This is a genomic window from Stenotrophomonas sp. PvP093, from assembly GCF_017876915.1.
GTDB lineage: Bacteria > Pseudomonadota > Gammaproteobacteria > Xanthomonadales > Xanthomonadaceae > Stenotrophomonas > Stenotrophomonas muris.
The window spans coordinates 396,652-454,036 of record NZ_JAGIOX010000004.1; the positions used below are offsets into that span (position 1 = coordinate 396,652).

Below are 57,385 nucleotides of genomic sequence, written 5' to 3' on the forward strand. Positions count from 1 at the left end.
CGCAGACCTCGCCGACATGGTTGATCCGCATCAGCCCCGCGGCGTGGCGGCGCTGGGCGCGGTCCATGCCCGGCTCGCCGGTGCCTGCGGCCGGGTAGGGGCGGGCCGCCGGAGGGTTGCCGAACACCGTGTCCAGGGCGCGCTGCGCCTCGGTCAGCAGGTGGTCCAGCGGGGTGGTCTGGCGGAGCACGGTCATGGCGGCACGCGGTGGGGCGGGAGACCCGCCGATTCTCGCCCGCCCCCGCTCCCCTGCCAACCCGGGGCAGGGCCAGCTTGCACCGAGGGCGTGACCTGCGTACAATCCCGCCTCTTGCGCTTCACCTTTCACAACGCGTGGCAGAGTTCCGGCGAGTCCTTCGCCGCAATGAGCCCGACCTAACCTAGAGTTCTTCATGAGCACTTTCACTGCCAAGAACGAGACCGTCCAGCGCGACTGGTACCTCGTCGACGCCGAGGGCAAGACCCTGGGCCGTCTCGCCACCGAGCTGGCCCGCCGTCTGCGCGGCAAGCACAAGCCGGTCTACACCCCCCACGTTGATACCGGCGACTACCTGGTCGTCATCAATGCAGAAAAGATTGCCGTCACCGGCAAGAAGCTGCAGGACAAGATGTATCACCGTTTCACCGGCTACATCGGCAACCTGAAGACCGAATCCCTGGCCCAGGCGCTGGAGCGCCACCCGGAGCGCGTGCTCGAGATCGCCGTGAAGGGCATGCTGCCGAAGGGCCCGCTGGGTCGCCAGATGTACCGCAAGCTCAAGGTCTACGCCGGCACTGAGCATCCGCACGCCGCACAGCAGCCGCAGGTTCTGGATATCTAATCATGGCTATCACTCAAAACTACGGCACTGGCCGCCGCAAGTCCTCCACCGCTCGCGTGTTCCTGCGCAAGGGTTCGGGCAACATCACCGTCAATGGTCGTCCGCTGGACGAGTTCTTCGGTCGTGAGACCGCGCGCATGATCGTGCGCCAGCCGCTCGAGCTGACCAAGAACACCGAAAGCTTCGACATCCTGGTCACCGCCGCTGGCGGCGGCACCACCGGCCAGGCCGGTGCGATCCGCCTGGGCATCGCCCGTGCGCTGGTCGAGTACGACGAAACCCTGAAGTCCGAGCTGCGCAAGGCCGGCTTCATGACCCGTGACGCCCGCGAAGTCGAGCGTAAGAAGGTCGGTCTGCACAAGGCCCGCCGCGCCACCCAGTTCTCCAAGCGCTGATTTACCGCGCCTGGTTGGGCTCCTGCGGGAGCCCGCTGGTTGGAAAAGCAAAAGCCCGGCTTCGGCCGGGCTTTTGTCGTTTTGGAGTCAGGCATTTCGTGGTTGCCGGCCAGCGGCCGGCACTACCCGGGGTTTCGCATCTCGGAAGGGGTGGGGTCAGAGCCTTTTCCTTTGGAAAAGGATCCGACCCCGGGCCTCTCTCTGGAGAGGAGCCCCCTTGTTGTTCAAGGGGGGGGGGGGGGGGGGGGGGGGGGGGCGCCGACAGGCGCGGGGATAAGGTGGAATGCGCGACCAAATTAAAAGCAAAAGGCCAGATCTTTCGATCTGGCCTTTTGCTTTTAATTTGGCTGCCCCGGATGGATTCGAACCACCGAATGCCTGAGTCAGAGTCAGGTGCCTTACCGCTTGGCGACGGGGCAAAACGTGCAACTATTTTCTCACTTTTCACACTGAAAAACAACTTGATTTTCAGTGTGGTGGCTATGGGTGGACTCGAACCACCGACCCCAGCATTATGAGTGCTGTGCTCTAACCGGCTGAGCTACATAGCCTTGGTGAGCCCGCTATTCTGCGGATGTGTATCGACCCTGTCAACACTTTTGTGTCGTGCTTGTGGGCCGACAGAGGGCATGGGATAGTCCCGACCAGTAGATTTTCTTAGGAGTCCGCATCGTGATCGATCCGGACGGCTATCGACCGAACGTCGGCATCGTGCTGATGCGGCAGGACGGCCAGGTGTTCTGGGCACGACGCGTGCGCCGGGATGGCTGGCAGTTCCCGCAGGGTGGCATGAACACCGACGAGACGCCTGTCGAGGCCATGTATCGTGAACTGCAGGAAGAGACCGGCCTGCTGCCTGAGCATGTGGAAGTGCTCGGGGCCACGCCCGGCTGGCTGCGCTACAAGCTGCCGGCGCGGGCCATCCGCCGCAACGAGCGGCAGGTCTGCATCGGCCAGAAACAGGTCTGGTTCCTGCTGCGCCTGACCGGCGACGAATCCCATGTGACGCTGGACCACACCGACTCGCCCGAGTTCGACCACTGGCGCTGGGTCGACTTCTGGTACCCGGTAGAGCACGTGGTAATGTTCAAACGCGGCGTCTATGCGCGTGCCCTGCGACACCTGGCGCCACTGGCGCGCGGCGTGGCCGGGCAGGGCGTCACCGCCATGCCCAAGAGCGCCGCCGAGGCCTGGATGCCGGGCCACACCGCCGGGCACGACCGCCCGCGCAAGCGCCCGCGGACCCGAGGGTACTGGCCGAAGAAGGTCACGGGCGACGGCCCGGCCAGCTGACCGGCTGAACGGTATCGAGAATGGTTCAGGGCTCTGATTGACAACCATTCTCGTTTCCATTGGAATAGCCACCAGGCCGCTTGTGGCCTGTCAGCCCGGTTCACGCCTGTGTACGTCTGCATCTGCAACGGAGTCACCGACCACCAGATCCGCGAAGCCGCCAGCCATGGCGTGAGCACGGTGGCCGAACTGACCATGCGTACCGGTTGTGGTGCCACCTGCGGTTCCTGCCTGGACATGGCCGGCGACCTGCTGGCCAAGGCACGTGCGACCCACGATCTGCCGCTGCCGGTATTGGGCCTGGCGCAGGTCGCCTGATCGCCTTTTCGCGGCGCGTTGACGCCGCGCTTTCGCATCCTTCACCTTCGGCCGCGCAGGCCAATGCGCACGATTCGCGTTCCTTCACGAGCGCACGCGAGGCGTTAAAGTGCCTGCGTTTTCAGCGTGCAGGAGCACCCCCATGAAGGGCGACACCAAGGTCATCGAATTCCTCAACAAGGTCCTCTACAACGAGCTGACCGCGATCAACCAGTACTTCCTGCACGCCAAGATGCTGAAGAACTGGGGCATCAAGGAACTGGCCGAACACGAGTACAAGGAATCGATCGACGAGATGAAGCATGCCGACATGCTCGCCGACCGCATCCTGTTCCTTGAAGGCCTGCCGAATTTCCAGGCGTTGGGCAAGCTGCGCATCGGCGAGAACCCGACCGAGATCCTGCAGTGCGACCTGTCGCTGGAACGCGATGGCGTGGTCACCCTGCGCGAGGCCGTGGCCTATTCCGATTCGGTTGGCGACTACGTCAGCCGCCAGCTGTTCGTGAAGATCCTCGATTCGGAAGAGGAGCACATCGACTGGCTGGAAACCCAGCTGGACCTGATCGAGCGTATCGGCGAGCCGAAGTACCTGCTGAGCAAGCTGGAAGAGTGAGTCAGCCGCCCTGGCCGGCGCGGTGCTGTGCCAGGTAGCCCGTCAGTGCAACACGCGCCCGGGCGAATTCCGCAACCAGCAGCGCCACCGCCACCGCGGGGCGCTGCAGGCTGCCACTACGGGCTTCGTGCTCGATCCGCTGCGCGATCGCCGACAGCGACAATGCGCCGACGTTTGCACTCGATGACTTCAGGCTGTGCGCTGTGGCCTGCAAGCGCAGCTCATCGCCGTTCTGCGCGGCCAGCTGCAACTGCTGCACCATCACCGGCGCATCTTCAAGAAAGACCATGACGATCTGGGTGGCAGCGTCGCCGATCACGGTGTGCAGTTCATCCAGCACGTCGCGGTCGATCACCGGTTTCGGCGCGGCTTGGCTTGTCGTCTCCTGTAGAGCCGAGCCATGCTCGGCTGATGGAGTGGGAGTGCAACTGGCCGTCAGCCGAGCACGGCTCGGCTCTACAGACGACTCCACAGAAGGTTGTCCAGGTGATGCAGCTTTGCCGCCACCCCAACGCAGCAGCAGCGCATGCAGCGTGGCGCGCGCGATCGGCTTGGACAGGTAGTCGTCCATGCCCGCCTGCAGGCAGCGCTCGCGGTCACCGGCCATGGCGTTGGCGGTCATGGCGATGATCGGCAGGCGCGCGCGCCCGGTCTCCACTTCTTCGGCGCGCCAGCGGCGCGTGGCGGCGTAGCCGTCCAGCACCGGCATCTGGCAATCCATCAACACGATGTCCACGCCACCTTCGCGGAGGGCGGCCAGCGCCTGCTCGCCATCGGCGGCGTTGCGCACTTCGCACTGGAACACGCGCAGCAGTTGTTCGGCGACCATCCGGTTGACCGTATTGTCCTCCACCAGCAGCACACGCAGATGCAACGGCGGCAGCGTGGCAGCCGGTTGCTCGTTGTCCGCGCTGGCCAGCAGCGCAGCGGGGCGGGCGGGGGCGACCGGTGCAGCCAGCAGTGCATGCAGGGCCGCATCGTCGAAGTGCGGGGGCAGCTGGCGCTGGCGCTGGCGTTGTGGAAGCGCGCCCTCCTGCAGCCACAGCACCTGCAGCGCATCGTCGTCACCACGTTCACTCAGCGCCAGCTGCAGCGTGGCCTCACCGTTGCGGCGTGCGCGGGCATCGACCAGCAGCCATGCCGGTGCCGGTTGTCCGGGCCGCGCGGGAGCGCGCAGGCGCTCGACCACGGCATCCAGCTGTGCCAGCACCTGCACCTGCAGCCCATGGTGGGCGGCGATGCGCTCGATACGTGCCTGCAGCGTTGCATCGGCACTGAACAGCAGCAGCGGTGCCGGTGCGCGCGCCATCGCCGGCAGGTCGCCAGCGACCTTCAGCAGCGGGACCTCGAACCAGAAGGTTGCGCCCTGGCCCGGCGTGGAGTGCACGCCGATGTGCCCGTGCATCAGGTCGATGATGCGCTTGCAGATGGCCAGGCCCAGGCCGGTGCCGCCATAGATGCGGGTGGTGGATGCGTCGGCCTGGCTGAAGGACTGGAACAGGCGCGCCTGCAGCGCGTCGTCGATGCCGATGCCGGTATCGATGATCTCGAAGCGCAGCTGGTGCTGCGCGGCACTTTCACCCAGGCGCAGCACGCGCAGCTGCACCTGGCCGCGGGCGGTGAACTTGATGGCGTTGGCCAGCAGGTTGCTCAGCACCTGGCGCAGGCGCACCGGGTCGCCGCGCACCGGCAGGCGCACCGATGGATCCAGTTGCAGGCCCAGGGCCAGGCCCTTGGCGTCGGCGGCCCGCTGCATCAGCTGTACCACGCCATCGAGCAGGTCGCGCAGGTTGAAGCTGGTGATCTCCAGTTCCAGCGCCTGCGCTTCCAGCCGGGAGTAGTCGAGGATGTCGTCGACGATGCGCAGCAGCTGTTGCGAACTGGCCGAGGCGGTGGCCAGCATCTGCCGCTGGTCTTCGCCCAGCGGCCCGCGTGCGATCAGCTCCAGCATCGGCAGGATGCCGTTGAGCGGGGTGCGGATCTCGTGGCTCATCGTGGCCAGGAACTCGCCCTTGGCCAGCACGGCCGCCTCGGCGGCCTGCTTGGCCTGCAGCAGCTGTTGTTCCAGCTGGCCCTGGCGTTCGGTGGTATGGCGAAGCTGGTCGCGTTCGGCGGCCAGCGCACTGTGCGTGCGCTGCAGCTGGGCCAGCGCATGGTTGCGCGCGCGCAGGCGCAGGCCCAACAGCAGCAGCGCGATGGCGGCCGCAGCAAGGGCAACCAGCAGCACGCCCCACAGCGGCACGTCAGAGCACCGCGTTGTGGAAGTCGAAGTTCAGGTCGCTGCCGGCCGACTGCACCATGTTGCCCTGGATGTAGTCGACGCCGCCTACCCACATCGCCGCTGCAGCCTGCGGATCCTCGATCTGCTGGCCGATGATCTGCAGTCCGGCGGCATGGGCCTGTTCGATCGTCTTGCGCAGTTCCTCGCGCGTGGCCGGATTGGAGTGGCTGCTGGAGAAGCGCGCAGCCATGCGCACGAACGACAGCGGCAGCTGGGTCAGCAGTGCATCGGCCTCGCCGCTGGGTTCGAACTGGCTCAGGCAGAAGCGCACCCCTGCGCTGGCCATGCGCTGGCAGAACTGCTGCAGCGGCACGGTGTGGATCAGTGCGTCGGGCAGGCGCACGTCGATCACCAGCGCACTGCCAGGCAGGTCACGCTGCTGCAGTGATTCCAGCAGCCAGTCGGCGAAGGCATCGCGCTGCAGGGTGCGCAGCGACTGCGAGACGAACAGGCTCAGCGGCTGCGTTGCGTGCCGGTACAGATCCAGCAGGCCCAGTGCGTGGTCCATCACCTGCTGGTCGAGGTCGGCGATGCGCCCGGCGGCTTCCGCGGCGGGGATCACCTGGCCGGCCGCCAGCACCGTGCCATCGGCCTGGCGCAGGCGCAGCAGCAACTGGTATTGCGCGGTGTTGCCGCCTGCCACGGCGACGATCGGCTGGTAGGCCAGTTCCAGCTGGCCCTCCAGCAGCGCCAGGTGTTCCTGTTCGGTGACCGCCTGGCGATGCACATGGCCCGCCACGCCGGCGCTGAGCAGGCGCGCCTGCAGGGTGGTGCGCTCAACCGCTTCCAGCGCACTGCTGGCATCCTCGAAGCCCGGCGACAGCGGCGCATAGCCGACCACGCCGCGCAGATGCACGGATTCGTCGTCGCGGATCACGAAGGTGCGGGCCGACAGCTGCTCGCGCAGGCTCGCGGCGATGCCTTCGAGGGCGTCCTCGTCGGCGTTGCGGGCCAGCAGCAGGAAGCTGTTGTCGTTCAGCCGCGCCAGCAGGTGCGGATGGCCGGCTTCGGCCAGGCGCTGCCCGGCCTGCACCATCAGCCGTTCAAACGCGGCATAGCCATAGCGTTCGCGCAGGCCCAGCGCACTGGCCACTTCGATGAAGAACACGCCGCCCCGGTCGCGGTGGGCGAGTGCGGTGTTGAGCTGCTGCAGCACATGGTGGCGCGTCGGTAGGCCGGTTTCCGGATTGCTGGTGGCCGGTGCGCCGGTGGCGCCCGGCAGGGTCGCGGCCTGGGCACGCGCGCGGCGGATGCGGTTGGCCACCGCTGCGATCAGGTGGCGCGGCCGGATCGGCTTGCTCAGGTAGTCGTCGGCGCCGCTGTCGAGCACTTCGAACTGGCGCTCTGGATCCGGATCGCCGCTGAGGAACACGATCGGCAGCAGCTGCAGGCCGGGCTGCTGGCGGATCAGCGCGGTCAGGCGCATGCCGTCCAGCCCGGGCAGGTGCAGATCCATCAGGATCAGGTCGGGGCGGTGCTCCTTGATCGCCTGCAGCGCGGCATCGGCATCGCTGTGCACGATCGCCTGCATGCCGGCGCCGTGCAGCACGCTCTGCGCGAACAGCGCCTGGGCGCGATCGTCTTCAACGATCAGCACGCGGTAGGGCGAGTCCGCGGGCGGCGGGGCCAGATCGTTGTTGCCGGCTTCGGCCAGTGCGATCGGGCCGGGCAGCGGCGGCGGTGCGCTGTTGACCGGCGCCGGGGCATCGGTCGCGATGGGCGGCGGGGTCGCAGCCGTCGGTGCGGCCACAGCGGGGCCTGCCGCCTCGGGCGCCCAGCGCTGCCAATGATCGGCCGGAGGGGTTTCAGCGCGTCCCGGGCGGGCGCCCGCGGGGGATTCGTTTGCGGCCATCGGTGCTCCTGGTGTTCGCGTCCATTATGCGACAAGCCCGGTGCTCAACCGGTACTGCTGTGCCCCGGCGGTGCTGCCGATGCACCGCGCGCCAGCCAGCGCACGCCCTTCCACAGCGCGCGCCAGACCAGCCACACCAGCAGCGCGCCGGCCAGGCTGCAGGCCAGCACCACCACCAGCGCGATCCACGGGTGTGCCAGGGCCAGCGCCAGGCCACCGACTACCACGGTGTCCTCGGCGGCGGAGGCGACCCAGTTGCTGGCCGGTTCCGGCGAGGTATTGAGCAGCGCGCGGGTACCGGCCTTCAGGCCGTGGCTGGCGAGGGCGACGCCGGCACCGGCGGCGAGTGCGCCGGCGCCGAGCTGACCGTCCGGCGACAGGGTAGCCGCTGCGAGGAACGCGCCGGCCGGCACGCGTGCGAGCGTCTGCACCAGGTCCCAGACCGAGTCCACGCCGGGAATCTTGTCGGCGAAGAACTCGGCGATGGCCAGCGCCGCCGACGTGCCCAGCACCCACCAGGATTCGGTGGCCTGCAGAGCGGGCGGCAGGTCGACCCAGCCGAGCAGGCCGGCAAGGCCGACGCCGAACACGGTGAGGTAGACGCGGATGCCGGCCAGCCAGGCCAGCAGGATGCCGATCACGAACAAGTGGGCTTCGGTCATGGCGATGCTCCGGCGACGGAACTGTGCAGGGGACCACACTATCGACGATGGCATGCCTGAACGCCACAGACCGTGGCCGGCCACGGCGCAGGAAACCCACCCGTCCTGTCATACACTAGCCCGTCGTTTGCCACAGGGGCCGTACCGGTGTCGCCCTCGCGATACCCCGGAAACCACCCATGACCAACCGTCCTCCCATGCGCGTGCAGGTACGCCTGCCCGGCGCGCCGCAACCGCCGGCCGACCGTCGCCGCCTGCTGGTGATCGGCGGCATCTGGCTGCTCAGCCTGGTGCTGGCGGTGCTGGGTGGCTGCTGGATGGCCACGCCACGCGATGCCCAGGGCCAGCGCCTGCAGGCTGCCGAGAAGCGCGCCGAGACGCTGCAGGCGCAGCTGACCGAGCTGCGCCAGAAGCAGGCCACGCTGGAAGCCTCCGACCGCATCAGCCGCGCCGCCAATACCGAGGTGCAGTCCTCGCTGGCCGAGCGCGATGAGGAAATCGCCGGCCTGCGTGCCGACGTTGCCTTCTATGAGCGCCTGGTGGGTTCGACCAGCCAGCGCAAGGGCCTGAACACCCATTCGATCGAGTTCAGCCCGGAAGCGGCCGGCACCTGGCAGTACACCGCCGTGCTGACCCAGAACCTCAACCGCGGCGCCATCAGCCAGGGGCAGATGCGCTTCACCGTGGAAGGCGTGAAGAACGGCAAGCTGGCCACGATCAGCTGGGATGATCTGCACCAGCGCAGCAAGGTGCCGGGACAGGATTACTCGTTCCGGTACTTCCAGCAGCTCACCGGCAGCGTGATGCTGCCGGCTGACTTCACCCCGCAACGCGTGCGGGTGACATTGGGGAGTGGTACGGGGGGTACCACCCAGGTATTCGACTGGAAACAGGCCGGTGCGCCGGCCAGCAAAGGGGAGTAGGCAGATGTTCGGAAGCAGCAAATCCAACCGTGAAGGCCAGCTGGTGGTGGATGCCCTGATCGGCAACCAGGTGGTGATCCGCGGTGATGTGGAATTCAGTGGTGGCCTGTATGTGGAAGGTCGCATCCACGGCAAGGTGATCGCCACCGAAGGCGCCAGCGGCGCGACCCTGACGGTCGCCGAGCATGGCGTGATCGAGGGTGAGATCCGGGCCCAGGTGGTGGTCATCAGCGGCCGTCTGGACGGCGATGTACACGCCACCGAGAAGGTCGAGCTGACCCCCAGCGCACGGGTCAATGGCAACGTCCATTACCAGGTGGTGGAGATGAATGCGGGCGCCCAGCTGAACGGCCGCCTGATCCATGCCAGCGCCCCGATGGCGGCCCTGCCGGCGCCGGAAGGCGATGAGGCCAATGGCAGCAAGGGCGACACCGCCGCACGCCGCAAGCTGGCCGAGGCGATGGCTTGAAAGCCATCCCCGGCACCCCCATGCTGGCACCATGAGCACGCTAGTCTCCCTGCCCGGCGCCACCCCGGTTGCCGCGCCCGATTACCAATCGCTGGAGCGCCCGCTGAACTTCACCGAGTCGGCGGCCGCCAAGGTCAAATCCCTGATCCAGGAAGAGGGCAACCCCGACCTGGCCCTGCGTGTGTACATCGAGGGCGGCGGCTGTTCGGGCTTCCAGTACGGGTTCGAGTTCGACGAGAACCGTGCCGAGGATGACCTGGCGGTACAGACCAGCGGGGTGACCCTGCTGGTCGACCCGCTGAGCCTGCAGTACCTGATGGGCGCCGAGGTGGACTACACCGAGAGCCTGACCGGTGCCCAGTTCGTGATCCGCAACCCGAACGCAAAGACCACCTGCGGCTGCGGCAGCAGCTTCAGCATGTAAAAGGCCTGTGGCCGGAATGTGCCAACCAGGGTTGGCACCTGCCAGAGCGGGTAGATCCACGCCATGCGTGGATGATCCTTCCTGCATCCACAACGGCAGATTGCGCACAGCGCCGACCTTGCCACCCGCATCGATTGGCGGCACGCTTGCAGGATGCCCAATACTCCTTCGCCGCTTTCCGGTTTCGCCTTCGTGGGTGAACCGCTGGAGCGCGCCGATGCCCTGCGCGAAGATGCCGATGCACTGGCGCGCCTGTGGCCGGGCGCGCGCATTCTCGTGCTCGATCAGGACGGCAGCGCCTTCACCGGCGATGACGATCAGCCACTGGCGCTGACCGGCGCCGACATCGGCGGCGGCCCGGGTGCCGCGATCTTCCTCGGCCTGCGCGGAGAGCAGGCGTGGTTCTCGGTTGAAGCCACCAACGTCACCATCAGCGCACCACGCCGGCTTGATCTGCGCCAGGCCGCGCTGCTGTGGTCGATGGCCGATGCGACCGCCTTCAGCTATGCCCGCGGCATGTCGTACTGGCACTCGCGCACCCGCTTCTGCGGCGTGTGCGGCGGCGCCGTGGCGTTTGCCCGTGGTGGCTTCGTCGGCCGCTGCGGGCAGTGTTCCACCGAACACTACCCGCGTGTCGACCCGGCGGTGATCGTCGCCGTGGAAAACCAGGGCCGGCTGCTGCTGGGCCGGCAGTCGAACTGGGCCCCGCGTCGCTACTCGGTGCTGGCCGGCTTCGTCGAACCCGGCGAGACCTTCGAGCAGACCGTGGTGCGCGAAGTCCATGAAGAGAGCAAGGTGCGGGTGACGGCCTGCCAGTACCTCGGTTCGCAGCCCTGGCCATTCCCGGGTGCGCTGATGGTTGGCTTCCGCGCACAGGCGCAGGATGACCGGCCGACCGTGGACGGTGAGCTGGAAGACGCGCGCTGGTTCAGTGCCGACGAGGTCGGCGCGGCACTGGCGCGCGACGTGGAGGACGATGGCCAGGGTATCCGCCTGTCGCCGCCGATCTCGATTTCGCGCGGCCTGATCGAGCATTGGTACCGGCAGCAGAAGGGCTGAGCCGGGCCGGCTGGGGCGATTGCATTGCCGCCACCTGAACACGGCCCGGGTTACAGTGCGGGTCATCGCGGAGGGCGCCGCTGCGACAGGTAAGGTAGCGGCGCCGAGCGTTCTGTTTCGTAGGGAGACCTGCCATGTTCACCACTCTGGCCGCCGTGCTGGTGGCACTGGCCCTGGGCCATGTTGCTCCGGCCGCTGCTGCCTCGCTGCGCCGTTTCGACGGTTTCCGGCGTTGGCTGGGCTGGCTGGATGCGCGTGGTGGCAAGGCCTGGCAGGGACCGGCCGGCGTTGCCTTGGCACTGCTGCCGCCGCTGTTGCTGATGGTGCTGCTGGCGTGGCTGTTGCGCGGGGTGCTGTTCGGCCTGCCGTCGCTGCTGCTGGGCGTGGCGGTGCTGGCCTGGTGCTGGGGCCCGCGTGACCTGGACCGCGATATCGAGGCCATTATCGATGCCGATGATGCGGCGACGCGGCAGGCTGCAGTGCGCAACCTGCAGTCGGCCGGCGGCAGCCTGCGCGAGGACATTCCGTCACTGGTCGAGGCGACGGTGCTCAACGCACTGCGGCGCTGGTTCGCGGTGCTGTTCTGGTTCCTGTTGCTGGGCCCGGCTGGCGCGCTCGGTTACCGGCTGCTGGCGCTGATGGCGGAGAGCCCGATGCGCGCACGCGTGCCGGTGGAGCCGCTGGCGCTGGCGCAGCGCCTGCTGGGCTGGATCGAGTGGCCGGTGGCGCAGCTGATGGCCTTCTCGATGGCGCTGGTGGGCAATTTCGATACGGCGTGGAAGGCCTGGCGCCAGGCCCATGGCGAACGCCTGGCCGGCAACATCGGGTTCCTTGGCGCGGTGGCGCGGGCCAGCGTCAACGCCGAGCTGCGTGAGGATGCGCACGATTACACCGAGGCAGGGTTGCTGCCGGTGTGGCAGCGGTTGCCGGACCTGCGTGATGCGATGAGCCTGGTGTGGCGGATGCTGCTGCTGTGGCTGGCGGTCCTCGCCCTGCTGGTGATTGCAGGCTGGGTGACGTAGTTGTTTTGCAGGGCTTGCAGCCCTGCACCTGCAGAGTCGACAGCAACTGCAACGGCAGGATTGCAGCGGGTCGGCGGGGTGGGTCGGATGGCGGGGGACGCCGTGAATCCGTCCATGGAGGCTTGGTCGCCGCATCCATGCGGCTCACACCCCCGCCATCCGACCCACCCCGTCTTCGACAGTTTTCCGCGCACTGACGTTCTGTAGAGCCGAGCCATGCTCGGCTCCGAGCGAGCGCAGCGAAGCGATCCGCTTCTGCTTTTGATCTTCTCTTTCTTTTCCGTGGTGGACGCACACGGAAACTGTCCGTGGTCGGGCGGGATGGGTTTGCGGGGGTGTCCGCGGCATGGATGCCGCGGCCAAGCCTCCACGGACGGATTCACGGCGTCCCCCGCAAACCCATCCCGCCCGGCCAACCCCAAGGCTTCTGCCTTCAAACGCCGCCCACCACGAGGGGCTGCGGCCGTTGGCTGGAAACCTAGATCGGTGCCAGTGCGGTGAACGGTGCCCACGGCAGGTTGCGCAGCAGCGCATACCCGGGCAGCACCCAGAGCCAGAACGTGGGATTGGCCAGTACCCGCATCAGCGGGTCGAGCACGCGCGGACGGATGCCGGCGACGTTCAGCAGCATCAGCAGCAGGAACGGCAGGCTGATGACCAGCAGCGGGTTCATCGCCATCGCGCCGGGCAGGTCGAAATGGACCAGTGCATACAGGCAGCGGGTGCTGCCACAGCCCGGGCAGTACAGGCCTGTCAGCGCGTACAGCGGGCAGCTCGGCAAAGGATTGCCGGCGACATACGGATTGACATTGCGCAGCACCACCGCGGCACCGGCAGCCAGGCCGGTGGCGGCCAGCAGCGGTGCCCAGCGGGCGAATCGGGAGCGGGCGGGAAGTGCGGACATTGCAGCAACGGATCCGGCGCAGGCGCCGGATCCGTCCACGCGGATCAGTAGCCGCTGTTGTTCATTGCACCCATGCCGCCGACAGCGACGATCAGGATGCCGTACAGCACGCCGACCACGACGGCGGCGATGGCCGACCAGATCGCCCACTTCTTGGCCTTGGCGGCGGAGTCCTGGGCACCGGCGATGTCGCCAGCGGCCAGCTTGCCGTTGACCTGCGCGGCGTAGACGATCGACACGATGCCGGCCGGCAGGCAGCAGAACAGGGTGCTCAGGATGGCCCAGACCAGATTGTTCGGGACCTGCGGAGTGGCGGTGTTCATGGGTTCAAGCTCCTTGATGGGTGGTGGTGGTGAATCATTGGTCGGAAAGAGCGCCCAGTACGGCCAAGCCGCCGAACAGCCCGAACCACAACAGCAACAGGACCGGCAGGGCCACGGCCGAAGCCACCGCCCACCAGCCCGCCTTGCGCGACGCACTGTAGGCCCCCGGCAGGTCGCCGGCGGCGCGGCGGCCATCGACCTGGGAGGCATAGACGATCGACACCACGCCCAACGGCAGGCAGCAGAACAGCGTCGTCAGGATCGCCCAGACCAGATGGTTGGGGATGTAGACCGGACGGCTGAGCGGTGGCGGTTGATTCAAAGCAAGACTCCATTCCTTGGTGGCCGGCCATGATGAAACGGCCGAACCTCCCCCCTGTGGGTGCGTAATCTACCTCAACCCGCGCTGCATGTATGCGGTTACAGTCAGATACTGGCCGGTATGGCCCTTGATCTGACGCATCTGACGGAGCTCTGCGATGCATCGGAGGGCGAGGATGGGGGCTTGTCGCTGGGACGGTCTACCCGTGTCCGTGCGGTCGATCAGGCGTGATCACCACGCAGGGCCCGCACCTGGGCCTCCAGCACCGGGGCGCTGGTGGTGCGGCCATCCACGGCCGGTGCCGCCACCACCTCGACCGTGGCGCGGAAACGACGCGGCACCCGCATGCGGCCAAGGCGGCTGTCGCGGCGGCTCCACATGCTCGACCACATGCCGCGCAGCGCCATCGGCACCACCGGCACCGGCCGCCGCTCGAGGATCTTCTCGACGCCGGACTTGAACGGCGCCATCTGCCCGTCGCGGGTCAGCGCGCCCTCGGGGAAGATGCAGACCAGTTCGCCTTCGGCCAGCGCCGCGTCGATCTCATCGAACGCACGCTGCATCAGCGCCGGGTCTTCGCGCGCCCCGGCAATCGGGATCGCCTTGGCGGTCCGGAAGATCCAGCGCATCACCGGGATGTTGAAGATCCTGTAGTACATGACGAAGCGCACCGGGCGCGGGATGGTCGCCGACAGGATCAGCGCGTCCATGTAGCTGACGTGGTTGCAGACCAGCAGTGCGGCGCCTTCGTCCGGCACGTTGGCCTCGATGCCGTGCGGGCGCAGCCGGTACAGGGTGCGCACCATCAGCCAGCTGAGGAAGCGCATCAGGAATTCGGGGACGATGGTGAAGATGTAGATCGCCACCAGCGCGTTGGCGATGGCCAGCGCCAGGAACTGCTGCGGAATGGTCCAGTGCAGCAGCTTGTGGGCGGCCAGCGACAGCAGCGCCGCAGCGACGATGAAGCCCGAGTTCTGGATGTTCAGTGCGGCGAACACGCGCGACATCTGCGCCTTCGGCGTGCGGCTCTGGATCAGTGCGAACAGCGGCACCACGAAGATGCCGGTGAACAGGCCGATGCCGATCAGGTCGATGACGATGCGGATGCTGCCGGGCTGCTGCAGGAACGGCCCGATGGTCAGCCCGTGCACTGTCGCTTCGCCGCTGCGGGCGAAGTACAGGTCGAGCAGGAACGCGGTCATGCCGAACGCGCCCAGCGGTACCAGGCCGATTTCCACCGTACGTGCTGACAGCTTCTCGCACAGCAGCGAGCCGACGCCGGTGCCCACCGAGAACAGGGCCAGCGCGAAGATGTACAGGGTCGGCTGGCCGCCCAGGTTGGTCACCGCATAGGCCGGCAACTGCGAGGTCAGCACGGTGCCGACGAACCAGAACCAGGACACGCCCAGGATCGAGTTGCGTACGGCTTTCTGCTGGCGCGCCATGCGCAGCACCGCCAGCGATTCCGGCAACGGGTTCCAGTTGATCTTCAGATTCGGGTCGCCGGCATCGACCTTGGGAATCAGGCGGGCGGCGATGTTGCCGCAGATCGCCAGGGCGATGATCGCGCACGCGGCCACCACCGTGCCGTGGCTGCCAGCCACGGTGAACACCAGGCCGCCGACGATCATGCCGGAGAGGATCGACATCGAGGTGCCCATCTCGACCAGGCCGTTGCCGCCGGTCAGCTCTTCTGGCCTGAGCACCGACGGCAGCACTGAGTACTTCACCGGGCCGAACAGGGTGGACTGCATGCCGGTGCAGAACAGCGCGACCAGCAGCACCGGCAGGCTCTGGGTGAGGAAGCCGGTGGCCGCCAGCGACATGATCACGATCTCCATGGTGGTGGTGATCACGATCAGTCGCGATTTTTCCAGTTTGTCGGCGATCTGCCCGGCCAGCGCCGAGAACAGGAAATATGGCAGGATGAAGATGGCCGGTGCCAGGGTGGCGTACAACCCCAGTTCTTCCTCCGGCACAGCCATGAACAGCAACATGCTGATGATCGCCTGCCGGTACACGTTGTCGTTGAACGCACCGAGCGCCTGGACCACGAAGAACGGCAGGAAACGGCGCTGGCGCAGCAGGGCGAACTGGTTGTGACCGGACATGGAACCTCCTTGACCGGCGCAGCCTAGCATTCCTTCCCCTCCGCTGTGGATGCGGACCTGTGGGTGCGGACCGTTGGTCCGCACACCTGCCAGCACTCTCAGACGATATCGTCGACCACGCCGCCATCCACGCGCAGCGCCGCACCCGAGGTTGCCGAGGCCTGCGGCGAGGCCAGGTACACCACCATGTTGGCCACTTCCTCGACCGTGGCGGTGCGCTGGATCACCGAGGACGGCCGGTGCGCCATCACGAACTCACGGCCGATCTGCTCCAGCGGCTTGCCGCTGCGCTGGCGTTCATCCTCGAACATCGCCGCAAAACCATCGGAGAGGGTCGGGCCGGGCAGCACCGCGTTGACGGTGACGCCACTGCCGGCCACGCGCTTGGCCAGGCCGCGCGACAACGACAGCTGCGCGGTCTTGCTGACCCCGTAATGGATCATGTCGGCGGGAATGTTGCGCGCTGATTCGGAGGAAATGAACAGCACGCGGCCCCAGCCGGCATCGACCATTGCCGGTAGCAGCGCACGCGACAGGCGCACGCCGGACATCACGTTGGTCTGCCAGTAGCGCTCCCAGGTCGCGTCATCGGTCTCGAAGAAGTCCTGTGGGCCGAAGATGCCGGCGTTGTTGACCAGGATGTCGACCTTGGGCAGGCCGGCCAACAGTGTCTCGACACCGGCTGCATCAGAGAGATCGGCGGCGACGCCGAGCACGTCGGCTCCCGGCACGGTGGCGAGCAGGTGCCGGCGGGCGCGCTCGACGCTGTCGGTGCTGCGGCCATTGAGAATGACACGCGCACCAGCGCTGGCCAGTCCTTGGGCGATGGCCCGGCCGATGCCGGCGGTGGAGGCGGTGACCAGCGCGGTGCGGCCACTGAGCTCGATTTTCATGGCGATAGTCCGGAGCGGGGGGAATTGCCCAGTATCCGCGCGGCCGCGTGATCGAACCGCAGCGCCAGGCGCAACGCGCCGTTGCACACGGCGCAATTGACCCATGCCACGCGTGGGTGGGCTCTCCGATCAGCGATGAGGAGTCAGGTCAGGCTGGTCACCGCTTCATTGGCCGCTGCCCGCACCTTCGGCAGCATCCGCAGTACCAGCGCCATCTGCGTGCGGATCAGCTGCAGTTTCGGCGGCATCGCCTCGTCGATCTGCTCCAGCTCGGCGGCCACCGCGCGGTCGGCGTCGTTGTCATCGTCGGCGACCGGTTGCCGTGCGGTCAGCGCCGAGGCCAGTTGCTGCAGTGCCTTGCGCACGCGCTCGCCGGCCGCCAATGCCAGCGGGTCGCCCGCATAGCTGTCCACCTGGTCGCGATGCGCGCCCAGCGCCGACAGGTGTCCCAGCAGTGTGTTGGACAGCGCCAGGAAGCGGAAGCCGGCATCCAGATTGCGGCGCACATGGCCGGGCTCACGCAGCATGTTCGACAGTGCGGTGGACAGCGCGGCATCGGCATTGTGCATGTCGCGCCGCGCGATGCGGTAGGCCAGGTCGTCGCGCATGCCGCTGCGGTACTGGCCCAGCACCGAATCCAGGTAGCGAGCCGCAGTGTCCAGCACGCGTGCCAGGACGAGATGCAGCTGCCGGCCCTGCCAGTCGGGCAGGACCAGGAACGCGGCCGCCGCTGCGATCGCGCAACCCAGCACCGTATCGACCATGCGCGGCACGATCAGCACGAAGCCGTCGCCGATCAGGTTGAAGCAGGTCAGTGCCATCACCGTGATCGCCGCCGACGCCACCAGGTAGCGGTCGGTGCGGGTGAAGAAGAACAGAAGTGCAGAGAGCAAGGCGATCAGCAGCTGCACGTGCAGCTGCGGGAACAGCTGCAGCAGCGCCCAGGTCAGCACCAGTCCGGCCAGGGTACCGACGATGCGCTGGGCCAGGCGTTGGCGGGTGGCGCCGAAGTTGGGCCGGCACACGAACACGATGGTCAGCAGTACCCACGAACCGTTCTGCGCATTGAACAGGCGGATCGCTGCAAAGCCGGCAATCAGCGCCAGCGCCATGCGCAGCCCATGCCGGAACAGCACCGAGCCGGGCGTAAGCTGCTGGCGGATGCGCACGCCCATCTCGCGCAGGGTGTGCGGGTTGCTGTCGCGCAGGCGGGTATCGACGTTGTCCAGGCTGGCTTCGGAGCGCTCGGCATCCAGCAGGCGCCGTTCGATGCTGCGCAGGTTGTGCACCAGCAGGTCCAGCGAGCCCAGCAGGCGCTGCCATTGCGGCCGCTGCTGGTCGCGCAGGTAGGCCAGCGCATCGGCCAGGTCGCGCCCGGCCTGCTGGTTGCCTTCGCCGTACACGAACGGACGGCGCAGCCGGATTGCCTCGCCCAGGCGGGCACAGGCCTGTCCCTGCAGGTCAAGCAGGCGCTGGCAGCGGTACAGCACGTCGCTGTGGAAGAACGCGTCCACCAGCGCGCCGTACGGGTAATGCGAGGAACTGGCGCGCTCGTGGAAATCCTGCGCCATGTAGTACAGGCGCAGGTAAAGGCCGGAGTTCACGCCGGGTCGGCCGGAGCGGCCGAAGCGGGCCAGGATCGCGGTCTTGGCCTCGTTCAGCGCGCCGACCACGCGGCGGTTCTGTTCGGCCAGGTCGAGCTGGCGACGTTGCAGGTCGGCTTCGCGCACCGGCTCGAACAGCGCGGCCTTCAGCTGCAGGTAGCGGCCCAGCTCAACGTACAGTCGCGCCACCCGCTCGCGGACCGGCCGGTTGGCGAACAGCGCGGTCCACAGGATCGACAGCAGGCCGTACCAGACCGCACCGGCCAGCAGGTGGCTGACCGCTTCCAGCGCACTGTGCAGGTCGCTGGCACCGTGCTGTTCCAGGCCGATCATGGTGTAGATCGCCAGCGTCACCGTGGCCTGGGCAATGGACGCATAGCGCTCGCCGAGCGCGCCGAGCAGGGTCAGGCCGAAGGTGGACAGCGCCAGCGCGCCGATGAAGATCCACGGCCACGGGAACAGCCAGATGACCGATGCTGCGGCAATGCAGAAGCACAGCAGCGACAGCGCCACCGCCTTGGTCCGGCCCCACCAGTTGTCATCGGTTTCGGCGATGGCACTGGCGATGATGCCGAGGAACACGCCGGGCAAGGCGGTCAGCGCATCCAGCTGCCAGCACACCGCCAGCGCCGCGGTCAGGGCGATGAACACCCGCAGGCCGTAACTGGCCTTCTCGTGGGCCCACAGGCGGCTGAGGCGGGATTGTCGGGCGGACATGCAGGCTCGGCGGAAGGGTCTCCGACCATTATTGCGGGTGTGGGGTGAAGGGGACAGCCCGCGCAGGAATCCGGTAGTGCCGGCCGCTGGCCGGCAGATTTGCGGTACGGAGAAAGCCGGCCAGCGGCCAGCTCTACCCATAGATCCACGCCGCGCGTGGATGGGCCCTTCTACGCCCGCTGCGCGCGCTTGAGCAGCTTGGCTTCGCGCCTGCGTGCGCGGCGTGCGCGCCAACGCTCGGCCAGGCACGAGAAGATCACGTACAGCGCAGGCGTGCTGAGAAGGGTCAGGCTCTGCGAGAACAGCAGGCCGCCGATCATCGCGATGCCCAGCGGGCGGCGCAGCTCGGACCCTTCACCCAGGCCGATCGCCAGCGGCACGGCGGCCAGGATCGCGACCATCGTGGTCATCATGATCGGGCGGAAGCGCACGATGCTGGCCTCGCGTGCGGCGTCGCGCGGCGCCAGCCCATGCTCACGCTGCGCCACCAGGGCGAAGTCGATCATCATGATCGCGTTCTTCTTGACGATGCCGATCAGCAGAACCAGCGCGATCATCGAGATCACCGACAGTTCGGTGTTGGTGCCGAACAACGCCAGCAGCGCACCGACGCCCGCCGCCGGCAGCGTGGACAGGATGGTGACCGGGTGGATCAGGCTCTCGTAGAGCATGCCCAGCACCAGGTAGACGGTCAGGATCGCGGCAAACACCAGGATCAGCATGTCGCTGGGATCTGAATTGAAGCCGAAGCCCGCATCGTCGGCCAGGCGGATGTCGCCAGGCATGCGCATGCCGGCGACGGTGGCATCGATGATCGCCTTGGCCTCACCCATGCTCACGTTCGGAGCCAGGTTGTAGCTGAGGTCCATCGTCGTGTACTGGTTCTCGTGGGTGATCTGCGAGGGGGCCAGGCCGGGCATCTGCGTGGCCACCGCGGTGATCGGCACCATGTCGCCGTTGCGCGCACGCACGTACACCTCATCCAGCGCCGCCGGGGTGGCGGTCTGCGAGGGCAGGGCGTTGACCACCACGCTGTACTGGTTGATGTCCGAATAGATGGTGGAGATCTGGCGCTGGCCGAACGCACCGTACAGCGCGCCGTCGATGGCGCCGACCGTGATGCCCAGGCGCGCGGCCTTGGCGCGGTCGATCTGGATGTTCTGGCGCAGTCCGGCATTGTCCACGTCGGTGCCGACGTCACGCAGCTTCGGGTTCTTCTTCAGTTCCGCCTGCAGCTTGGGCAGCCATTCCTGCAAAGCAGCCAGGTCGTTGCCCTGCAGGGAAATGCGGTACTGCGCGCCCTGGCTGGAACCGCCGCCATCGTTGCTGGGCAGGTCCTGGATCGCGCGCAGGCGCAACTGCAGGTCGGGGTAGCGATCGGCCTTGGCACTGAGTCGCGCCAACGCATGTGCGGTGGTTTCGCGGCGACCGTCGCTGCGTGACTTCAGCTCGATGTTGAACTGTGCACTGGAGCCCTGACGGCCGCTGCCGAGGCGCACACCCACGGTTTTCACTGCCGGGTCGGCCATCAGCATGTCGGTGATGCGACGCTGGCGGGCGACCATGTCCTCGAAGGAGACGGTGGCGCTGGAATTGGCGCGGCCCCAGATCAGGCCGGTGTCCTGCGGCGGGAACGCGCCCTTCTTCACCGCCCCGAACAGGAAGATGGTGACGCCGATCAGGATCAGCGGCGTCAGCGACAGCAGCAGCGCGTGGCGCAGCGAGAAGTCCAGGAACACGGTGTAGATGCGCAGCATGCGCTCGTGGCCGGCATCCAGCCAGCGTCCGAAGCGCGACGGCGGCGCGCTGTGGTCATGGGCGCGGAGGAAGCGGCTGCACAGCGCCGGGGTCAACGTCAGCGAGACGATCATCGAGACCACGATGGCCGCCACCAGGGTGACGGTGAACTCGCGGAAGAACGCGCCCATCATGCCGCTGGCGAACAGCAGCGGGATGAACACCGCGACCAGGGAGGCGGTGATCGAGACGATGGTGAAGCCGATCTCGCGCGCGCCGGTCAGCGCCGCCTGCATGCGCGGCATGCCCTCATCGAGGTGGCGCATGATGTTCTCGATCACCACGATCGCATCGTCCACGACGAAGCCGATCGCGATCACCAGCGCCAGCAGGCTCAGGTTGTTCAGGGTGAAGCCCATCACGTACATCACCAGCGCGGCACCGGCCAGCGACAGCGGTACGGTCACTGCGGCGATCAGCGTCGGTGCCAGCCGGCGCAGGAACAGCGCCATGGTCAGCACCACCATCGCCAGGCTGATCAGCAACGTGATCTGCACTTCATGCAGCGACGAGCGGATGGTCGGCGTACGGTCGAAGTACGGCGTCATCGTGGTGCCTGGCTGCAGGTAGTCGCGCAGGGTCGGGATCTGCGCCTTGACCCGGTCCACGGTCTCCACGATGTTGGCGCCGGCACGGGTGAACACGTACATCACCACCGCCGGTTTGTGGTCGAACCACGCGGCCTGGTAGGCATCCTGCTGGCCGTCGTAGACGTTGGCGATGTCCTTCAGGCGGATCACCCGGCCATCGCCCTGGGTCTTGACCACCAGGTCGGCGAAGTCGGCCGCACGCGCCACCGAATCGTTGGCGATGATCGCGGTGGTGGTGTTGCCGTCGCTGAGGAAGCCGGTGGGCGAGGTCACGTTGGCCGCGCGCACCGCATTGCGCAGGTCATCGGCGGTCAGGCCCAGCGCGTTCATCAGGCGCAGGTTGACGTCCACGCGCACCGCTGGCGTCGACGCGCCGGCGATGTCGACCGAGGCGACGCCACTGATCTGGCGGATGCGCTGCGCCAGCAGCGAATCGGCGACGTTGTACAGCTCATCGGCCGACTGCGTCTGCGAGGTCAACGCGATGGCGATGACCGGGTCGTCGTTCGGGTTCGCCTTCTGGTACATCGGCGAGCCCATGCCCGAGGGCAGGTCGGCCTGCGCCGAGTTGATCGCGGTCTGTACGTCCAGCGCGGCCGAATCGATGTTGTGGCCGCTCTGGAAGATCATGAACACCAGCGAGCTGCCTTCCGAGCTCGACGAGCGCATGCGGTCGATGCCCGGCAGCTGGCCGAGATGGCGTTCCAGCGGCGCGGTAACCGTGGAGGCCATGGTCGCCGCATCGGCGCCGGACTGGCTGGCATGCACGAAGATCACCGGGATCTCGATGTTCGGCAGTGCCGATACGCCCAGGCGCAGGTAGCAGATCAGGCCGACCATGAACAGGCCGATGGCCAGCAGCGCGGTGCCGATCGGGCGGCGGATGAAGGGGCCGGACAGGTTCATCGCGCGGCCCCCCGCAGCAGCGGGGCGTGGATCATGCCTGCGGCTCCTGCAGCGACCCGTCGCGCAACGCACGCTGCTCGCGGCGGCGGGCAAGCCACTCGGAGAAGCGCTCCATGTACAGGTAGATCACCGGCGTGGTGTACAGCGTGACCAGCTGCGATAGCAGCAGGCCGCCGACGATGGCGATGCCCAGCGGGCGGCGCAGCTCCGAGCCGATCCCGGTGCCCAGGGCCAGCGGCAGCGCGCCCAGCATGGCCGCGGCGGTGGTCATCATGATCGGGCGGAAGCGCAGCAGGCAGGCACGGCGGATTGCTTCGTGCGCGTTGGTACCGGCGCGGCGGGCCTCGATCGCGAAGTCCACCATCATGATGCCGTTCTTCTTGACGATGCCGATCAGCAGCACGATGCCGACGATGCCATCCACCGACAGGCTCAGGCCGCACAGCATCAGCGCCAGCAGCGCGCCGACACCGGCCGGCGGCAGCGTGGAGATGATCGTGATCGGGTGGATGTAGCTCTCGTAGAGCACGCCCAGCACGATGTAGATCACCACCAGCGAGGCCAGCAGCAGCCACACCACGTCCGTCTGGCTGCCAGTGAACTCGGCGGCCTTGCCGATGAACTCGGCATGCAGGTGGGTGGGCATGTCCAGGCTGTCCTTGGTCTCCTGGATTGCACGCACCGCTTCGGACAGCGAATAGCCCGGCGCCACGTTGAACGAGACCGTTACCGCCGGCAGCTGCTGCTGGTGGCTGACCACCAGCGGCGCGCTGCTGACCTTGCCTTCGGCCAGCGCCGACAGCGGGATGATGTTGCCGGCGCCGACGGTGATGCCGGTGTTCTGCGCGCCGATGCCGGTGGCGGTCGACGAGTTCGACGAGGTGACCTGGCCGAAGCTGGTGGCATTGGTGCCGGTCAGCGCGCCGGCGCCGTTGGAGGCCACCGCCAGCTGCTCCATCAACGCGGTGCTGGTGCGGAACTCCGGCGCCACTTCCAGCACCACGCGATACTGGTTGAGCTCGGTGAAGATGGTGGAGATCTGGCGCTGGCCGAACGCATCGTAGAGCGTGTCGTCGATGGTCTGCATCGGCACGCCCAGCACGCTGGCCTTGTCGCGGTCGATGTTCAGCTCCAGGGCGCGGCCCTGGTTGGACAGGTTGTTGTCCACGTCAGCCAGTTCCGGGCGCTTGCGCAGCGCTTCGGTCAGGCGCGTGGCCTGGGTCGCCACCGTTGCCGAATCGACGTCCGACAGCGAGTACTGGTACTCGGTGGCGGCCACGCGGGTATCCAGGGTCACGTCCTGCACCGGCTTCAGGTACAGCGCCACGCCCGGGATTCCGGCCACCGCCTTCTGCAGGCGCGGCAGGATCTGCTCCAGGCCATCGCGCTGGCTGCGCTCCTTCAGCACGATCGACAGCTGGCCCTGGTTGAGCGTGGGGTTCATGCTGCCGGCACCAATGAACGCCGATACGCCGGTCACATCCGGATCGTGGCGCAGTGCTTCGGCGACCTGCCGGGTGCGCTGTTCCATCTGCGGGAAGGCGATGTTCTGGTCGGCCTGCACCACGCCGGTGATCAGGCCGGTGTCCTGTTCGGGCAGCAGGCCCTTGGGAATCAGCACGTACAGCAGCACGGTCAGCACCAGTGCACCACCGGCCACGGCCAGGGTCAGGCGCTGGTGGCCCAGCACCCAGTCCAGGCTGTGCTCGTACAGCCCGACGGTGCGCGTCCACAGGTTCTGCTTGCCGGCCGCTGCCGCGCGCTCATGCGCGTCCTCGCCCTCGGGCAGGGCGTCGGGTTTGAGCAGGTAGGCACACATCATCGGGGTGAGCGTCAGCGAGATCAGCATCGACAGCACCACCGCGATGCTCAGCACCCAGGCGAACTCGTGGAACAGGCGGCCGGTGACGCCGGGCATCAGCAGCAGCGGCAGGAACACCGCTACCAGCGAGACGGTCAGCGACAGCACGGTGAAGCCGATCTGGCGCGCGCCGATCTCGGCCGCTTCCTTGCCACTCTTGCCCTGCTCGATGTAGCGCACGATGTTCTCGATCATCACGATCGCATCGTCGACCACGAAACCGGTAGCCACCACCAGCGCCATCAGCGAGAGGTTGTCCAGCGACATGCCGGCGAACGCCATCACCGCGAAGGTGCCGGCCAGCGACAATGGCACCGCCACCGAGGGAATGATCGTGGCCCACAACCGGCGCAGGAACACGAAGATCACCGCCACCACCAGGCCGATGGTGAGGATCAGGGTGAACTGCACTTCATGCACCGAGGCGCGGATGGTCTCGGTACGGTCGTTGAAGATCTCCAGGTGCACGTCGGCCGGCAGCACGCCCTGCAGCTGCGGCAGGATCGCGCGGATGCGCTCGACGGTCTGCACGATGTTGGCACCAGGCTGGCGCCGGACTTCCAGCAGCACCGCCGGCTTTCCATCGGCCCAGGCGGCCAGCTGGTCGTTCTCCACGCCATCGATCACCTCGGCCACGTCCGACAGCCGCACCGGGCGGCCGTTCTTGTAGCTGATGATGGTGTCGCGGTACTCGGCGGCGCTGGCCAGCTGGTCGTTGGTGCCGATGCTGTAGGACTGCGTCTTGCCGTTCAACGAGCCCTTGGGCGCATTGACGTTGGCCTGGGTCAGTGCGCTGCGCAGCTGCTCCAGGGTCAGGCCCATGTTCGACAACTGCGCCGGATTGACCTGGATGCGCACGGCAGGGCGCACGTTGCCGGCGATCGACACCAGTCCCACGCCCTGCACCTGCGACAGGCGCTGGGCCAGGATCGAGTCGGCGTAATTGTTGACGTCGCGCAGCGGGCGCGTGTCGGAGGTCAGCTTCAGGGTGACGATGGCCGCGTCGGCCGGATTCACCCGGTTGTAGACCGGCTGGTAGGGAAGCGACGAGGGCAGGGTGGCCTGGCGGATCGCCGCCTGCACGTCCTGCGCGGCGATGTCGATGTCGCGGTCCATCGAGAACTGCAGGATGATCGTCGACAACCCGGCCGACGAGTCGGAGGTCATCAGCTCCAACCCGGAAATCTGCCCGAACTGGCGCTCCAGCGGGGTAGTGACCAGCGAAGCCATGGTGGTGGCGTTGGCACCGGGGTACTGGGTGGTGACCACCAGGCTGGGCGCATCGATTTCCGGCAGCGCCGACACCGGCAGCTTGCGGTAACCGAGGATGCCCAGCAGCAACAGGCCCGCCATCAACAGCGAGGTGGCGATCGGGCGGCGGATGAAGATCGTCGAAAAGCCCACGGACTGATCCTTGCTGGCACTTCAATGTCGGCGCCGGCGGGTATGCCGGCGCGAGGGAGATCAGTGGCCTGCGCTCAGCGCGGGCCACCACCGCGACGGCCACCGCCGCCTGCGTTCTTCTGCTCGGCCGCCTTCAGTTCGGCCTCGGTCGGTGCGGCCGGGGTCTCCCCCGGCTTCAGCGCGGTGACCTTGCTGCCCGGCTTCAAGCGGAACTGGCCTTCACTGACCACCCGCTCGCCGCCCTTCAGGCCTTCGGCGATCTGCACCTGGCTGTCGCCCACTTCCACGCCGCTGCGCACGGTCTGCATCTTTACCGTGTTGTCGCCCTGCACGATGTAGACGTACTCGCCATCCGGGCCACGCAGCACCGCCTGGGTGGGGATGACCACACCACCGGCGATCGTGCGCAGCTGCATGCGCACGTTGACGAACTGGCCCGGCCACAGGCCGTTGTCGGTGTTGTCGAAAATCGCGCGCGCCTTGAACGTGCCGCTGTCGGCACTGATCAGGTTGTCGACCACGTCGAGCTTGCCGTCGCCGGACAACACATGCGAATCGGCACGGTCCAGCGCGGCCACCGGCACCGTGCCGGCGGCCTGCGCCTGGCGCACGTCGCCGAGCTGGCGCTCGGGCAGGTTGAACAGCACGTGGATCGGATGGATCTGGGTCAGCGTGACCAGCGCGGTGCCGGCGTTGACCACGTTGCCCGCGTCGACCGCGCGGATGCCGGCGATGCCGGAGATCGGTGCGGTGACCTTGGTGTACTGCAGCTGCACCTGCGCCGAACGCATGCTGGCCTCGTTGGCGGCCACGGCGCTTTCGTACTGTGCCACTTGGTTTCGCTGTGTATCCAGATCGGTCTTGGCGACGTACTGGCGATACTCAGGCGCGTTCGAGCGCTGGAAGTTGGAGCGCGCAGTGGCCAGCAGGGCTTCGTTCTGGCGCTTGGCTGCGGCGGCCTGGTCATAGCTGGCCTGGGCCGTGCGCGGATCGATCACCGCCAGCACGTCACCCTGCTTCACTTCCTGGCCTTCGCGGAAATTCAGGCTCATCAGCTGGCCGCCGACCTGCGGGCTGACGGTAACGGTGTTCATCGCAGTCACCGTGCCCAGCGCGCTGGCATACACCGGCACGTCCTGGCGCGTGGCCTCCACCACGGTCACCGGTACTGGACCGGCATTCGGATCCTCGCCGCCCTGGCGCGCCCCCGCAGCTGCACCACCGGCCTTGTCCTTGCCCCCGCCCATGACGCGCAGGCCGACCACGGCCAGCACCAGCACTGCCACGACCAGCAGCACGATCTTCCAAACACGTGACATTACGAGGACTCCGAGAGGGCTGGACCAGGCGGGACGCCGGGGCAATGCGCAAAGCATACCTGTGCCACATCACGTTTCCTGCATGACGGATGGGACGGGCGCTAAGACCGGATCGAGCGCCGGAGGTTCCCGTGGCGGCGGTGTTGCCCTACATTCAGCTGGAACCCTTCTGCTGTGGAGATTGCGATGCGCCGTTCGCTGCTGCTGTCCGCCCTGCTGCTGGCCCTGCCGGCCCTTGCCCACGCCCAGGACGGGCAGCGCCCGGAAGTGACCGCCGCCGCGCAGCGGCTGCAGGCCAAGGTGGTCGAATGGCGCCGCGATTTCCACCAGCATCCGGAGTTGTCCAACCGCGAGGCGCGCACCTCGGCCGAGGTCGCCAAGCGCCTGCGTGCGATGGGCCTGAAGCCGAAGACCGGCATCGCCCACCACGGCGTGGTTGCGATCATCGAGGGCGGCAAGCCGGGGCCGAAGATCGCCCTGCGCGCCGACATGGACGCGCTGCCGGTGACCGAGCGGACCGGCCTGCCGTTCGCCTCCAAGGCCACTGACCAGTACCGCGGGCAGACCGTGGGCGTGATGCATGCCTGTGGCCATGACGCGCACACCGCGACCCTGCTCGGCGTGGCCGAAGCACTGGTGTCGATGAAGAAGGACCTGCCGGGCCAGGTGATGCTGATCTTCCAGCCGGCCGAGGAGGGCGCACCGCCGCCGGAAGAGGGTGGTGCGGCACTCATGCTGAAGGAAGGCCTGTTCGCCGATTTCAAGCCGGAAGCGGTGTTCGGCCTGCATGTGTTCTCCAGCGTGCAGGTGGGTCAGATCGCGGTGCGCGGTGGCCCGTTGATGGCGGCCTCGGACCGGTTCGGGATCAAGGTGATCGGCCGCCAGACGCATGGTTCGGCGCCGTGGAACGGGGTTGATCCGATCGTCGCCACCGCCGACCTGGTGGGCACCGCGCAGACCATCGTCAGCCGCCGCGCCAACCTGTCCAAGCAGCCGGCAGTGCTGACCTTCGGCGCGATCAACGGCGGCATCCGCTACAACATCATTCCCGATGAAGTGGAGATGGTCGGCACCATCCGCACCTTCGACGAAGGCATGCGCCAGCAGATCTTCGCCGACCTGCGCAACGTGGCCGAGCACACCGCCGCCGCGCATGGTGCCAAGGCGGTAACCGAGATCTACGAAGCCGACGGCAACCCGGCCACGGTGAACAACCCGGCATTGACCGCGAAGATGCTGCCGAGCCTGCAGGCGGTGGTGGGCAAGGACAACGTATACGAGCCACCGCTGCAGATGGGTGCGGAAGATTTCTCGCTGTACGCCAAGGAAGTGCCGGGCATGTTCTTCTTCGTCGGCTCCACCAGCGCGGGCATCGATCCGGCAACGGCGCCGGCCAACCATTCGCCGAAGTTCCTGCTGGATGAGAAGGCGCTGGATGTCGGGTTCCGCGCGCTGCTGCAGGTGAGCCTGGATTACCTGCACGGTGCCGGCACCCCGGCGGAGTGAGGGTTTCCGCAGGGCTTGCAGCCCTGCACCCGCTTGGATCAACGGCAACGTCAACGTCAACAGCGGGCATTCCGTGGGATGGCGGGGTGGGTCCGGTTGAGGGGGACGCCGTAAACCCGTCCCTGGGGGCTTGGCCGCGGCATCCATGCCGCGGACACCCCCTCAACCGGACCCACCCCGCCTTCGACAGTTTCCCGCGGCTGTTGGTGCCCGCTGTTGTTGGTGGGTGCCGACCGTTGGTCGGCACGGCGGACGTCATGAACGTCTGAAGGATCGGATTCTGATTTTGATTTTCCTGATCTTTCCCGTGGTGGATCGGCGACAGAAATGTGTCGGAGGGCCGGGCGGGTGGGATGGGCGGGGTATCCGCGCCATGGATGGCGCGGCTAAGCCCCCAGGGATGGGTTCACGGCGTCCCCGCCCATCCCGCCCGCCTGGCCCACACCCCGGAACCCAGGCTTTCGACGACCCACCAACCCCACCACGGAGGGGCTCCGCCGTTGGCCAGCCCGGCCGAAGGCCCGCCGTCCGCGCGATACAATGGCGCCCATGAACACCCCACAGGATTCCAGCCTCGGTCGCGAGGTCAGTTACCCGTCGCAGTACGATCCCGGCCTGCTGTTCCCCATCCCCCGCATCGGCGCCCGCGCCGAGATCGGCCTCGATGACGCCGCGCTGCCGTTCGTCGGCCACGACCGCTGGCATGCCTTCGAGCTGAGCTGGCTCGACGCGCGTGGCAAGCCGCAGGTCGCCGTCGCCACCGTGCAGGTGCCGTGCACCTCGCCGCGGTTGATCGAATCGAAGTCGTTCAAGCTGTACCTGAACTCCCTCAACAGCACCCGTATCGACAGCGCCGAGGCACTTCGTGGGCGCCTGGTGGCTGACCTGTCGGCCTGCGCCTGTGCGCCGGTGGAGGTCGAGTTCGGCCTGCCGGGCCTGCGCGAGACGCCACTCGGTGAATCCATCGACGGCCTGGATGTGGAGATCGACTGCTACGGCCCGCCGCAGGCAGACTTCCTCGCCGCTGATGCCGGCGAGGTGGTGGAGGAAACCCTGGTCTCGGCGCTGCTGAAGTCCAACTGCCCGGTTACCGGCCAGCCGGACTGGGCCACGGTCAGCCTGCGCTACCGCGGGCCGAAGATCGACCGCGCCGGCCTGCTGCGTTACCTGGTCAGCTACCGCGAGCACGCCGAGTTCCACGAGCAGTGTGTTGAACGGATCTTCAGCGAGGTGTCTGCGCGCTGCCAGCCGCAGTGGCTGGAAGTGGAGGCCCGCTACACCCGTCGTGGCGGCCTGGACATCAACCCCTGGCGGGCCAGCCCGGGCATCGCCGCCCCGGCCGCGACCTACCGCGAACTGCGGCAGTAACCGCCACAGGCGGTTGCCCGTTGCGCCGGGCCATGCCCGGCGAGCACCGGCCATCGGCCGGCACTACCATGATTCGCAGGTGGTTACGGGTAGAGCCGGCCGCTGGCAGGCAATCGGCCAAGGCCGGATCCCCCTGGCACAGCCGGCCAGCGGCCGGCACTACCGGGCGTCCATTCCCCCGATTGTTCAGCCGCCCCGGGGGGCGGCTTCACATCTGCACCATCCCCATTTAACAACCTCCATGGCACCGTGCGAATCACGTAGTCATGCAGACGGGAGTTGTGGATGAGTACCGAGAAGAAAGCCGATTTCTCCGGCGTCAGTGGCAGTGTCGACAGTACCGCCGAGCAGGTGCCGAAGGCGGACTTCTCCGGCGTCAGCGCTTCGGTGGACAGCACCGCAGACGTTGTCAGCGGCGGCACCTATACCGTGCAGAAGGGTGACTCGCTGTCGAAGATCGCCAAGCAGCATCTGGGCGACGCCAATGCCTGGAAAAAGATCTTCGAAGCCAACCGCGATGTGCTTGATGACCCGGACAAGATCTTCCCGGGCCAGACCCTGAAACTGCCGCCGAAGTAAGCCGGCCATCGAACGCCGTCCGACAATCCCTGGGAGGAACCCCGAATGATCAAGACCACCCCGCTACAGACCGCCCTGATCGCCGCCCTGCTGGGCAGCGTTGCCCTGGTCGGTTGCAAGAAGAAGGAAGAGTCGACCGACAGCAACGCCGCTCCGGCAGCGACCGCCCCGGCCGAACCCGCAGCTCCCGCGCCGATGACCGGCGCACCGCCGCCGATGGCCGAAGCCGCTGCGGTCAACGTCTCGTCGGTCACCGTCGGCAAGACCGCCGCCGCCGACAAGTCGGTTGCGACGACGGCTTTGTTCGCACCGAAGGATGACATCATCGTCTCGGTCAAGACCGACGGCGCTGCCAACAACGTCACCGTTGGCGCCAAGCTGACCTATCAGGACGGCCAGGTAGCCGGCGAACAGAACGCCACCCTGAACACCAGTGGTGCGGAAACCACCAACGTCACGTTCAAGAATGCAAAGGGCTGGCCGGCCGGCAAGTACCGCGCCGAGGTCACCGTCGATGGCAAGGCGGCCGGAACGCCGCAGGAGTTCGAGGTCAAGTAAGTCCTGCCGACTCTCTCCCGGCAGGGCTCACGATGGACGCAGCCGCGAGGCTGCGTCCTTTTTTGTTGGGCGATGGCTGGCTTCATCCACGCATGGCGTGGATCTGCTGATGCTGTGGGGGGCTTCATCCTGGCGCGGATGGATCACAGCGTTGCCGCCGTGCAGTACCGCCGCGTATGGCACAGCTTTGCCCCGCGCGGCTGAAAACGCGACAATGCAGGGGTTTCCCCGCCGCGCGCCCACCCTGACGGCGACGGGGGAAAGCGTGGGGCCCGGCCCCGCGCGCGACACGGTTGCACGTGGCCCGGCGCTGGCGCCGGCCTTCCCCTGAGCACTGCTACAGAGTCCAAGTCCCCCATGTCCAAGATCCTCTACACGCTGACCGACGAAGCACCGTTCCTGGCCACCCAGTCGCTGCTGCCGATCGTCGGCGCCTACACCGCCACCGCAGGCATCGTGGTGGAAACCCGTGACATCTCGCTGTCCGGCCGCATCCTGTCGCTGTTCCCTGAACTGCTCGGCGACGCGCAGAAGGTCAGCGACGACCTGGCCGAGCTGGGCCAGCTGGCGACCACCCCGGACGCCAACATCATCAAGCTGCCGAACATCTCCGCCTCGGTGCCGCAGCTGAAGGCGGCCATCAAGGAACTGCAGGACCAGGGCTATCCGCTGCCGGATTACCCGGAAACCCCGGCCGACGACCAGCAGCGCGACTACAAGGCGCGCTACGACAAGGTCAAGGGCAGTGCGGTGAACCCGGTGCTGCGCGAAGGCAACTCCGACCGCCGTGCACCGCTGTCGGTGAAGAACTACGCGCGCAAGCATCCGCACCGCATGGGCGCCTGGGCGTCGGATTCGAAGTCGCACGTCGCGCACATGGCCGCCGGTGACTTCTACGGCAGCGAGAAGTCGGCCACCCTGGCCAACGCCGGTTCGCTGAAGATCACCTTCCACGGCAAGGACGGCAGCGCCGTGGTGCTGAAGGAAAAGACCGCAGTGAAGGCGGGCGAGATCGTCGATGCCGCCGTCATGAGCCGCAAGGCACTGGCCGCGTTCATCGGCGAGCAGATTGCCGATGCCAAGGCCCAGGGCGTGCTGTTCTCGCTGCACCTGAAGGCGACCATGATGAAGGTCTCCGACCCGATCATGTTCGGCGTGGCGGTGAACGAGTTCTACAAGGACGTACTGACCAAGCACGCCGACGTGCTGAAGCAGGCCGGTTTCGATGCCAACAACGGCATTGGTGACCTGGCTGCGCGCCTGCCGTCGCTGCCTGAAGCCACCCGCGCCGCGATCGAGGCCGACCTGGCCGCCGAGTACGCGCAGCGCCCGGGCGTGGCCATGGTCAATTCGGACAAGGGCATCACCAACCTGCACGTGCCGAGCGACGTGATCGTCGACGCCTCGATGCCGGCGATGATCCGCGACTCGGGCAAGATGTGGAATGCCGATGGCAAGCTGCAGGACACCAAGGCGGTCATTCCGGACCGCTGCTACGCCGGCGTGTACCAGGCCGTCATCGACGACTGCAAGGCGCACGGTGCCTTCGACCCGGCCACCATGGGCTCGGTGCCGAACGTCGGCCTGATGGCGCAGAAGGCCGAGGAGTACGGCTCGCACGACAAGACCTTCCAGATCGCCGCCGATGGCGTGGTCAAGGTCACCGATGATGCCGGCGCCGTGGTGTTCGAGCACGCCGTGGAAGCCGGTGACATCTGGCGCATGTGCCAGACCAAGGACGCGCCGATCCAGGACTGGGTCAAGCTGGCCGTCGAGCGCGCACGCCTGAGCAGCACCCCGGCCGTGTTCTGGCTGGACGCCGCCCGCGCCCACGACGCGCAGGTCATCGCCAAGGTCGAGCAGTACCTGAAGGACCACGACACCACCGGCCTGGACATCCGCATCCTGCCGCCGGTGGAAGCCACCGCGTTCTCGCTGGACCGCATCCGCAAGGGCGAGGACACCATCTCGGTGACCGGCAACGTGCTGCGTGACTACCTGACCGACCTGTTCCCGATCATGGAACTGGGCACCAGCGCCAAGATGCTGTCGATCGTGCCGCTGATGGCCGGTGGCGGCCTGTTCGAGACCGGTGCCGGTGGATCGGCCCCGAAGCACGTGCAGCAGTTCGTTGAAGAGGACTACCTGCGTTGGGATTCGCTGGGTGAGTTCCTGGCCTTGGCCGCGTCGCTGGAACACCTGGGCAACCGCTACGACAACGCCGCTGCCCGTGTGCTGGCCAAGGCGCTGGACGAAGCCAACGGCCAGTTCCTGGACAACGACAAGTCGCCATCGCGCAAGCTGGGTGGCATCGACAACCGTGGCAGCCACTTCTACATCGCGCTGTACTGGGCCCAGGCCCTGGCCGCGCAGGACGAGGACGCCGCCCTGAAGGCGCGCTTCGCCCCGCTGGCCAAGACGCTGACCGACAACGAGCAGAAGATCGTCGAAGAGCTGATCGCAGTGCAGGGCAAGGCCGTGGACATCGGTGGCTACTACCGCCCGGACGTGGCCAAGGCCAGCAAGGCGATGCGCCCGAGCGCGACCTTCAACGCCGCGCTGGAGCAGCTGCGCGGCTGATCCACTGCCGTTCGGCCGTGACACCGGAACCCGCGCTTCGGCGCGGGTTTCTTTTTATGGCGCTGGGGTCAGATTCCTTTTGCAAGCAAAAGGGATCTGACCCCATTCGACCCGTGTCCAGAACCGTGACATCCGTCGGTCGTCGGAATGCCGTCAACGGGGCATGAAACTTGCCCGCGATGGCGGTCGCAGAATGGATCGGCGCCGTTTCGCAGTCGCCTTGAATCTGAGCAATCGATCACGACGGCCGCCGCTGGCGATGCCCTAGCCTTGACGACGCGAGGCCACCGGGGAGGTGGCCGCACGGGGAACACGGATGGCACGCGTGCTGGTAGTGGGAACCGATATCCAGGGCGAGCAGGCCCTGCTGCAACGGCTGCGCCTGGCCTCGGCGCTGCCGGATGGCCAGGTCCGCCGCAGCCAGGATCTGGACGATTGTGATCTGCTGGTCATCCGCGATACCCCGGCGCTGCGCAACGCCGCCCAGCGCATGCGGCAGCAACGTCCGCGCCTGCAGTGCTGGATCGAGGACATCGGCGGCCAGCTGCGTGATGGCGACGGGCATCAGGACGTGCTTGATGACGGTGCCATCGGTCGCGCGTTGCGTCGCATGCAGTTGGCACCGGAGCCCCTGGCCATGCAGACACCTGCGCCGATCCGCCTGGCAGATGGCGCGCACGCCATCACCCGCCTGCTGCGCGAGCGGCTGCCGCTGCGACAGGGCCAGGCACTGCTGGGTGATGCGGGCGAGCCTCTGCTGCTGATGGATCTGGAGCACGATCAGGCCGTGCTGTTGCAGGAGCCGGCTGCGGCGCTGGTGGAGCGGCTGGCCGATGCCTTTGAGCGCCTGCAGCTGGACGCGCTGACACCGGCGCGCCTGCAGGCCCTGGCCGGCGAGCGGCCACGCCAGCCGCTGCGGCCACTGCTGTGGCAATGGGCGCAACGCAGCCGCCATTGGCAGGCGCTGGACGAGCGGCTGCGCGGCGCGTCGGTGAAGCTGCTGCGCTGGCCGGACTTCCGCGTACTGGGCCATGACCACGATGGCTTCCGCCTGTGCTCGCTGCTGCTCAAGCGTGCGTGCACGGTTGAGGAATGCACGATGCTGCTCGAACTGCCGGCGGCGGCGGTTCGCGATTTCATCCATGCCGCCTATCTGTGTGGCTACGCGCAGCTGCAGGCCGCCCCGGCGACGCTGATGATGGCGGCAGGTGGCACCCGCACCGACAACGGACTGCTCGCCCGCCTGTGGCGGCACCTGCGCGGGAGCGAGCGCAATGCGTGAGCACAAGGTGGTCGTGCTGGGCGGCATGGGCAGCGGCAAGTCGACGCTGGTACGCAGCATCGCGGCTGGCGCGGTGGTCGACACGGATGTGGCCAACAGTGATCGCCTCGGCGCCGACAAGGCCTCCACCACCGTGGCGCTGGACTACGCAGACATCGACCTGCCCAACGGCGAACGCCTGCGTCTCTACGGCACACCCGGCCAGCAGCGTTTCGATTTCCTGTGGCCGATCCTGCTGCAGGGCGCCCGTGGCGCGGTGCTGCTGCTGGATGCGCGCCGCGCCGGCCTGGCCAGCGAGCTGGAAGGCTATCTGCAGGTGCTGCAGCCGTTCGCATCATCCTTGGCACTGGTCGTGGCGGTCACCCACCTGGACCAGGCACCGCAGGCCGCACTGGATGACTGGGCCATCCGTGCCTGCCTTGACGACCAGCCGCTGCCGCTGCTGGCCGTGGATGCCCGTGACCGAGGACAGGGACTGCTGCTGATGGATGTACTGATGAGCGAAATGGAAGCGCACGCACTGGTGGCTGCACATGGCTGACGGGCAGGTGGCGGGACTGCCCGACGCCGGTCAGCGTGAGCGCCTGCAGCCCCTGCTGCAGGACCTGCAGCAGCGGGTCGAAGGCGTGCGCACGGTCGTGCTGGCCAGCGTCGATGGCTTTGCCCTGGTCAGCGCCGGCGCCGAAGGGCGCGGCGAACGGCTGGCGGCGATGACCAGCGCGATGCTGGCGCTGGCTGCGGCGGTCGGGCGCGAACTGGTGCTGGGCGATCTGCAGACACTGATGCTGGAAGCGGCGGGCGGAAAGGTGCTGATGCTGGCGATCCAGGCCGAAGGGCGCGCACCGCTGCTGCTGATGGCGGCCTGCGACCAGCGCAGCGTGATCGGCCAGGTGCTGTGGCAGAGCAGGGAATGTGGCCAGGCGATCCTGGCCGAACTCGGCGGATCGTGAGCCCGGCCGCAGGGGAGCAAGGGGCTCGGACCAACATCGACAAGGGGTGCGACGTGGCTGGATTGAATGATTCGTTGAACGCACTGATGGGCATCGACGGCGCGCAGGCAGTGGCGCTGGTCGATTACGAAAGCGGCATGCTGCTGGGCGAAGCCGGTGCTGGCATGGACATGGAAGTGGCCGCCGCCGGCAATACCGAAGTGATCCGCGCCAAGATGAAGACCGCCGCATCGCTTAACCTCAACGACAGCATCGAGGACATCCTGATCTCGCTGGGCAAGGCGTACCACATCATGCGCCCGGTGGCGAAGAAGAAAGGCCTGTTCTTCTACATCGTGCTGGACCGTACCAAGTCCAACCTGGCATTGGCCCGGCGCAAGGTGCAGGACGTGGAGGCCGAACTGGCGATCTGAGCGGCCGCCTCCGTAGCGCCGGACCATGCTCGGCTGCTTCCAGCCGAAGCAGCCGAGCACGTTCGGCGCTGCCTTCAGGCTGCTGGAAGCAGCAGTGCAGAGACCAACGAGAGAGCCTTGCTGTCGCGTGCGGCGAAGTACCTGGGCGCATGATCTGGCAGCCACACTTCGTTGAAGTGGCGGCGGAAGTCCTCGTAGAACTCGTTGGGATACAGCTTGGCCGGCACCGTGCGGCCGTCCGGGTAGGCATGGTCGTACGTGGGCAGCGCATCGGTGTCGACGCCGCGATGATCCCTCAGCCACTTGCAGAACAGGCGGCCTTCGGAGATGTCCGGCACCAGCGCCTGCGGGAGCGTATAGCCCGCCTGCTCCAGCGGTGCGATCAGGTTCAACGTCAGCTCGTTGAGCATCGAGAAATGGGTGTACGGCACCTTGGCACGGTTCTGCATGTAGCGGTCGATGTGCACGGGCAGCAACGCATTGGCGCGACCCTGCTGCCATTCCACCACCCACTGCGAGACCTTCACTGCGAACCTGCGTGACAGCCACTGGCCGAGGTGGATGGCGAGGTACGGGTGGATCCAGGTGCCCTGCATGGCCGGGTTCCCACCGGATACCACGTGGATCAGCTCATTCTCGGACAGCTTCGTCTGCGCCATGAGCTCCTGCAGGAACTCCTCCGTCGATTTCAGTGCCCGGTAGTCGGACCAGCGCTTGCCGACGGACTGGCACAGGGCGGTCGCGCTGATGTAGCCGTCGCGGGCGCGCTGCGGGATGACGTTGCCTTCCTCCACGCGCGGAATAAAGGTCATTTGCTGCATGCGTCACCTCGTGCCGTTGTTGGGCCTGAAAGGGTAGGCAGCAGGGAGGCATCAGGTCTGTAGGAATCGTTGCGTTTGTCGCGGCATGCAGTGGCCCTACACAAGCCACCCCACGCCAGCGTATGGTGAGGCAGGTCCTCCCGGGTGAGCCCTGCATGTCCGAGCCTGACACCGTTGCCGAGTTGGCGTCGCGCATCGCCGGCGCCATTCACGCCGGCTTCGAGCAGTATCACGCCCGCTTTGCGGCGATCACCGCCCGTGCGCGGCAGCGTTTCGAGCAGCGCGACTGGGTGGGCGCGCGCCGGGATGCAGTCGAGCGCATCGCGTTGTACGACCTGTGCATCGCCGAACAGATGGATGCGCTGCGGCGTCTCGCCGGCGAAGCGATCGGGGAACGCGCGCTGTGGCTGCAGGTGCATGCGCGCTATAGCGCACTGCTGCGGGGGCTGATCGACGCCGAACTGTACAAGACCTTCTACAACACGCTGTCGCGGCGCTTGTTCTCCATCCGTGGCGTGGACCCGGCGCTGGAGTTCATCGCCTTCGATGTCGAGCCGTCCGATGCGATCACCCACCCGGTCGCACGGCATACCTATGCGGTCTCGCCGACGCGGCCGGTGGAGGCTCTCCAGCGCGTGCTGGCCGATTACCGCTTCGACATTCCGTATGCGCACCAGCTGCGCTGCGCGGCGGCCATCGCTGTGCGCCTGCAGGATGATCTGGCCCACTGGGGTGATACGCCGGTGCGCAGCATCGAGCTGCTCGACACCGTGTTCTACCGGGAGCGCCGCGCCTACCTGGTGGGTCGCGTGTTCGGCGAACACCGCTTCTCACCGTGCGTGATCGCCCTGGTCAACGATGGGCAGGGCCTGCGTGCAGATGCGGTGCTGACCCGGCGTCGCGATGTTGCCCATCTGTTCGGCGTGTCGCGCAGCTATTTCCAGGCCGACCTTGCCACGGTGGGCGATGCGGTGGTGTTCCTGCGCAGCCTGTTGCCGGGCAAGCCCATTGATGAGATCTATACGGTGCTGGGCCGCGCCAAGCAGGGCAAGACCGAGCGCTACCGCACCTTCTTCCGCCACTTCAACGAACATCCGCAGGAGCGGCTGGTGCATGCCGAAGGCACGCCGGGCATGGTCATGGCGGTGTTCACCCTGCCCAGCTATCCGCTGGTGTTCAAGCTGATCCGCGACCGCTTCGCGTGGCCGAAGTCGATGTCGCGGCAGCAGGTGGAAGAGAAGTATGCGCTGGTGTTCAACCTCGACCGTGTCGGTCGCCTGCTTGATGCGCAGCCGTACCGCCATCTGCGTTTCCCGCGCGACCGCTTCGCACCGGCCTTGCTGCAGGAGCTGCTTGCGCAGTGCGCGCAGAGCGTGCGCGTCGATGGCGACCAGGTGGAAGTCGCACTGTGCTACGTGCAGCGTCGCTTCCGTCCATTGAACCTGTACCTGCGCGAGCAGGGCGGCGACGCGGTGCGTGCGGCGGTACTCGACTACGCGCAGGCGATCACCGACATGGCGCGCAACAACATCTTCCCCGGCGACATGCTGCCGAAGAACTTCGGCGTATCGCGGCATGGCCGGGCAGTCTTCTACGACTATGACGAGCTGTGCCTGGTCAGCGACTGCGTGTTCCGCGCCTGGCCGCAGCCGCGCACGCCGGAGGAAGCCATGGCCGACGAACCCTGGTTCCATGTCGGGCCACGCGACGTGTTTCCCGAGCGCTTCGGCCCGTTCATGGGCCTGCCGGCGGGCGAGCTGGCGGCGGTGCGCGAACATTACCGGCACCTGTTTGATCCCGCGTGGTGGCAGGGCCTGCAGGCGCGCTTCGCCAGCGGTGATTATCCGGATACCCCGCCCTATGCGGCGGTCCATCGCCTGGCCTGAACGGCGTGGCGTGGACTGCCTGCCGGTCCCGCTCGGACTGCGGTACGCTCGGGGTTCACCTCATCACCATGGATCCGGCAATGATGCGTTCCCCCCTGTTCCTTGCGCTGGCCCTGGCGTTCGCCGCCGGTGCTCCCCTGCTGCCGGCCGATGCCGTGGCCCAGAACGCGCGCGCCGTGCGCGCCACTGCCGAGATGAGCATGGTGCTGTCGGGCAGTATCGACGTGGCGGCCGATGGTTCGGTCAGCACGCTGGTCCTGGACCAGCGTGCCATGCTCGCACCCGGCATCGTGTCGTTCGTGGAAGGCGCCATCCGCGGTTGGCAGTTCGAACCGACGCTGCGTGATGGCACGCCGGTGGCCGTCCACGCGCCGCTGCGCGTACGCCTGCGTGGCAAGCAGCAGGAAGACGGCAACTACCAGATCAGCATGACCAGCGTCGACTTCAGTGAATATGATCCGAAGGCTACCGATTCGATCACCCAGAAGCGCATGCCGCCGCCGCGCTACCCCGAAGAGGCCTTCCGCAATGGCGGGCAGGGTGACGTACTGCTGCTGGTCAAGGTCGCACGCGACGGCACCGTGGCCGATGTCATTGCCGAGCAGGTGAACATGACCGTGGTCGCACCGGAACGGACCATGGCCAGGATGCGCGACATCTTCGCCAAGGCCAGTATCAGTGCGGCCCGCAAGTGGACCTTCTCGCCGCCGACCACCGGCGAGGACAGCACGCGGGATTCATGGACCGTGCGCGTGCCGGTCACTTTCGACCTGAACAACAGCGACAACGGCCAGCCGGAACGCTACGGCCGCTGGCGTGCCTTCATCCCCGGCCCGCGCCAGGCCGCACCCTGGCGCACGCCGGATGGCGCCGGACAGGCGGGAAGTGATCTGCTGCCGGCCGGCGGCGTGTACATGGTCGATGGCACCCAGCGCGGCCTGCGCCTGCTGACGCCGCTGGCGCAGCGCTGAGCCCGGTGCGATGGAGCGGTCGGCCAGGCCGGCCGCTTTTCAGTCCGCGTACGGGTAGACCACCACGCGGTTGCGGCCCTGTTCCTTGGCCATGTACAGGGCCTTGTCGGCCAGCCGCAGCGCCTGCTCGGCATCGACATGGAAGCTGGGGAAGTGGGCCACGCCCAGCGACACGGTGATGGTGCCGACCGGCTCGAACGGATGATCGGCGATGTGCTGGCGCAGGCGCTCGCCGGCCTGGCGCGCCGAGTCGGTACTGATGCCCGGCAGCAGCAGCAGGAATTCCTCGCCACCGGCACGGCAGAGGATGTCGCTGTCGCGCGAGTAGCGGCGCATCTGGTCGGCGATATGGACGATGGCGGCGTCACCGACGTCATGGCCGTGGCTGTCGTTGATCGATTTGAAGCGATCGATGTCCAGCGCCAGGATCGCGAACGGAATGCCCTGCACCTGCAGCGCATCCAGCGCCTGCTGCAGGCCGCGGCGATTGAGCAGGCCGGTCAGCGGATCGGTACGGTTGGCGCGGTTGAGTGTGCCAATGCGGTCCTGCAGGGCGTTGAAGCTGTGCAGGACCGCTTGCTTGAGCTGGGCAACCTCGAAGTACCATGCGCGGATGCCGCTGACGTGGTTGATCGCGCTGCCGGTGTCCTCGCCACCCTGCACGTTGCGCGCCAGCTGCCACAGCGGCATCGAGATGCGCCGGGCGAACCACCAGGTGATCAGCAGTGACAGCAGGCCGAGCGGGATCGCGTTCCAGATCACCGCGGTCATCAACCGTGACAACGGCTGCAATGTGGCCTCGGTCGGCCGCTGGGCGATGATGCCCCAACCAGTGGCCGGTACCGGCGCGTAACCGGCCAGCATCGACACGCCCAGGTTGTTACGGACCTGCTGCGCGCCGCGCTCACCGCGCACCACCGCCTTCACCGCCGGGTTGCCGACCACGTAGTCGCCGACCCGCTTGCCGTCGGCGTGGTACAGCAGGCGGCCATGGCGGTCGACCACGTACAGGTAGGAGCCGTCGCGGTAGTAGTGCTTGCCCAGCAGCGTATGCAGCGCGCTGCGCTGGCGCAGGTACAGGGTGCCGCTGACGTAGCCGCGATACTGGCCCTGGCGGTCGAAGATCGGGTGCGACAGCGAGACCAGCAGCTTGCCTGTGGTCGACTGGTACGGGTCGCTGATCATCGGCTGGCGTGCAGCCAATGCGGCATTGTTGCCGACGCTGTGCAGGATCTCGCCCTGCAGCTGCAGGGTCTGCGGCGAGGTGGCGATCACCAGGCCGTCGGCGTCCACCACCAGCGAGGAATTGAAGCTGTTGGTCTGCAGCTGCAGGCGGCTGGCCTCGTCCTGCGCCTGTGCCGGATCGAGGTCACTCTGGCCGAGCCGGGTGGCGGCGTAGGCCAGCTCCTGCTGCGCGGCCAACAGGAAGTTCTGGGTGGTCTCGGCCAGCTTGGTGGCATAGACGCGGTTGGCTTCCAGGGTATTGCCGACCAGCTGGTCGCGCTGCACGCGGTAGCTGGCCAGCAGGGTATTGGCCAGGGCGATGATGGCGCTGAGCAGGGCCAGGGCGAGGATCAGCTTGCCCAGGTTGAGGCGGGGAGACAGCGTTCGCATGCGTCGACGGATCCGGCAGGAGGCTGGACCCGACCGGTTCTCCGGAAGGGGCGACAGCGGAATCGGTGGCCACGCCCGCAGGGCCGGGCAGGGTATCGGGCGGATTATCGCCAAAAGTCGGCGGCGGCAAAGTGAAGTGGGTCGCCCTGCAGGCAAAAAAAAACCTGCCGCAGCGAGCGGCAGGTTCCTTTCGATGCAATGCCGTGGATCAGCGCTTCATCGAGCCGAAGAACTCGTCGTTGGACTTGGTGTTCTTCATCTTGTCCAGCAGGAACTCCATCGCGGCCATTTCATCCATCGGATGCAGCAGCTTGCGCAGGATCCAGATCTTCTGCAGCAGTTCCGGCTCGATCAGCAGGTCTTCGCGGCGGGTGCCGGAACGGTTGATGTCGATGGCCGGGAACACGCGCTTTTCAGCGATACGGCGGCTCAGGTGCACTTCGCTGTTGCCGGTGCCCTTGAACTCTTCGTAGATCACCTCGTCCATCTTCGAGCCGGTGTCGACCAGCGCGGTGGCGATGATGGTCAGGCTGCCGCCTTCCTCCACGTTGCGCGCGGCACCGAAGAAGCGCTTCGGGCGGTGCAGGGCGTTGGCGTCCACACCACCGGTCAGCACCTTGCCCGAGCTCGGCACCACGTTGTTGTAGGCGCGGGCCAGGCGGGTGATCGAGTCGAGCAGGATCACCACGTCCTTCTTGTGCTCGACCAGGCGCTTGGCGCGCTCGATGACCATTTCGGCCACCTGCACGTGGCGCGCGGCCGGCTCGTCGAAGGTCGAGCTGATGACCTCGCCGCGCACGGTGCGCTGCATTTCGGTCACTTCTTCCGGGCGTTCGTCGATCAGCAGCACGATCAGGTGCACGTCCGGATGGTTGGTGGTGATGGCAGTGGCGACCTGCTGCATCATCATCGTCTTGCCGGCCTTCGGCTGGGACACGATGAGCGAGCGCTGGCCCTTGCCCTGCGGCGCCATCAGGTCGAGGATGCGGCCGGTAATGTCTTCCGACGAACCGTTGCCACGCTCCAGGGTGAAGCGGCGGCGCGGGAACAGCGCGGTCAGGTTCTCGAACAGCACCTTGTTCTTCGACGCTTCGATCGGCTCACCGTTGATGGTGTCGACGATGTTCAGCGCGAAGTAGCGCTCGCCGTCCTTCGGGAAGCGGATGCGGCCGGAGATGTGGTCGCCGGTGCGCAGGTTGAAGCGGCGGATCTGGCTGGGCGAGATGTAAGTGTCGTCCGGGCCGGCCAGGTAGCTGGCTTCGGCCGCGCGCAGGAAGCCGAAGCCGTCCGGCAGGATTTCCAGCACGCCATCGGCGGCAACGCCGTCGCCGTGGCGGGTCAGCACCTTCAGCAGGGCGAAGATCACGTCCTGCTTGCGGGCACGGGCCACGCCTTCGGAGATCTGCAGCTGCTCGGCGATCTCCAGCAGCTTCTGTGCCGGCATGCGCTTGAGGTCGCTCAGCGAGTAGACCGGGAAGCCCTCGGGCACGTTGGCGTGCGGGCGCGGCACGAAGGGCTGCTGCTCGCCGCCGTCCTGCGGCATGCCGTCATCGCGGCCACCGCGGTTGCGGTCGCGGTCGCGACGGTTGCGGAAACGGTCGCGGCGATTGCCCTGGCCCTGCTGGCCGTTCTGGTTGTAGGGGTTGTTGTTCTGACCCTGGCCCTGGTGCTGCCCACCGCCCTGGTGGTTCTGCTGGCGCTGTCCGGATTCGCGGCCTTCGCCACCCTCACCGCCGCCGGAGGCGGGGGCTTCAGTGGCAGGCGCGCTCGGCGCGGGGGCGGCTGCAGCCGGTGCCGGCGCTTCGGGCGCGGCTGCCAGCGGCAGGGTCGGTTGCGCCGGAGCGGCGCTGGTTTCGGCGGCTGCCGGGGCGGCGGCCTTGCTCACGCGGGGCTTGCGCACGCGCTTTTCGGCGGGCGCATCGGCGCTGCCGGTTTCGGAAGTGTTATCGGACAAGAGCGTTATTCCTCGCTTGAAGGTGCGAGCGCCCGGCTGGGGCGGCGAACGTTGGGAATGGGTCTGGAAGAAACTGCGTCCAGAGGGTGCGGCACGCGAGCGCGGCCGGATATGCCGACACTATCATCGGCCTGCGGCGGCATGCAAGGGTCGCCGGGAACAGCATTCATGATGGACGCGGGGCGCCCGCCGGCAGCCGCGGGCGGCGGCTGCCGGGAACAGCAGGATCAGGCCAGGGCCTTGTCCAGCAGGCCGGCCAGCTGGGCCTTGCCCACCGCACCGATCTGCTCGCCGACCTTCTCGCCGTCCTTGAAAACGACCAGGTACGGAATCGAACGCACATGGTACTTGGCGGCCAGTGCGCGGTTGTGGTCGACGTTGACCTTGGCGATCTTGGCGCGGCCCTGGTAGGCATCGGCCAGTTCGTCCAGCGCCGGGGCGATCATCTTGCAGGGGCCACACCACTCGGCCCAGAAATCGACCAGCACCGGTTCCTTGGAATTCAGCACTGCGCTATCGAAGTCGGCGTCGCCGACATGTACAACCTTGTCGCTCATCTTGGTTTCTCGTCTTGGATTGCACCCGGCCATGCCGGAGGTGGGTGAACTGGGCCATGCCCGGTGGCGCGACCCTCGTCGTTGCCTCGCGGCGCACTGCCGCGGTGCGTTCGGCGGGATGCCTGGACGCTCACGGCCGGCAGTGTACCCCTATCGCAGGGCAGGGACAGGCGCCGGTTGGAACCCAGCGTATCGTGATCGCTTCGATGGCCGGTATGTGTCGGATTTCACTGTCTTCCTGTACATGGGGCTGGCAGTGGGCGACACCAGCGAACCCGGGCAGGCCGTTCAAGTCCGGTGTGGCTGGGTGAAGGTGGCGTCTCTGGGTGCCATGAGACGCCGCATTCCGGTTTGCCTGCCCGAGTGCGGTAAACTGGGGCATTGTGCGGCGCGCGGACCGGTGGTCCCAGCCTGCCAACCCGCCGCAGGGGCCGCAGTTTGCGACGGTGCCCCTAGACGATGAAGTGCCAGCCGCCCCACGGGCCGGCGGCCATACCAAGACGGACTCATGAGCGACAAACCGCTGACCGATTTGACCTTCTCCTCCTTCGAGTTGCATCCGGCCCTGCAGGCCGGCCTTGAAGGAGCCGGATTCACCCGCTGCACCCCGATCCAGGCGCTGACCCTGCCGGTCGCGCTGCCCGGCGGTGATGTTGCCGGCCAGGCCCAGACCGGCACCGGCAAGACCCTGGCCTTCCTGGTCGCTGTCGTGAACCGCCTGCTGACCCGCCCGGCGCTGGCCGACCGCAAGCCGGAGGATCCGCGTGCGCTGATCCTTGCCCCGACCCGCGAACTGGCCATCCAGATCCACAAGGATGCGGTGAAGTTCGGTTCCGACCTGGGCCTGCGTTTCGCGCTGGTCTACGGTGGCGTGGATTACGACAAGCAGCGTGAGCTGCTGCAGCAGGGCGTGGACGTGATCATCGCCACCCCGGGCCGCCTGATCGACTACGTCAAGCAGCACAAGGTGGTTTCGCTGCATGCCTGCGAGATCTGCGTGCTGGACGAAGCCGATCGCATGTTCGATCTGGGCTTCATCAAGGACATCCGCTTCCTGCTGCGCCGCATGCCGGAACGCACCATCCGCCAGACCCTGCTGTTCAGTGCCACCCTCAGCCATCGCGTGCTGGAGCTGGCCTACGAGCACATGAACGAGCCGCAGAAGCTGGTGGTCGAAGCCGAGACCATCACCGCTGCGCGCGTGCGCCAGCGCATCTATTTCCCGGCCGACGACGAGAAGATCCCGCTGCTGCTGGGCCTGCTGTCGCGCAGTGAAGGCGCGCGCACCATGGTGTTCGTCAATACCAAGGTGTTCGTCGAGCGCGTCGCCCGCTCGCTGGAAAAGGCCGGCTACCGCGTCGGCGTGCTGTCCGGCGACGTGCCGCAGAAGAAGCGTGAGAGCCTGCTCAACCGCTTCCAGAAGGGCCAGCTGGAAATCCTGGTGGCCACCGACGTGGCCGCGCGTGGCCTGCACATCGACGGCATCAAGTACGTCTACAACTACGACCTGCCGTTCGACGCCGAAGACTACGTGCACCGCATCGGTCGTACCGCGCGCCTGGGCGAAGAGGGTGATGCGATCAGCTTCGCCTGCGAACGCTACGCGATGGGCCTGCCGGACATCGAGGCCTACATCGAGCAGAAGATCCCGTCCGAGCCGGTCACCAAGGAACTGTTGACGCCGCTGCCGCGCCCGGAACGCCCGGCCCCGGCTGCTGGCGAGGAAGGTGAGGAGAACGAGAGCGTCGGCCAGATCTTCCGTGAAGCGCGCGAAGCCCGCGCCGCTGAAGAAGAGCGCCGTGGTGGTGGTCGCAGTGGGGGCCGCTCCGGCGGTGGCCGTGGCGAGCGTCGCGACGGTGAGCGCAGCGGCGAGCGCCGTTCGCGTGGCCCGCGCAAGCCGCGCGTGGAAGGCGAGCAGGTTGCAGCTGCCCCAGCCGAAGGTGCTGAAGCCGCTGTCGCCCAGGCTCCGCGTCCGCCGCGCCCGCCGCGCGCCGAGGGCGCGCCGGAAGGTGCCGTGGATGGCGAGCGCAAGCCGCGCAAGCGCCGTCGTCGTCGCCACGGCCGTCCGGTCGAGGGTGGCGAGGGCGTGCAGGCCAACGCCGGCAACGGCGCCAGCCCGGTGACCCCGGTGCAGGTGGTGGCCAAGCCGGTGCGCACGGCGGCCGACAGCGGCGATTCGTTCCTGACCCGCATCGGCCGCAAGATCCGCCGGATGCTGTCGGGCAGCTGATCGGCGCTGCCGATCAGCGGGTAGCACCCGACCGCTGGTCGGGTGGCTTTGAACGGTAGTGCCGGCCGCTGGCCGGCAACCCACATGGCTGCCGGCCAGCGGCCGGCACTACCGATCGGCGCGACCGTCTCCACGAGGTCGCGCCGCTCCTGCATAATCGGGGCATGAGTGTCCTGCGCTTCGACAATGTCAGCAAACAGTACGCCGGTGGCCACGAGGCGCTGATCGATGTCAGCTTCGAGGTCGCGCCGGGCGAGATGCTGTTCGTCACCGGCCATTCCGGTGCGGGCAAGAGCACTTTGCTCAAGTTGATCCACCTCGACGAGCGGCCCAGCCGCGGCGCGGTGGTGTTCGACGAGCGCAACCTGCTGAAGGTGCGCGGCGGCGACGTGCCCCGCCACCGACGCGCGGTGGGCGCGGTCTACCAGGACCACCGGCTGCTGATGGACCGCTCGATCGCCGAGAACGTGGCGCTGCCGCTGATCCTGCGCGGCACCCGCCGTGGCGACATCAGCAAGCGCGTGCGCTCGGTGCTGGAGCGGATGGGCCTGGGCCATCGCGAGAAGGCGCTGCCCTCGCAGCTGTCGGCCGGCGAGCAGCAGCGCGTGGGCATCGCCCGCGCCATCGTCGGCGAGCCCAAGCTGCTGGTGGCCGATGAGCCGACCGGCAACCTCGACCCGACCCTGGCGGCGGAGATCATGGCCCTGTTCGCCGAGCTGCCCTCGCGCGGCACCAGCGTGCTGGTGGTCAGCCACGACCTGCCGCTGCTGCGCCGCATGCGCAAGCGCGTGCTGATCCTCGACCATGGCCGGCTGGTGGATGACATCTCGCCGCAGGACCTGGCGGAGTAACCGATGGCGAAGAACGAAAACAGCGAAGCCGCCGCCCCCTCGCGCGTGGGCGTCTGGTTCCAGCACCACGTGCACAGCGTGGTGTTCAGCCTGGGCCGCGCCTGCCGCAAGCCATGGGCGACCCTGCTGACGGTGATGGTCATGGCGCTGGCGCTGGCGCTGCCGCTGGGCCTGTCGATCGCGCTGGACAACCTCAAGCAGTTCGCCGGCAGCGTGCAGCAGTCGCGCGACATCAACGTGTTCCTGAAGGGCAACGTCGATGCACCCGGCGCGCTGCGCTTGGCCGGCCAGCTGCGCGACCGCGACGACGTGGCCGAAGTGAACGTGCGCACGCCCGAGCAGGGCCTGCAGGAACTGCGCGATGCCGGCCTGGGTGAGGCGATCGACGCACTCAACGACAATCCGCTGCCTTCGCTGCTGGTGATCACTCCCGGCCAGGGCAAGGACGACGCACGCCTGGCGCGCGCGCTGGAAAGCCTGCCGGAGGCCGATCTGGTGCAGCACGATGCGCTGTGGCGCCAGCGCCTGGATGCCTGGCTTGCCTTCGGTGCGCGGCTGGTGCAGGTGCTGTCGGTCCTGCTCGGCGCGGGTGCCGCGCTGGTGGTCGGCAACACGGTGCGCCTGGACATCCAGGCCCGCCGCGAAGAGATCGGCGTGCTGCAGCTGCTCGGCGCCAGCGATGGCTTCATCCGCCGCCCGTTCCTGTATCTGGGCGCGTGGTACGGCCTGGGCGCCGGCGCGGTGGCGCTGGCCCTGATCGGCGCTGCGGGTGCCGCCCTGCGCATGCCGCTGGCCGAACTCTCGCGCAGCTACGGCAGCCCGTTCGTACTGCACGGCCTGGACCTGCTGCACGGCGGCCTGGTCCTGCTCGGCACGCTGCTGCTGGGTTGGCTGGGCGCCTGGCTGGTCACCGGCCACTTCCTCCGCCAGACCCGCCCGACCGACACCTGAGACCGGCATGCAACCGCAAGCGCTGAAACACCTTGAAGGGCCCGCGACGCGGGTGATGGTGGTCGATGGCTCGAAGCTGGTGCGCAAGCTGATCGCCGACGTCCTGCAGCGTGACCTGCCGGGCGTGGAGGTGATCGGCTGCGACAGCATCGAGGACGCACAGCAGGCGCTGGCACAGGGGCCGGTGGACCTGGTGACGACCTCGCTGACCCTGCGCGATGGCGACGGCCTGGCGCTGGCGCGGATGGTGCGCGAAGCGGCCGGCCAGGCCTATGTGCCGGTGATCGTGGTCTCCGGCGATGCCCAGCAGCACCTGGAGCAGCGCCGCTTCACCGAGTACGTCACCGACTATTTCGACAAATCGCTCGGCCATGAAGCACTGGCGACCTTCATCCGCGGCTACGTGCAGCCGCAGACCATCCCCGGCGCCACCATCCTCTATATCGAGGACAGCCGCGTGGTGGCCGAGGCCACCAAGCGCATGCTGGAACGCCAGCAGTTGAACGTGCTGCACGTGGTCAGCGCCGAAGAAGCGTTCACCCTGCTCACCGCCGAGTCGCTGGGCCGCAGTCGCCACCGCATCGACCTGGTGCTGACCGACGTCACCCTGAAGGGCGAACTGAGCGGTCGCGACGTGGTGCAGCGCGTGCGTGTGGATTTCGGCTACGGCAAGCGCCGCCTGCCGGTGCTGGTGATGACCGGCGATGGCAACCCGCACAACCAGACCGGGCTGCTGCAGTCCGGTGCCAACGACCTGGTGCTCAAGCCGATCGAAGAACGGCTGCTGGTCACCAAGGTGCTGTTCCAGCTGAGGCTGGCCCGATTGAACGATGGACCTCTGTTGCGATGATGGATGAAGTAGCCGACACCCCGACGATCCAGCTGGAACCGAGCTGGAAGCAGCATGTCGGCGATTACCTGTTGCAGCCGCAGATGCGCGAGCTGTCCAGCTTCCTGCGCCAGCGCAAGGCCAGTGGCGCGGCGGTGTTCCCGCCCGGCCCGCAGATCTTCGCCGCGTTCGACGCCACGCCGTTCGAGCAGGTGAAGGTGGTGATCCTCGGGCAGGACCCGTACCACGGTCGCGGCCAGGCACATGGCCTGAGTTTCTCGGTGCCGCCGGGCGTGCCGGTGCCGCCGTCGCTGCTGAACATCTACAAGGAGATCGAGAGCGATCTCGGTATCCCGCGTCCGGACCACGGCTGCCTGATTCCGTGGGCGCAGCGTGGCGTGCTGCTGCTCAATGCGGTGCTGACGGTGGAAGAGGGCAAGGCCGGTGCGCACCAGGGTCGTGGCTGGGAAGGCTTCACCGACCACGTGGTGGATGTGCTCAACCGCGAGCGCGAAGGGCTGGTGTTCATGCTCTGGGGCGCCTATGCGCAGCAGAAGGGCAAGGTGATCGACACCCGCCGCCATCGCGTGCTGAAGTCGCCGCATCCGTCGCCGCTTTCGGCCCATCGGGGCTTCCTCGGCTGTCGTCATTTCTCGATGGCCAACGAGTACCTGCAGCGCCGCGGCCAAGCCCCGATCGACTGGTCGCTGCCGCCGCGCTCGGCACTCCGAGGGCCGGCGGGCCGCTGGGCCTGAACACCGGGCAACGTTCCCGGGCCTGAATGGGCCTTCAGAACGGCCCGTTCAGCTCCGCTTGACCGGAATCGGCCGCTTTACGGCAGGTAATTGCTTGAATTCCAAGGGATTGTGAATCCCGAAAAGCATGCTCGCCACTGTCATCAAATCGCGCTACGGTAGGGCTCTGTTTGGGACCAGTGTTGCATCAATAGGATGCTGGAACTTTTTCCTCCTTTAGCAGTCCAAATCCCGGACTGCTAAGATGGGTGCCTATGAGCCAGAACACCTCTACTGCCCTTGTGGCAAACAATCTCCCGATTCCCAGTGCGCTCGGTTCGCTGGACGCCTACATCGGTGCCGTGCACCAGATCCCGGTGCTGTCGGTCGATGACGAACAGGACCTGGCCCGTCGCTTCCGCGACGGCAACGATCTGGACGCTGCCCGCGAGCTGGTGCATTCGCACCTGCGCTTCGTGGTGCACGTGGCCCGCGGCTACAACGGCTACGGCCTTGCCCTGGGCGACCTGATCCAGGAAGGCAACATCGGCCTGATGAAGGCGGTCAAGCGCTTCGACCCGGACATGGGCGTGCGCCTGGTCTCCTTCGCGGTGCACTGGATCCGTGCCGAGATGCACGAGTTCATCCTGAAGAACTGGCGCATCGTGAAGGTCGCTACCACCAAGGCGCAGCGCAAGCTGTTCTTCAACCTGCGCAAGTCGAAGACGCGCCTGGGCTGGATGAACGCGGCTGAGGTGAGCGCGGTGGCCAAGGACCTGAACGTGTCCGAGCGCGAGGTCATGGAAATGGAGTCGCGCCTGTCGGGTCGCGATATCGGGTTCGATGCGCCGACCGACGAGGACAACGAGCACGCGCCGCCGTCGCCGGCCGCGTTCCTGGTTGCCGACGACGAAGACCCGTCGATGGCCTACGAGCGCGAGGACAGCGAAGACAACCAGATGCAGCTGCTGCGCGAAGGCCTGGCGGAACTGGATGCGCGTTCGCGCGACATCATCCGCCGCCGCTGGCTGGACGCGGACAGCAAGGTGACGCTGCAGGAACTGGCCGACGAGTACGGCGTGTCGGCCGAGCGCATCCGCCAGGTTGAAGCGAACGCGCTGAAGAAGATGAAGGCGCTGTTCACCGCGTAAGGCGGGACGGTGTTGAAGCAATGAAAAGGCCCGGCATTGCCGGGCCTTTTCTTTTCGGTGGCGTTCTCATCCATGCATGGCGTGGATCTACCAATGTCAGTAGAGCCACGCCCTGCGTGGCTGCGGCGCGGTCGTCACCCCTCGCGTGCGATCGCGCGCCAACCAATGTCGTTGCGGTGGAACTCGTTGGCCCAGCTCACCTTGGCCACGCCGGCATAGGCATTGGCCTGCGCGTCGCGCACGCTGTCGCCCAGTGCGGCCACGCACAGCACGCGACCGCCCGCACTGACCACGTGGCCCTGCGCATCCAATGCCGTACCGGCATGGAACACCTTGGCACTGGCCGGCACGTCGTCCAGGCCGGAAATCACGTCACCGGTGATCGGCGCTTCCGGGTACGGCCTGGCCGCCAGCACCACGCCTAGCGACGGGCGCGCGTCCCACTGCGCTTCGACCTCATCCAGGCGGCCATCGATAGCCGCTTCCACCAGCTCGACCAGGTCCGACTGCAGGCGCAGCATCACTGGCTGGGTTTCCGGGTCGCCAAAGCGCACGTTGAATTCGATCACCTTCGGTGCGCCGCTGGCGTCGATCATCAGGCCGGCATAGAGGAAGCCGGTGAAGGGAATGCCGTCGGCGATCATGCCCTGCACGGTCGGGTTCACCACTTCACGCATCACGCGGGCATGCACCTCCGGGGTGACCACCGGGGCCGGCGAATAGGCGCCCATGCCGCCGGTGTTCGGGCCGGTGTCGCCATCGCCGACACGCTTGTGATCCTGCGAGGTGGCCATCGGCAGCGCATGCACGCCGTCCACCATCGAAATGAAGCTGGCTTCCTCGCCGTCGAGGAATTCCTCGATGACCACGCGCGCACCGGCATCGCCGAACGCGTTGCCGGACAGCATGTCACGCACGGCGTCTTCGGCTTCGGCCAACGTCATTGCGACAATGACACCCTTGCCGGCGGCCAGGCCGTCGGCCTTGACCACGATCGGTGCGCCCTTCTCGCGGATGTAGGCCAGGGCGGCGTCCACCTCGGTGTGCACGGCGTAGAACGCGGTGGGGATGTTGTGGCGCGCCAGGAAGTCCTTGGCGTAGGCCTTGCTGCCTTCCAGCTGCGCGGCGGCGGCGGTCGGCCCGAAGATGCGCAGGCCGGCGGCGCGGAAGCGGTCGACCACGCCGGCCACCAGCGGTACTTCCGGGCCGACCACGGTCAGCGCTACGCCTTCGGCCTGGGCCAACGCCAGCAGGCCGTCGATATCGGTCACCTTGACTGCCACGTTGCGGCACGTGTCTTCGCTGGCGGTACCGGCGTTGCCGGGCGCCACGATCACTTCGGTGACACGGGAGGACTGGGCCAGCTTCCATGCCAGGGCGTGTTCGCGGCCGCCAGAGCCGATGACGAGGATCTTCATGGGACAGGGTTCTCGGGTACGGAAGAGAAAAGCCGGGCAGGGCCCGGCTTGGTGATGCGGATCAGTGGCGGAAGTGGCGCACGCCGGTGAACACCATGGCCAGCCCATGTTCGTCGGCGGCGGCGATCACTTCGGCATCGCGCATCGAACCGCCCGGCTGGATGACCGCCTTGATGCCGGCGGCTGCAGCGGCATCGATGCCATCGCGGAACGGGAAGAAAGCGTCGGAGGCCATCACCGAGCCCTCGACCACCAGGTTCGCATCGGCGGCCTTGATGCCGGCGATGCGGGCCGAGTACACGCGGCTCATCTGGCCGGCACCGACACCGATGGTGCGGTTGTCCTTGGCATAGACGATCGCGTTGGACTTCACGAACTTGGCCACGTTCCAGGCAAACAGCAGGTCGGTGAACTGCTTGTCGGTCGGCGCCAGCCTGCTGACCACCTTCAGTTCGTCGCGGGTCATGCCGCGGTTGTCCGAGGACTGCAGCAGCAGGCCCGAGCCGACGCGCTTGCTGTCGAAGTTGTTCAGGCCGCCGCCGTGCGGGATGCGCAGTACGCGCACGTTGGCCTTCTTCTGCGCGTACTCCAGCGCGGCCGGCTCGTAGTCCGGGGCGATCAGCACTTCGACGAACTGGCGGTCGAGGATCACCTTGGCGGTGGCGGCATCCAGCGGCTTGTTGAAGGCGATGATGCCGCCGAAGGCGCTGGTCGGGTCGGTGGCGTAGGCCAGCTCGTAGGCATCGCCGTTGCCGGCACCGACGGCCACGCCGCACGGGTTGGCGTGCTTGACGATGACGCAGGCCGGCGCATCGAACTGGCGCACGCATTCCCACGCCGCATCGGCGTCGGCCAGGTTGTTGTAGCTCAGCTCCTTGCCCTGCAGCTGCTGGAAGGTGGCCAGCGTGCCCGGCACCGGGTACAGGTCGCGGTAGAACGCGCCGCTCTGGTGCGGGTTCTCGCCATAGCGCAGGTCCATCACCTTCACGAAGGTGGAGTTCATCTGCGCCGGGTACTCGGCACGGGCCGGCACGGCGGCGTCAGTGGCGGTGACCGCCGACAGGTAGTTGCTGATCGCCGCATCGTACTGGGCGACGCGGTTGAACGCGGCCACCGAGAATGCGAAGCGGGTGGCCGCCGTCAGCTGGCCGTTGTTGGCCTCCAGCGAGGCCAGCAGCTCGGCGTACTGCGACGGATCGGTGGCCACCGCCACGCGGGCGAAGTTCTTGGCAGCCGAGCGCAGCATGGCCGGGCCGCCGATGTCGATGTTCTCGACCGCGTCGGCCAGGGTGCAGTCGGCCTGGGCGGTGACCGATTCGAACGGGTACAGGTTCAGCACCAGCAGGTCGATGGCACCGATACCGTGCTCGGCCATCACTGCGTCATCCAGGCCGGAGCGGCCCAGCAGGCCGCCGTGCACCATCGGGTGCAGGGTCTTGACCCGGCCGTCCATCATTTCCGGGAAGCCGGTGACCTCGGCCACGTCCTTCACGGCCAGGCCCGCATCGCGGATCGCCTTGGCGGTGCCGCCGGTGGACAACAGCTCCACGCCGCGTGCCGCCAGCGCAGTGGCCAGCTCGACCAGGCCGGTCTTGTCGGAAACGGAGAGGAGGGCCCGGCGGACGGGCAACAGATCAGCAGTCATGGGACAGAATCGGCAGCGGAGCGGGGCCGATATTGTAGGCGGTGGGGGCCGGTGGCGGGCGCCGGCGGGGAAAATCGACCCGCACCCACGGCCTGTGGCCGCCTTCAGCACAGCCTGGCCGGGGACGGTCCGCAGGCAATTCGATGGGGCGCGCTGCTCCAATCGGGTAGGCTGTGCCGGAACTGCCAAGGATCAGCGGGTTCGGATCGTGTCGATCTATGCATTGAAAGGACGTTTTCAGGACCTGTTGCGTCCGGCCGTACGCGGTCTGTACCGCATGGGGATCACCGCCAATGCGGTGACCGTGACCGCGGCCGTGGTCTCGCTGCTGGTCGCTGCCGCCGTCTGGTGCTGCGCGCCGGCCCAGCCCCTGCTGTACCTGCTGCTGCCGCTGTGGATGCTGCTGCGCATGGCGCTCAACGCCGTGGACGGCATGTTGGCCCGCGAGTTCGGCCAGCAGTCGCGGCTGGGCGCCTATTTGAACGAGCTGTGCGATGTGATCGCCGACGCGGCGCTGTACCTGAGCCTGCTCAGCGTGCCGGGCGTGCGCCCGGAAGTGCTGTGGCTGGTGGCCTGGACGGCGGCGCTGAGCGAGTACGCCGGGGTGCTGGGGCTGATGGTCGGTGCCAGCCGCCGCTATGACGGCCCGATGGGCAAGAGTGACCGCGCCTTCGTCGTCGGCGTGTTGGGTCTGCTGCTGGCGTTTGGGTGGGTTGGCGCGATGACGGTGACGGGCGTGGCCGCGGCCATGGCGGTGCTGTGCATGCTGACCATGATCAACCGCGTCCGTCGCGGACTGCGGGAAACGGCGGTTTCGTCGAATTAATCAAGCAGATACAAAAAGACAATCAGGAGATTGCATGCGTCAGGCGCAGGAACGGGAATTCCACAGCTTCGACCAGGTACCGCTGTTCTACCGGTACTGGGCGGGCACCACCGCCACCCCGGCCACCCGGGCCATCGTGCTGCTGCACCGCGGCCACGAGCACTCCGGGCGTGTCACCCACCTGGTCGATGAGCTGGACCTGCCCGACACCGCCTTCTTCGCCTGGGATGCGCGCGGCAATGGCCGTTCGCCGGGTGCGCGTGGCGATGCACCGGGCTTCCCGGCGCTGGTGCGCGACTTGGACAGCTTCATCGCCCACATCGGCGCCGAGCACGGCATTGCGGTGGAAGACATCGTGGTGATCGCGCAGAGCGTAGGGGCGGTGGTCGCCGCGACCTGGGTGCACGATTACGCGCCACGCCTGCGTGCGCTGGTGATGGCTTCACCGGCGTTCAAGGTGAAGCTGTACGTGCCGTTCGCGCGGCCGGGCCTGGCCTTGATGCAGAAGCTGCGCGGCAACTTCTTCGTCAACAGCTACGTCAAGCCGCAGTGGCTGACCCATGACCCGGCGCGGGTGGAAAGCTACCGTACCGATCCGCTGATCACCCGGCCGATCTCGGTGCGCGTGCTGCTGGGCCTGTACGAAGCGGCCGACCGCATCGTGGCCGATGCGCAGGCGATCAGCGTGCCGGTGCAGCTGCTGGTGTCCGGCTCGGATTTCGTGGTGCACCGTGGCCCGCAGGATCGCTTCTATGAGCGCCTGTCCAGCCCGATCAAGGAGCGGGTGCACCTGCCGGGCTTCTTCCACGACACGCTGGGCGAGCGCGATCGGGCACCGGCACTGGCGCGCATCCGCAGCTTCATCCAGGCGCGTTTCGCCGAACCGTTGCGCGAGCTGTCACGGCGCGACGCGCACCGCCATGGGCCGACCTTCGAAGAGTCGGAGATCCTGGCCTGGCCACCGGAACGCAACAGCCTGGCCGACCTGCGCTGGCGCGTTTTACGTGGCGGCCTGCGCTTCGGCGGCACGCTGTCCGAAGGCATCGCGCTGGGCCTGCAGACCGGTTTCGATTCCGGTAGCACGCTGGACTACATCTACCGGAATGAGGCGCGCGGCAAGGGCCCATTGGGGCGGATGGTCGACCGCAACTACCTGGATGCGATCGGCTGGCGTGGCATCCGCGTGCGTGGCCAGCACCTGCAGGAACTGCTGCGCGACGCCGCACAGCGCCTGCGCGGGCAGGGCACGCCGGTGCGGGTGCTGGACGTGGCCGCCGGCCATGGCCGCTATGTGCTGGAAGCACTGGGCCAGGGCGAGCAGCGCGCCGACCGCATCGTGCTGCGCGACTTCAGCGATCTGAACGTGACCCAGGGCCAGGCGTTGATCCAGCGCCTGGGCGCGGCCGACATCGCGCGCTTCGAGCAGGGTGATGCGTTCGACCCGGCACAGCTGGCCAAGGTCGATCCAGCGCCGACGCTGGCGGTAGTTTCGGGCCTGTACGAACTGTTCCCCGACAACGACGCCGTGCTGCGCTCGCTGCAGGGCATTGCCGCAGCGGTGCCGGTGGGTGGCTACCTGGCCTATACCGGCCAGCCCTGGCACCCGCAGCTGGAATTCATTGCCCGTGCCTTGACCAGCCACCGCGGTGGCGCGGCGTGGGTGATGCGCCGCCGTACCCAGCAGGAGATGGACGAGCTGGTGCGCCTGGCCGGGTTCGAGAAGGTGGCGCAGCGTATCGACGACTTCGGCATCTTCACCGTATCGCTGGCGCGCCGGACCGCGTGATGGCGACGCTCGCCGCATCCCCACTGGCCGCAGAGGGGCGCCCCTGGCGGCGCGCCCTGTTGTGGCTGGCCCTGCTGGGTCCGTTCTTCTTCGCCAGTTATGGCTTCGCCAACTGGATGGCCGGCCGCCACGCCACCCTGCCGGTGATGGCGTTCGGCTGGGAGACCCGCATCCCGTTCGTGCCATGGACGATCGTGCCGTACTGGTCGATCGACCTGTTCTACGCGGTCTCGTTCTTCCTGTGCCGGCAACGGCTGGAGCTGGACCGGCACGCATTGCGGCTGTTCAGCGCACAGCTGATCGCCGTGAGCTGCTTCCTGCTGTGGCCGCTGCGCTTCAGCTTCGAGCGTCCGCAGATCGGCGGTGTGTTCGGCTGGCTGTTCGATGTGCTGCTGGGCTTCGACAAGCCGTTCAACCAGGCACCGTCGCTGCACATCGTGTTGCTGATCGTGCTGTGGGTGAAGTTCGCACAGTACCTGCACGGGGTGTGGCGCTGGGTGCTGCACGCGTGGGCGCTGTTGATCGGCGTCTCGGTGCTGACCACGTTCCAGCATCACTTCATCGATATCCCGACCGGCCTGCTGGCCGGCTGGTTGTGCGTGTGGCTGTGGCCGGAGCAGGGCACGCCACCGCTGCGTGCATGGCGCACGGCACGTGATGCCAAGCGCTGGCGCCTGGCAGGGGTGTACCTGCTGGGGGCCGCTGTACTGCTGGTGCCGGTGGTGCTTCTGCGTGGCGCCGCGTTGTGGCTGCTGTGGCCGGTGGTGTCGCTGCTGCTGGTGGCGCTGGCCTATGCCGGGCTGGGTACCGCGGTGTTCCAGAAGCGCGCCGATGGTCGCCTGACCATGGCGGCACGCTGGCTGCTGGCGCCGTACCTGGGCGCAGCCTGGGTCAATTCGCGGCTGTGGACGCGGCGTGCGCCGCATCCGGTGCCGGTGATGGATGACGTGTGGCTGGGACGCATTCCCTGTGCTGCGTTGCCAACACCGCTGGTCGGCGTGGTCGATACCTGTGCTGAACTGTCCTGCCGCGCGCCGGGCGC

Annotated in this window: 49 protein-coding genes and 2 tRNA genes (2 of these 51 running past the window's edge); 30 read left to right on the top strand and 21 right to left on the bottom strand. The window is 67.4% G+C overall.

From position 1 onward, the window contains the following. A protein-coding gene (gene coq7, locus J3A72_RS04535; protein WP_075076636.1) for a 2-polyprenyl-3-methyl-6-methoxy-1,4-benzoquinone monooxygenase crosses the window boundary here: on the bottom strand, positions 1–196 show its 5' portion. The gene continues 449 nt to the left of window position 1, outside the view; the window shows 196 of its 645 coding nt (coding positions 1–196); it begins with the start codon at positions 194–196; the stop codon falls past the left edge of the window. Positions 197–392: 196 nt separating this feature from the next. Between coq7 and rplM the strand changes: the two genes are divergently transcribed. Together rplM and rpsI are read left to right on the top strand one after the other, a co-directional pair. Next, entirely contained in the window at positions 393–821 is a 429-nt protein-coding gene (gene rplM, locus J3A72_RS04540) for a 50S ribosomal protein L13 (RefSeq protein ID WP_075076635.1), read from the top strand. A 2-nt stretch (positions 822–823) separates the two neighbouring features. Then, positions 824–1,216, top strand: coding sequence for a 30S ribosomal protein S9 (gene rpsI / locus J3A72_RS04545; RefSeq protein WP_005411311.1), 393 nt, complete (start codon positions 824–826; stop codon positions 1,214–1,216). 344 nt (positions 1,217–1,560) lie between these two features. Here the strand turns inward: rpsI and J3A72_RS04550 are convergent. Together J3A72_RS04550 and J3A72_RS04555 are read right to left on the bottom strand one after the other, a co-directional pair. Then, a tRNA-Gln gene (locus J3A72_RS04550) sits at positions 1,561–1,635 on the bottom strand. Positions 1,636–1,690: 55 nt separating this feature from the next. Then, positions 1,691–1,767: transfer RNA gene (locus tag J3A72_RS04555), tRNA-Met, on the bottom strand. A gap of 121 nt (positions 1,768–1,888) precedes the next feature. Here J3A72_RS04555 and J3A72_RS04560 point away from each other — a divergent pair. From J3A72_RS04560 to bfr, 3 genes are all read left to right on the top strand, one after another. Then, positions 1,889–2,509: an RNA pyrophosphohydrolase gene (locus J3A72_RS04560; RefSeq protein WP_014648660.1), complete on the top strand. Its 621-nt coding sequence runs from the start codon at positions 1,889–1,891 to the stop codon at positions 2,507–2,509. A gap of 108 nt (positions 2,510–2,617) precedes the next feature. After that, on the top strand, positions 2,618–2,827 hold the full coding sequence (locus J3A72_RS04565) for a bacterioferritin-associated ferredoxin (RefSeq protein WP_005411309.1): 210 nt from the start codon (positions 2,618–2,620) through the stop codon (positions 2,825–2,827). A gap of 142 nt (positions 2,828–2,969) precedes the next feature. After that, a complete protein-coding gene (bfr, locus tag J3A72_RS04570; protein WP_005419804.1) occupies positions 2,970–3,440 on the top strand; it encodes a bacterioferritin in 471 nt (156 codons plus the stop codon). A gap of 1 nt (position 3,441) precedes the next feature. Here bfr and J3A72_RS04575 read toward each other — a convergent pair whose 3' ends face one another. The 3 genes from J3A72_RS04575 to J3A72_RS04585 are packed head-to-tail and all read right to left on the bottom strand — an operon-like array spanning position 3,442 to position 8,235. Next, positions 3,442–5,682, bottom strand: coding sequence for an ATP-binding protein (locus J3A72_RS04575; RefSeq protein WP_075075637.1), 2,241 nt, complete (start codon positions 5,680–5,682; stop codon positions 3,442–3,444). Position 5,683: 1 nt separating this feature from the next. Beyond that, positions 5,684–7,573 (bottom strand): EAL domain-containing protein, encoded by a 1,890-nt coding sequence (locus J3A72_RS04580; RefSeq protein WP_075075636.1) that lies wholly within the window; start codon positions 7,571–7,573, stop codon positions 5,684–5,686. A gap of 44 nt (positions 7,574–7,617) precedes the next feature. Then, positions 7,618–8,235 (bottom strand): DUF4126 domain-containing protein, encoded by a 618-nt coding sequence (locus tag J3A72_RS04585; RefSeq protein ID WP_014648657.1) that lies wholly within the window; start codon positions 8,233–8,235, stop codon positions 7,618–7,620. Positions 8,236–8,414: 179 nt separating this feature from the next. On the opposite strand from J3A72_RS04585, the gene J3A72_RS04590 reads away from it, so the two are divergent. From J3A72_RS04590 to ampE, 5 genes are all read left to right on the top strand, one after another. Further along, positions 8,415–9,158 (top strand): DUF6776 family protein, encoded by a 744-nt coding sequence (locus tag J3A72_RS04590; protein ID WP_005411304.1) that lies wholly within the window; start codon positions 8,415–8,417, stop codon positions 9,156–9,158. 4 nt (positions 9,159–9,162) lie between these two features. Beyond that, the gene (locus tag J3A72_RS04595; protein ID WP_049440055.1) at positions 9,163–9,627 is read left to right on the top strand and encodes a polymer-forming cytoskeletal protein; all 465 of its coding nucleotides are present in this window, start codon (positions 9,163–9,165) and stop codon (positions 9,625–9,627) included. Between the two features lie 31 nt (positions 9,628–9,658). After that, on the top strand, positions 9,659–10,051 hold the full coding sequence (gene erpA / locus J3A72_RS04600) for an iron-sulfur cluster insertion protein ErpA (RefSeq protein WP_005419789.1): 393 nt from the start codon (positions 9,659–9,661) through the stop codon (positions 10,049–10,051). A gap of 153 nt (positions 10,052–10,204) precedes the next feature. Next, on the top strand, positions 10,205–11,110 hold the full coding sequence (gene nudC / locus J3A72_RS04605) for an NAD(+) diphosphatase (protein WP_053494960.1): 906 nt from the start codon (positions 10,205–10,207) through the stop codon (positions 11,108–11,110). A gap of 134 nt (positions 11,111–11,244) precedes the next feature. Next, positions 11,245–12,132, top strand: coding sequence for a regulatory signaling modulator protein AmpE (gene ampE / locus J3A72_RS04610; RefSeq protein ID WP_014648654.1), 888 nt, complete (start codon positions 11,245–11,247; stop codon positions 12,130–12,132). Positions 12,133–12,610: 478 nt separating this feature from the next. On the opposite strand, the gene J3A72_RS04615 is transcribed toward ampE, so the two are convergent. The 9 genes from J3A72_RS04615 to J3A72_RS04655 form a co-directional block, all read right to left on the bottom strand. Next, positions 12,611–13,036 (bottom strand): DUF2752 domain-containing protein, encoded by a 426-nt coding sequence (locus J3A72_RS04615; protein ID WP_075075635.1) that lies wholly within the window; start codon positions 13,034–13,036, stop codon positions 12,611–12,613. Positions 13,037–13,080: 44 nt separating this feature from the next. Further along, on the bottom strand, positions 13,081–13,359 hold the full coding sequence (locus J3A72_RS04620) for a CD225/dispanin family protein (protein ID WP_014648653.1): 279 nt from the start codon (positions 13,357–13,359) through the stop codon (positions 13,081–13,083). 34 nt (positions 13,360–13,393) lie between these two features. Further along, positions 13,394–13,681, bottom strand: a complete 288-nt coding sequence (locus J3A72_RS04625) for a CD225/dispanin family protein (RefSeq protein WP_005419784.1) — start codon at positions 13,679–13,681, stop codon at positions 13,394–13,396. A gap of 221 nt (positions 13,682–13,902) precedes the next feature. Continuing rightward, positions 13,903–15,792: an MFS transporter gene (locus J3A72_RS04630; protein ID WP_014648652.1), complete on the bottom strand. Its 1,890-nt coding sequence runs from the start codon at positions 15,790–15,792 to the stop codon at positions 13,903–13,905. A 98-nt stretch (positions 15,793–15,890) separates the two neighbouring features. Beyond that, the gene (locus tag J3A72_RS04635; RefSeq protein WP_014648651.1) at positions 15,891–16,685 is read right to left on the bottom strand and encodes an SDR family oxidoreductase; all 795 of its coding nucleotides are present in this window, start codon (positions 16,683–16,685) and stop codon (positions 15,891–15,893) included. 143 nt (positions 16,686–16,828) lie between these two features. Next, positions 16,829–19,006, bottom strand: coding sequence for a YccS family putative transporter (gene yccS, locus J3A72_RS04640; protein ID WP_014648650.1), 2,178 nt, complete (start codon positions 19,004–19,006; stop codon positions 16,829–16,831). Positions 19,007–19,176: 170 nt separating this feature from the next. Then, positions 19,177–22,299, bottom strand: coding sequence for an efflux RND transporter permease subunit (locus J3A72_RS04645; RefSeq protein WP_075075634.1), 3,123 nt, complete (start codon positions 22,297–22,299; stop codon positions 19,177–19,179). Between the two features lie 31 nt (positions 22,300–22,330). After that, a complete protein-coding gene (locus J3A72_RS04650; RefSeq protein WP_209571970.1) occupies positions 22,331–25,564 on the bottom strand; it encodes an efflux RND transporter permease subunit in 3,234 nt (1,077 codons plus the stop codon). A gap of 74 nt (positions 25,565–25,638) precedes the next feature. Then, positions 25,639–26,883, bottom strand: coding sequence for an efflux RND transporter periplasmic adaptor subunit (locus tag J3A72_RS04655; RefSeq protein ID WP_014648647.1), 1,245 nt, complete (start codon positions 26,881–26,883; stop codon positions 25,639–25,641). Positions 26,884–27,069: 186 nt separating this feature from the next. Between J3A72_RS04655 and J3A72_RS04660 the strand changes: the two genes are divergently transcribed. The 9 genes from J3A72_RS04660 to J3A72_RS04700 all read left to right on the top strand — a co-directional run bounded on the left by J3A72_RS04660 (position 27,070) and on the right by J3A72_RS04700 (position 36,119). Continuing rightward, positions 27,070–28,389, top strand: a complete 1,320-nt coding sequence (locus J3A72_RS04660; RefSeq protein WP_209571972.1) for a M20 family metallopeptidase — start codon at positions 27,070–27,072, stop codon at positions 28,387–28,389. 549 nt (positions 28,390–28,938) lie between these two features. Then, the gene (gene queF, locus J3A72_RS04665; RefSeq protein ID WP_075075709.1) at positions 28,939–29,757 is read left to right on the top strand and encodes an NADPH-dependent 7-cyano-7-deazaguanine reductase QueF; all 819 of its coding nucleotides are present in this window, start codon (positions 28,939–28,941) and stop codon (positions 29,755–29,757) included. A 285-nt stretch (positions 29,758–30,042) separates the two neighbouring features. Next, positions 30,043–30,336: a LysM peptidoglycan-binding domain-containing protein gene (locus J3A72_RS04670; RefSeq protein ID WP_005419771.1), complete on the top strand. Its 294-nt coding sequence runs from the start codon at positions 30,043–30,045 to the stop codon at positions 30,334–30,336. A gap of 45 nt (positions 30,337–30,381) precedes the next feature. Beyond that, on the top strand, positions 30,382–30,894 hold the full coding sequence (locus J3A72_RS04675; protein WP_014648644.1) for a hypothetical protein: 513 nt from the start codon (positions 30,382–30,384) through the stop codon (positions 30,892–30,894). Between the two features lie 357 nt (positions 30,895–31,251). Continuing rightward, positions 31,252–33,474 carry an NADP-dependent isocitrate dehydrogenase gene (locus J3A72_RS04680; RefSeq protein ID WP_075076479.1) on the top strand — a complete coding sequence of 741 codons (2,223 nt, stop codon included), beginning with the start codon at positions 31,252–31,254 and terminating at the stop codon, positions 33,472–33,474. A 316-nt stretch (positions 33,475–33,790) separates the two neighbouring features. Further along, positions 33,791–34,756: a hypothetical protein gene (locus tag J3A72_RS04685; RefSeq protein WP_075076478.1), complete on the top strand. Its 966-nt coding sequence runs from the start codon at positions 33,791–33,793 to the stop codon at positions 34,754–34,756. Beyond that, positions 34,749–35,297 (top strand): ATP/GTP-binding protein, encoded by a 549-nt coding sequence (locus J3A72_RS04690; RefSeq protein ID WP_014648641.1) that lies wholly within the window; start codon positions 34,749–34,751, stop codon positions 35,295–35,297. The genes J3A72_RS04685 and J3A72_RS04690 overlap by 8 nt, the downstream gene beginning before the upstream one ends. Beyond that, positions 35,290–35,706: a roadblock/LC7 domain-containing protein gene (locus J3A72_RS04695; protein WP_075076477.1), complete on the top strand. Its 417-nt coding sequence runs from the start codon at positions 35,290–35,292 to the stop codon at positions 35,704–35,706. The genes J3A72_RS04690 and J3A72_RS04695 overlap by 8 nt, the downstream gene beginning before the upstream one ends. Positions 35,707–35,759: 53 nt before the next feature. After that, positions 35,760–36,119: a hypothetical protein gene (locus J3A72_RS04700; RefSeq protein ID WP_014648639.1), complete on the top strand. Its 360-nt coding sequence runs from the start codon at positions 35,760–35,762 to the stop codon at positions 36,117–36,119. A 74-nt stretch (positions 36,120–36,193) separates the two neighbouring features. Here J3A72_RS04700 and J3A72_RS04705 read toward each other — a convergent pair whose 3' ends face one another. Then, positions 36,194–36,940 carry a KilA-N domain-containing protein gene (locus J3A72_RS04705; protein ID WP_032961690.1) on the bottom strand — a complete coding sequence of 249 codons (747 nt, stop codon included), beginning with the start codon at positions 36,938–36,940 and terminating at the stop codon, positions 36,194–36,196. A 155-nt stretch (positions 36,941–37,095) separates the two neighbouring features. Here J3A72_RS04705 and aceK point away from each other — a divergent pair, with 155 nt between their 5' ends. Both aceK and J3A72_RS04715 read left to right on the top strand, forming a co-directional pair. Continuing rightward, positions 37,096–38,826, top strand: coding sequence for a bifunctional isocitrate dehydrogenase kinase/phosphatase (aceK, locus tag J3A72_RS04710; protein WP_075076476.1), 1,731 nt, complete (start codon positions 37,096–37,098; stop codon positions 38,824–38,826). Between the two features lie 80 nt (positions 38,827–38,906). Further along, positions 38,907–39,797: an energy transducer TonB gene (locus J3A72_RS04715; protein WP_075076475.1), complete on the top strand. Its 891-nt coding sequence runs from the start codon at positions 38,907–38,909 to the stop codon at positions 39,795–39,797. 39 nt (positions 39,798–39,836) lie between these two features. On the opposite strand, the gene J3A72_RS04720 is transcribed toward J3A72_RS04715, so the two are convergent. From J3A72_RS04720 to trxA, 3 genes are all read right to left on the bottom strand, one after another. Next, positions 39,837–41,411, bottom strand: a complete 1,575-nt coding sequence (locus J3A72_RS04720) for a sensor domain-containing diguanylate cyclase (RefSeq protein WP_075076474.1) — start codon at positions 41,409–41,411, stop codon at positions 39,837–39,839. Positions 41,412–41,619: 208 nt separating this feature from the next. Then, positions 41,620–43,365 carry a transcription termination factor Rho gene (gene rho / locus J3A72_RS04725; RefSeq protein ID WP_046429862.1) on the bottom strand — a complete coding sequence of 582 codons (1,746 nt, stop codon included), beginning with the start codon at positions 43,363–43,365 and terminating at the stop codon, positions 41,620–41,622. A gap of 227 nt (positions 43,366–43,592) precedes the next feature. Continuing rightward, positions 43,593–43,922, bottom strand: a complete 330-nt coding sequence (trxA, locus tag J3A72_RS04730) for a thioredoxin (protein ID WP_005411275.1) — start codon at positions 43,920–43,922, stop codon at positions 43,593–43,595. Positions 43,923–44,430: 508 nt separating this feature from the next. Between trxA and rhlB the strand changes: the two genes are divergently transcribed. The 6 genes from rhlB to rpoH all read left to right on the top strand — a co-directional run bounded on the left by rhlB (position 44,431) and on the right by rpoH (position 50,668). After that, a complete protein-coding gene (gene rhlB, locus J3A72_RS04735) occupies positions 44,431–46,152 on the top strand; it encodes an ATP-dependent RNA helicase RhlB (RefSeq protein ID WP_049439326.1) in 1,722 nt (573 codons plus the stop codon). Between the two features lie 164 nt (positions 46,153–46,316). Continuing rightward, on the top strand, positions 46,317–47,003 hold the full coding sequence (gene ftsE, locus J3A72_RS04740; RefSeq protein WP_014648630.1) for a cell division ATP-binding protein FtsE: 687 nt from the start codon (positions 46,317–46,319) through the stop codon (positions 47,001–47,003). 3 nt (positions 47,004–47,006) lie between these two features. Beyond that, a complete protein-coding gene (gene ftsX / locus J3A72_RS04745) occupies positions 47,007–47,954 on the top strand; it encodes a permease-like cell division protein FtsX (RefSeq protein ID WP_032961674.1) in 948 nt (315 codons plus the stop codon). Between the two features lie 7 nt (positions 47,955–47,961). Beyond that, a complete protein-coding gene (locus tag J3A72_RS04750) occupies positions 47,962–48,804 on the top strand; it encodes a response regulator (RefSeq protein ID WP_019660837.1) in 843 nt (280 codons plus the stop codon). Further along, positions 48,801–49,538: a uracil-DNA glycosylase gene (ung, locus tag J3A72_RS04755; protein WP_075076472.1), complete on the top strand. Its 738-nt coding sequence runs from the start codon at positions 48,801–48,803 to the stop codon at positions 49,536–49,538. The genes J3A72_RS04750 and ung overlap by 4 nt, the downstream gene beginning before the upstream one ends. 254 nt (positions 49,539–49,792) lie before the next feature. Next, positions 49,793–50,668, top strand: coding sequence for an RNA polymerase sigma factor RpoH (gene rpoH / locus J3A72_RS04760; RefSeq protein WP_005411269.1), 876 nt, complete (start codon positions 49,793–49,795; stop codon positions 50,666–50,668). A 134-nt stretch (positions 50,669–50,802) separates the two neighbouring features. On the opposite strand, the gene purD is transcribed toward rpoH, so the two are convergent. After that, positions 50,803–52,086, bottom strand: a complete 1,284-nt coding sequence (gene purD, locus J3A72_RS04765) for a phosphoribosylamine--glycine ligase (protein ID WP_075076471.1) — start codon at positions 52,084–52,086, stop codon at positions 50,803–50,805. Between the two features lie 61 nt (positions 52,087–52,147). Further along, positions 52,148–53,731, bottom strand: coding sequence for a bifunctional phosphoribosylaminoimidazolecarboxamide formyltransferase/IMP cyclohydrolase (purH, locus tag J3A72_RS04770; RefSeq protein ID WP_075076470.1), 1,584 nt, complete (start codon positions 53,729–53,731; stop codon positions 52,148–52,150). A gap of 208 nt (positions 53,732–53,939) precedes the next feature. Here purH and J3A72_RS04775 point away from each other — a divergent pair, with 208 nt between their 5' ends. The 3 genes in view from J3A72_RS04775 to J3A72_RS04785 are tightly spaced (at most 34 nt apart) and all read left to right on the top strand, a layout consistent with a single transcriptional unit that may run on beyond the window. Then, positions 53,940–54,557 carry a CDP-alcohol phosphatidyltransferase family protein gene (locus J3A72_RS04775; protein WP_075076469.1) on the top strand — a complete coding sequence of 206 codons (618 nt, stop codon included), beginning with the start codon at positions 53,940–53,942 and terminating at the stop codon, positions 54,555–54,557. 34 nt (positions 54,558–54,591) lie between these two features. Further along, positions 54,592–56,343 (top strand): bifunctional alpha/beta hydrolase/class I SAM-dependent methyltransferase, encoded by a 1,752-nt coding sequence (locus tag J3A72_RS04780; protein ID WP_075076468.1) that lies wholly within the window; start codon positions 54,592–54,594, stop codon positions 56,341–56,343. A 23-nt stretch (positions 56,344–56,366) separates the two neighbouring features. Beyond that, positions 56,367–57,385: the 5' portion of a phosphatase PAP2/dual specificity phosphatase family protein gene (locus J3A72_RS04785; protein ID WP_172617731.1), read on the top strand. 286 nt of this gene lie beyond the right edge of the window; 1,019 of the gene's 1,305 nt are visible here — the first part of the coding sequence; the start codon lies at positions 56,367–56,369; its stop codon lies beyond the right edge, outside the window.

What these genes read in the sequence shown, in the direction of transcription:
- rplM (WP_075076635.1), top strand. Translation starts at nt 393, where the DNA reads ATGAGCACTTTCACTGCCAAGAACGAGACCGTCCAGCGCGACTGGTAC.
- rpsI (WP_005411311.1), top strand. Translation starts at nt 824, where the DNA reads ATGGCTATCACTCAAAACTACGGCACTGGCCGCCGCAAGTCCTCCACC.
- bfr (WP_005419804.1), top strand. Translation starts at nt 2,970, where the DNA reads ATGAAGGGCGACACCAAGGTCATCGAATTCCTCAACAAGGTCCTCTAC.
- J3A72_RS04580 (WP_075075636.1), bottom strand. Translation starts at nt 7,573, where the DNA reads ATGGCCGCAAACGAATCCCCCGCGGGCGCCCGCCCGGGACGCGCTGAA.
- J3A72_RS04585 (WP_014648657.1), bottom strand. Translation starts at nt 8,235, where the DNA reads ATGACCGAAGCCCACTTGTTCGTGATCGGCATCCTGCTGGCCTGGCTG.
- J3A72_RS04590 (WP_005411304.1), top strand. Translation starts at nt 8,415, where the DNA reads ATGACCAACCGTCCTCCCATGCGCGTGCAGGTACGCCTGCCCGGCGCG.
- J3A72_RS04595 (WP_049440055.1), top strand. Translation starts at nt 9,163, where the DNA reads ATGTTCGGAAGCAGCAAATCCAACCGTGAAGGCCAGCTGGTGGTGGAT.
- erpA (WP_005419789.1), top strand. Translation starts at nt 9,659, where the DNA reads ATGAGCACGCTAGTCTCCCTGCCCGGCGCCACCCCGGTTGCCGCGCCC.
- nudC (WP_053494960.1), top strand. Translation starts at nt 10,205, where the DNA reads ATGCCCAATACTCCTTCGCCGCTTTCCGGTTTCGCCTTCGTGGGTGAA.
- ampE (WP_014648654.1), top strand. Translation starts at nt 11,245, where the DNA reads ATGTTCACCACTCTGGCCGCCGTGCTGGTGGCACTGGCCCTGGGCCAT.
- J3A72_RS04615 (WP_075075635.1), bottom strand. Translation starts at nt 13,036, where the DNA reads ATGTCCGCACTTCCCGCCCGCTCCCGATTCGCCCGCTGGGCACCGCTG.
- J3A72_RS04620 (WP_014648653.1), bottom strand. Translation starts at nt 13,359, where the DNA reads ATGAACACCGCCACTCCGCAGGTCCCGAACAATCTGGTCTGGGCCATC.
- J3A72_RS04630 (WP_014648652.1), bottom strand. Translation starts at nt 15,792, where the DNA reads ATGTCCGGTCACAACCAGTTCGCCCTGCTGCGCCAGCGCCGTTTCCTG.
- J3A72_RS04635 (WP_014648651.1), bottom strand. Translation starts at nt 16,685, where the DNA reads ATGAAAATCGAGCTCAGTGGCCGCACCGCGCTGGTCACCGCCTCCACC.
- yccS (WP_014648650.1), bottom strand. Translation starts at nt 19,006, where the DNA reads ATGTCCGCCCGACAATCCCGCCTCAGCCGCCTGTGGGCCCACGAGAAG.
- J3A72_RS04645 (WP_075075634.1), bottom strand. Translation starts at nt 22,299, where the DNA reads ATGAACCTGTCCGGCCCCTTCATCCGCCGCCCGATCGGCACCGCGCTG.
- J3A72_RS04655 (WP_014648647.1), bottom strand. Translation starts at nt 26,883, where the DNA reads ATGTCACGTGTTTGGAAGATCGTGCTGCTGGTCGTGGCAGTGCTGGTG.
- J3A72_RS04660 (WP_209571972.1), top strand. Translation starts at nt 27,070, where the DNA reads ATGCGCCGTTCGCTGCTGCTGTCCGCCCTGCTGCTGGCCCTGCCGGCC.
- queF (WP_075075709.1), top strand. Translation starts at nt 28,939, where the DNA reads ATGAACACCCCACAGGATTCCAGCCTCGGTCGCGAGGTCAGTTACCCG.
- J3A72_RS04670 (WP_005419771.1), top strand. Translation starts at nt 30,043, where the DNA reads ATGAGTACCGAGAAGAAAGCCGATTTCTCCGGCGTCAGTGGCAGTGTC.
- J3A72_RS04675 (WP_014648644.1), top strand. Translation starts at nt 30,382, where the DNA reads ATGATCAAGACCACCCCGCTACAGACCGCCCTGATCGCCGCCCTGCTG.
- J3A72_RS04680 (WP_075076479.1), top strand. Translation starts at nt 31,252, where the DNA reads ATGTCCAAGATCCTCTACACGCTGACCGACGAAGCACCGTTCCTGGCC.
- J3A72_RS04685 (WP_075076478.1), top strand. Translation starts at nt 33,791, where the DNA reads ATGGCACGCGTGCTGGTAGTGGGAACCGATATCCAGGGCGAGCAGGCC.
- J3A72_RS04690 (WP_014648641.1), top strand. Translation starts at nt 34,749, where the DNA reads ATGCGTGAGCACAAGGTGGTCGTGCTGGGCGGCATGGGCAGCGGCAAG.
- J3A72_RS04695 (WP_075076477.1), top strand. Translation starts at nt 35,290, where the DNA reads ATGGCTGACGGGCAGGTGGCGGGACTGCCCGACGCCGGTCAGCGTGAG.
- J3A72_RS04705 (WP_032961690.1), bottom strand. Translation starts at nt 36,940, where the DNA reads ATGCAGCAAATGACCTTTATTCCGCGCGTGGAGGAAGGCAACGTCATC.
- aceK (WP_075076476.1), top strand. Translation starts at nt 37,096, where the DNA reads ATGTCCGAGCCTGACACCGTTGCCGAGTTGGCGTCGCGCATCGCCGGC.
- J3A72_RS04715 (WP_075076475.1), top strand. Translation starts at nt 38,907, where the DNA reads ATGATGCGTTCCCCCCTGTTCCTTGCGCTGGCCCTGGCGTTCGCCGCC.
- J3A72_RS04720 (WP_075076474.1), bottom strand. Translation starts at nt 41,411, where the DNA reads ATGCGAACGCTGTCTCCCCGCCTCAACCTGGGCAAGCTGATCCTCGCC.
- trxA (WP_005411275.1), bottom strand. Translation starts at nt 43,922, where the DNA reads ATGAGCGACAAGGTTGTACATGTCGGCGACGCCGACTTCGATAGCGCA.
- rhlB (WP_049439326.1), top strand. Translation starts at nt 44,431, where the DNA reads ATGAGCGACAAACCGCTGACCGATTTGACCTTCTCCTCCTTCGAGTTG.
- ftsE (WP_014648630.1), top strand. Translation starts at nt 46,317, where the DNA reads ATGAGTGTCCTGCGCTTCGACAATGTCAGCAAACAGTACGCCGGTGGC.
- ftsX (WP_032961674.1), top strand. Translation starts at nt 47,007, where the DNA reads ATGGCGAAGAACGAAAACAGCGAAGCCGCCGCCCCCTCGCGCGTGGGC.
- J3A72_RS04750 (WP_019660837.1), top strand. Translation starts at nt 47,962, where the DNA reads ATGCAACCGCAAGCGCTGAAACACCTTGAAGGGCCCGCGACGCGGGTG.
- ung (WP_075076472.1), top strand. Translation starts at nt 48,801, where the DNA reads ATGATGGATGAAGTAGCCGACACCCCGACGATCCAGCTGGAACCGAGC.
- rpoH (WP_005411269.1), top strand. Translation starts at nt 49,793, where the DNA reads ATGAGCCAGAACACCTCTACTGCCCTTGTGGCAAACAATCTCCCGATT.
- purD (WP_075076471.1), bottom strand. Translation starts at nt 52,086, where the DNA reads ATGAAGATCCTCGTCATCGGCTCTGGCGGCCGCGAACACGCCCTGGCA.
- purH (WP_075076470.1), bottom strand. Translation starts at nt 53,731, where the DNA reads ATGACTGCTGATCTGTTGCCCGTCCGCCGGGCCCTCCTCTCCGTTTCC.
- J3A72_RS04780 (WP_075076468.1), top strand. Translation starts at nt 54,592, where the DNA reads ATGCGTCAGGCGCAGGAACGGGAATTCCACAGCTTCGACCAGGTACCG.